The sequence below is a fragment of the Gynurincola endophyticus genome, assembly GCF_003991195.1.
GTDB classification, from domain to species: domain Bacteria; phylum Bacteroidota; class Bacteroidia; order Chitinophagales; family Chitinophagaceae; genus Gynurincola; species Gynurincola endophyticus.
The window spans coordinates 403,700-461,370 of the sequence record NZ_RCWL01000001.1 but is presented as its reverse complement, the minus strand read 5'-3'; the positions used below and the strand labels follow the sequence as shown (position 1 = coordinate 461,370).

Genomic DNA, 57,671 nt, shown 5'->3' with positions numbered 1-57,671 from the left:
GATTGGTGGCAATATCGGTAAAAACAAAGTTACCCCAAACGAAGATGCTTATAAGGATTATGACATTTGCTTCAGAGCTTTGTATCCATATGTAGACTATTTTGTGGTGAACGTATCGTCGCCCAATACACCGGGCTTACGGGCATTGCAGGAAAAAGAATCTTTAAGAAAAATTCTGTCGCACCTCCAAACAATCAATGCTCAACTAAACAGCAATAAACCGATACTTTTAAAAATAGCACCTGATTTGTCAACGCATGAAATTGATGATGTTATTGATCTTGCACTTGAAATTAAACTGGATGGCCTCGTAGCTACAAACACTACTATCAGCAGGGAAGGATTACAAACACCTAAAGAAAAAGTGGAAGCGATCGGAGCTGGTGGTTTAAGTGGCAAACCTGTTCAGCAAAGAAGTACAGAAGTAGTTCGCTATCTTACTTCAAAACTGGAAGGAAAAATTCCGGTCATTGCATCGGGAGGTATCTTTAACGGCCAGGATGCCAAAGAAAAACTAGACGCCGGTGCCAGCCTGGTACAAGTATGGACAGGCTTCATTTATGAAGGCCCGGGTATTGTGAAAAAAATATGCGACTACTTAGAAAAGCACTAGCATATATCGTAACCGTCTCCCTAAAGAGACGGTTATTTGTTTATTGTTGGTAAGAAAAAACGATCGTCTTTTGTTAGCGATAAACGCTGTAGTGTGCCAGCCGGATTGTGCCGGTACTATTCCCTCTCCAGCGCCAGACAATGCCTGGTGCTCACCCATTCCTGATATAAATGTATACTCTTTCTTCATAAATAAATCACCTTAAACGGTATTAACAAATCATTACAAAATCACACCGATACCCCGAAAAAAACGTTAAATAGAATTTGTACTTATCTAGTAATATCCGGTTCTTCCTTCAGTCTTTTATATTAGCGCACCAAACAAAAATCAGCACTAACTATTATCATCACCTTAAACGAACCTTTACCTTTTATGCTTATATCATTCATCCTCTCGATTTTATTGTCTCTGATTATAGGCAGCGTGGCTTCAGCGCAAACTCCGCAGCATATCATTGGAAAAATAATGGACGAGGAAAGCAAAAAACCGATCGCTTATTGCAGTGTACTGATGGACAACAATCCTACAGCAACTATCAGTAACGATCAGGGTATTTTTACATTAAACGTAAATAATAATAAGAAAACTACCTTTACCGTATCAAATATCAGTTATGAAAGCCGAAATATTTCTATTGGCGAATTCATCTCTTCAGATACTTTACTGGTTTACCTCAGGCCAAAAGCTTCCATTATGGAAGGAGTAGTTATAAAAGCAAAACCACGAAAACAAACTACATTTGGAAGGAAAGGCAGTTCGGGTTTTATTATGGTGGCTATTAAAAGTGTAAATGATTCAAAAAAAATCAACACACTCAAAACCGAAGACCGTGTGATCAAAGACAGTACACTCGACAATAACGAGTTCGGCTTCAAAATCAGTTTAAAAGATAAATCTTACAGAGTTGATGATATAAATGTATATCTCAGAAAAAACGAAACCTCGGAAATGTACTTTTCAGTAAACTTCTATTCAATGAAAGACGGACTTCCCGACAAAAAAATAGCAACCGAAGATATCGGCTTTAAAATAAGCAATAATTCAACCGGGTGGCACAATCTCGACCTCAAACCTTATAAACTGAGCTTTTCCGAAGAAGTAGTTGTAACACTATCCTGTGAAAATGCGGTAAAAAACTCAACGAACCAGTATACCGCTTTCATTCCTGCAACCCTTAGTGTTCATCCAACTTATGTGATCGATTACGGAAAGGGTTCGTGGCAGAAGTTTAAAGTACTCTCCAGCTTTTACGCCACCGTTACCTATTAACCTTCCTATTAATTATTTACAAAAGGCATTACAAATTTCTGCATCTTAAATAAATATTATTAGATTTACTGAGGCAATGGCCTCTTTTTTATACACTAACCTGAACTAATAATACAAAACATGGATGCTCTGATTTCTGTTGAGTCACTGATCAGCTTATTAACGCTGGCTTCACTGGAAATTGTTTTAGGTGTTGATAACGTTATTTTTGTTTCAATACTAATGGGAAGAATGCGTCCCGAAGAAAGATTAAAGGCACGTCGCATCTGGATGATCGTTGGTATCATTGCCCGTATCTTATTAATCATGGCGCTGGGCTGGCTCGTTAATAACGGCAGTAAAGAACTCATCGGGCTCGACCTGTTCGAAAAACACTACAGTTTTAATCTCCGTAATATTATCATGTTGTTGGGAGGTTTATTCCTGCTTTATAAAACAGTAAAAGAGCTGCACCAGAAACTGGAAGGAGACGAACACACGACTGCAGGTCCGGGAAAAAAATCAGGCGGCGCTACTTTTGGTGCATTAATGGCACAAATTATTGTAGTAGACATGGTTTTTTCGTTTGACAGTATTATTACTGCTGTAGGTATGGCCCGGCATGTAGAAATTATGGCCCTTGCCGTAATTATAGCCATGGTGATTATGTTTGTTTACTCTGAAAGAATATCGAACTTCATTCACAAACATCCAACATTAAAAATGCTGGCTTTGTCATTTTTGTTAATGGTTGGATTTACTTTATTCTTCGAAGGGTTGGAGCCTTTCCACCATGCACATATCCCTAAAGGCTACATTTATTTTGCAATGGCATTCTCCTTTGGCGTTGAACTCTTAAACATGTGGGTAAAGAAAAAAGAATCCAGAAGAAATCCTGTTCAATTAAGAGAGCCCACAACTGATATGATTGAGGGTACTGAAAAATAAAAGAATGATTCTGATCTAATAAAAAGCTGTTCGTGAATACGAACAGCTTTTTTATTATTTAGTTCTTCCGATCATCATCAATGTAGCGGCCACCATTCCTGCCGTTTCTGTTCTTAGCCGGTGTTCGCCCAGGCTCACCGGTTGAAAGTGGTGTTCCAATGCCATCTGAATCTCTTCTTCTGTAAAATCACCTTCCGGACCAATCAATATCAAACCACTTTTCTGATCTTGATACAGCCGGTCGGTAAATGTATTCTTTTCTGAATTTATGCAATGGGCAATATACTTATGAGGTTCATTTTTTACCCAATCATTTTCACATAGCTCAGCTAGATGAACAGGTTCCCATAATTGAGGTAAATAATTTTGCTGGCTCTGCAACATTGCACTGACCAATATATTATTCATTCTTTCAAATCTGAAATGCTGTTTTTCAGTTCGATGTGTTTTTAAAGGAATGATTTGTTGTATTCCTATTTCAGTAGCTTTTTCCAGAAACCATTCAAAGCGGCCGGCATTTTTGGTGAGTGCGATGGCTATTGCAAATTGTGCCGGTGGAGCATCTGAAGCTGTAATAGAAACAATCTCAACCTGCGGGCGTTTCTTATGATCATCTACTATAATAGATTTTGCTGTACGGCCTTTGCCATCAGTAAAAAAAAGCGCATCGCCTTTTTTCATTCTCAATACCTGAATCACATGTTTTGCCGTTTCCTCTGACAAAGTAATAAGGGATGACTGCTCACCCAATTCTTCCAAATAAAATAATCTGTCAACGTTCATGTACGAAAGATATAGAAGCTTTTAAATCAGCACCGGATAGTTCATCCATTATCTCATTATATCACGGTTGAAATAATACTGTAATTTATTTTAGAAAGGCGCGTCTTCATCTTCTCCGAAAGGCATGTCATTCATTTTACTTCCGGCCTGAATATAAAGTTTAGCCCCGCCATTGCCTTCCTGATCGCCCGACGGAACCGGTTTCCAGTTACCGCCGCCGATACCACCGAAATCATCTTCTTCAAACTCAACAAATTTCTGAATATGTAACTGCGCTCTCAGCTTAATAGTTTCAAGCGAACCGTTACGGTGTTTCGCAATACGGATATGCGTTTCGCCCTTGTTATTTTCACCCATTTCGTTCTGGGTAATATCGTAGTATTCAGGACGGTAAATAAACATTACCATGTCCGCATCCTGCTCAATCGCACCCGACTCCCTCAAGTCACTCAACTGCGGCATCTTATTGCCCTCTTTACGTGTTTCTACCGCACGGCTTAACTGTGATAAGGCAATAATGGGAACCGATAACTCTTTTGCCAATGTTTTAAGGTTTCTCGAAATCTGACTGATCTCCTGCTCACGGTTGGTATTTTTGCCACCACCACCGCTCATCAACTGAAGATAGTCGATGATAATAATGCCGATATCATGTTTATTCTTCAACCTTCTACACTTCGCTCTCAACTCGAAAATGTTCAGCGCCGCTGTGTCATCTATATATATCGGAGCCTGGGCCAAACGCTGAATACCTTTCGTATACAACTGTTTCATCTCATGCTCTTCCAACTTACCACGCGAAATTTTTTCTAACCAGATTTCACTTTCTGCCGACAAAATACGTTGTACCAGCTGGGCAGAACTCATCTCTAAACTGAATAACGCAACTCCGGTAGGCTTAGCTGCGTTCAACGCAGCATTACGCGCCAGGTTTAAGGCAAATGCCGTTTTACCCACAGCAGGACGTGCTGCAAGAATCACCAGATCCGAAGGTTGCCAACCGTATGTTACCTGATCAAGCGTTTTAAACCCACTCGGTACACCGGTAATCTCTTCCGTACGGTGACGCATATCCTCAATTCTTTGTACAGTTTTTACCAATACAGAGTCAATGCTGTCAAAGTTTTTACGTAAGTGGTTATTGGTAATTTCAAAAAGTTTACTTTCCGCTACATCCAATAAGTCGAATACATCAGTACTGTCTTCGTACGACTCGGTAATAATTTCTCCGGAAATACGAATCAGTTCGCGCTGAATAAATTTTTGAAGAATAATGCGCGCATGCGCCTCAATATTAGCTGAAGAAACAACAGCATTCGTAAGTTTAGTAACGTAATAAGGCCCCCCAATCAATTCTAATTCACTTGCAGAACGCAACTCTTCCACCACCGTTAAAATATCAATCGGTTGGTTTTTTTGTTGCAGGTTCAACATCGCACGATAAATTTTCTGGTGCGCTTCTACATAAAAACACTCGGGTTTAAGAATCTCAACAACAGTATCAAAAGCACTTTTCTCCAGCATCACCGCTCCTAATACAGCCTCTTCCAACTCTTTGGCCTGGGGAGGTACTTTCCCGTATACCATGGTGTTAAGGTCCGTAGAAGGTTTGCGTCTTGATCTGCCACGATCAGTTCCAAGGTTTGTTAATTCCATTTATAGTAATTAAGGTTGTGTTCTTAAATTCCCCTTTACTAAGCGAGGGGAACGAATATAGTCCCTTAGGTGAACAAACAGCCAGAAATTCCGGTAGATAGTTAATAACGTTTCACACACAGTTCCATTCACAAAAATACCACACTTATTCACAGAAAATATTTCGTTATGCACAATTTGCAAAAGTTTTGCCATCTTTTTCGGCTGTAATCCACAACTGGTGTGCGAAATAAAATTTTCTAAAAAATTACTTTTTTCTACTTTTTTGAATACAGGAACACCCGAAATCTGTTCTTTCGGTAATAATTTGATAACAATCGCCAGCAGGAATGGTTAAACAACTATCCTCACGCCATCAATTTATCTTTTTCATTACAAATCAATCTTATAGAGTTACAGGCAATCCCTCCCTGCCGAATGCACAGGCTGAAGAGAAATACTTTAACAATAAAGCTTTTGACAATTAATAAGAAAATGGGGAAATCAACACTTACTTTCTAATATAATACTTCCTGCATGCAACTTTTACTAACAATAATTCATCTTTTATGTAATCCGGTGGTGCAGCTTGCCGGTAAACTTAACATTAATCATATTTGCCGTGCTTTTATACTCATCAAAATATTATGAAATGCTGATTGCGACCGATCACTCGCAATTCAGAAATGTTTTGGAAAATGTTGAGCATATTTGTCGTCAGCGGCTGACTCCCATTGCGTTAAGCAGATCAAATGTCATTGAAATTGCCAATGCTTCCCGTTCAAAAATTATCAGAAAAGAAGCTAAATTATTAACGCTGCTCTCCGACGCACAGCTCCATCCTTTTTACTTTATAATCAATAAGAACTAGGAGCTATCCACCTTTACATTATACTTTAGAAACACATTCACATTAATATGTTTCTAAAAATGCTGTTTCCACTAATTTCTGTTCGGCCGCAGGTATTCTAATTTTCTGCGTAACCGCTCTGCATTTCTTTACACTTTTCAATACGTCCGTATTAATCACATCTATCTGCGTTATATTCAGTCTAAAAAACGCACCTACACTTTTAGCCGCCTCAATATTCAATTCATTATTTTCAGTATCAATATTTAAAGACAGACCGTTTTTATCAGTAGACAGATTTAAATCATAAGCACAAGAGAGCATCCAACTTCATCCGTTAAACAGAAAACCATGATTTCTCAAATGGTCATCCGTATTCTGCAAAAACTTATCTATGATTTGTATTTAGGCATGATGGTATATTACTTTAATAACTCCAGATCCTGCAGCTTTCGCCCCGGTTCATCGTCTGCAGCCAATTTCAAAATATCATGCTGCAACCCTAACACCAGTAAAACTTTAAAATAAGCACCGAAGGCTACGCCGCTACCCCCCTTCTCTACCAAATACAAGGTTGAGCGGGCTACACCGGCACGCTCCGCCACCTGCACGGTTGTAAGTTTTCGCCGTTTTCTTGCCAGTTTAATATTTTCACCCATCTGCTCCAGCAATTTATTATACTTCGGAAAAACAGTCTGTTTCTTTCTGCTCATAATGATTGTTATTTCATACAAAAATGACCAATTTGATTGAAATAACAATCATTTTAAATTTATCATCAGCAAACATACCCGGCAATATGCTTCTTTCAACTGCTCCCCGGGTTGAAGTCTCCTCAACTACTGCAAATCAATCATTGGAATATGTTTATTATAGATTATAACATAATGCAACGAATGATGTATTTAATTTATCACTCATAATAGAGTAAAAACTCAAGCTCTAAAACATTATCTTTGCCGTGATTTAAGAAGAACACAATGACAATTTCATATAATTGGTTACAACAATACCTTCCATCGGAAGTAGAGCCTGAGCGTTTGAGTAAAATTTTAACCGCTGTAGGTCTGGAAGTAGAAAGCTTAGAAGCATACGAAAGTTTAAAGGGCGGACTAAAAGGTTTGGTGATTGGCCAGGTAATCACTTGTGAAAAACACCCCAATGCTGATAAACTTTCCGTAACAACTGTAGATATCGGTAGTGGGGAACCGCTTCAGATTGTTTGCGGCGCACCAAACGTAGCTGCCGGTCAGAAAGTAATTGTAGCAACTGTAGGTGCTACGATTTATCCCAGCACAGGTGAACCGATGACCATGAAAAATGCAAAAATCAGAGGCGTAGAAAGCTTCGGCATGATTTGCGCTGAAGATGAGATCGGTTTGAGCGAAGATCACGCCGGAATTCTGGTATTGCCAGACACAGCAAAAGTTGGTACACCTGCCGCTCAATATTTCAAAATATATAATGACTGGGTGTTCGAAATTGGTTTAACACCTAACCGGATGGACGCTATGAGCCACCTTGGTGTTGCCCGTGACGTATGCGCTTACTTAACCCACCACGATAAAAAAGACAACCGCGTTCGCAGTCCTTTCAGCAACAACTTTCATCTCGACGAATCGCAAACACCTTTTGCAGTTGAAATCGCTAATCAGGAAGCATGTGAACGTTATGCCGGTATTTCTATCACCGGTGTAAAAGTGGAAGAAAGCCCTGAATGGTTACAAAACCGCCTGAGAGCTATCGGCCAAAGACCCATCAATAACATCGTAGACATTACAAACTATATACTGCACGAAACCGGGCAGCCGCTACATGCATTCGATGCGGCCAAGGTCAAAGGCAGAAAAATCATTGTTCAGAATGTTGCGGAAGGAACTCCGTTTGTTACTCTTGACAACAAAGAGCGTAAACTCAGCGCCGATGATCTGATGATTTGTAATGGTGAGGGCGAACCGATGTGTATCGCCGGTGTATTCGGAGGATTAGGATCAGGTGTAACCAACGACACTACAGAAATATTTCTGGAAAGTGCCTGGTTTAACCCGGTTACCACACGTAAAACATCTTTCCGTCACCAGCTGAGAACAGATGCTGCCACTCATTTTGAAAAAAATGTAGACATCAGCAACACTGTTCAGGTATTAAAACACGCAGCTGTGATGATCAAAGAAATCGCAGGCGGAAAAATCAGTTCTGAAATAGTGGATGTATACCCTGATCCGAAAGAAAAGGTTCAGATCGTATTAAAGTTCCATTACCTGAGAAAGCTGAGCGGAAAAAACTACCACTCCGATTCAGTGAAGAAGATACTGTCGAGCTTAGGTTTTGAAATTATTAAAGAAGGAATGGACGATCTGTGGGTAGCGGCTCCTTATAGCAAACCCGATGTAACACTGCCGGCGGATGTAGTAGAAGAAATTATGCGTATTGATGGTTTAGATAATATTGATATTCCTGTCAATATCACCTTATCACCTTCAATGGAAGCAGACGGATATAAAGCACTCACAAAACAAAAAGTTACTTATTACCTCGTATCACAAGGGTTTAATGAAATATTTACCAATTCTATTACCAATGCAGCTTATTATGATGCGGCAGAACTGGAGAATGCAGTGGTCTTATTAAACAACCTGAGTGCTAACCATAATATGATGCGCCCTTCCATGCTTGAAACAGGACTGGAAGCAGTAGCCCATAATATCAATAGAAAAAACAGCGACTTACAGTTTTTTGAATTCGGCAAAACCTATCATAAAACTGAAGAAGGAAAATATTACGAACAGGAACACCTTTGCTTATACCTTACCGGTAAAATCGGGGTAGACGGCTGGAACAGTAAAGCAAAAGAAGTAGATCACTTTTATCTGAAAGGCCTCGTACAACGTTTGATACAATTAACCGGTATTGATAAAGCCATATGGGAATTGGGTGAAGTGGCGAAGCTGAATGAAAGCATTATCGTAAAGTCTAAAAATCAACCGCTCATCAGTTTAGGTAAAGTTTCAGCGAAAGAGTTAAAACGATTTGATATCAAGCAAACTACCTATTTCATTGATATCAACTGGAAACTCTTGTTAGAACACATAGGTGGCAAACAAATTAAGATCAAAGAACTTCCTAAGCAATTACCGGTATATCGTGACCTGGCGCTGGTAGTGAGTCAGAACACAGCCTTTGCCCAATTTGAGCAGGTAGTAAGAAAACTAAAGCTCGATAAACTGAAAGAAGTAAAACTGTTCGATTTATTCGAAAGTGAGAAGTTAGGAAAAGATAAAAAATCACTGGCCCTTAACTTTACCTTCCTCGACGAACAACAAACGATGCTGGATGCTGAAATCAATGCGATGATGGATAAGATCATCAAGAGTTTCGAGAAGGAATTGCAGGCAGAGATTAGAAAATAAATTGAGTAGCCGGCAAATTGCCGGCTATTTTTCAATGGAGAATTCAAGCATTTTCATTAAATTGTAGAAGAAGATAATTGATAGCTATGACATCAGATGCCAGCGTAGTGAACAGAGTGATGCAAAAACTGCAGTTATTATTGCAGGAGTATCAGCAATTGCAGAAAGAGCAGGATCGTTTGTTGAAGCAAATCAGAGAATTAGAAGAAGAAAATGGGCTTCAGAAGCAGAAGTTAGATACAATGGAGGTTCAGTTAGCAGCATTAAATTCTGCCAAACCTTCTTTATCAGAAGAAGAAAAGAAGCAGTTGGAACGAAGATTACAACAGTATATAAAAGAAATAGAACGCTGTATCGCTTTATTAAGTGAATAGTCAGATTCGCTTCACCAATTGTAATGTGAGCGCATCATCTCCTTGAGAAAGTTCAAGCGTATATTTTCCGTAAGGCAAATCGTTTAAACCTTTCCAGGTTACCGTGCTCCCCTCTTTGGGCACTTTCGTTTCTAATCGGCTACATTCACATCCTTCTTCATTTTTGAGCACTGCGTGAATCGGTGTTTTCTCATTTGCTACTAAATCAAGCGTCAAAACATCAATAAAAGTGTTCGACTTGAGTTTTACGAACATTAGGATTTGGTTTTGGGTTCAATGGGTTAATGAGTTCAAATCAGAGTCTAAACAGCAAAAACCTGCTGTTGCTTAAACATAAGAAAAAAAATTGAAAATACCAACTAATATGGAGGCATTGATTCCTATAAATATCGTAATCGCCGATCGCAGTTATCGGATCAAAATCGCCCCGAAAGACGAAGAAGTGGTACGGCAGACACTTAAACTCATCAACGACAAGATCTTAGAGTTTAAAACGATGTATGCGGGCAAGGATATGCAAGATTATATATCGATGGTTATTTTATGGTATGCCACCTCACAGCAGGCCACTGCGCCGCTGGCCATTCAGGAGCTATGGAAGCAAGACCTTGAGCAGATGGAAAAGCTGATCGATAAAGCACTTACCAATAACGGTTAACAGGTTACCACGAAAAAAACTACTGAAATTGATGAAATTACCAACTCAATTTCAGATATTTAGAATAATTCCGCAGAAGCGTGAAAAAATGTGCTTATTTTCGCAAATAGCCACAATTTTAAACGATTGCAGTGATCAATACAAGAAAAATTAAAAACTAAACAGAACAATGGATTCGATGTATTATATAATTGGAGGGGTGGCTTTGCTGGTAGGAATCATCTTAGGAAAGTTCATATTTGCAAAAAACACCCAGAGAAAGATTGAAGAGGCGGAGCTACAGGCCAAAACCTTGTTAGCTGAATCTAAAACAAAAGCCGATAGCTACAAACAACAGAGAGAATTCGAGGCAAAAGAGAAATTTTTAGCACTGAAGTCTGAGTATGAGAAAGAAGTAAATGAAAGAAACAGAAAAATCAGTGAAGGCGAAAACAGACTTCGTCAAAAAGAACAAACCCTTTCTCAAAAAATAGAACAGGTTGAAAAACAAACTAAAGAAACAGATGTAATCAAAGAAAACCTCAATAAACAAATTGAGGTAGTGAATCAGAAAAAGCTGACTTTAGACAAAAGCCTCGACGAGCATACCAAAAAACTTGAAAAAATTGCTGGTTTAACAGCAGAAGAAGCTAAAATACAGCTTATTGAAGGTTTAAAACAGGAAGCACGTACGCAGGCATTGGCACTTCAACAGGAAATTATTGATGAAGCCAAACAAAAAGCCAATAAAGAAGCACGCAAAATTATTATTCAATCTATTCAGCGTACGGCTGCCGAGCAGGCTATTGAAAACTCAATCACTGTTTTCAACCTGGAAAGTGACGAAATTAAAGGTCAGATTATCGGTAGAGAAGGAAGAAACATCCGTGCAATTGAAGCTGCTACCGGTGTTGACTTAATCGTTGACGATACGCCGGAAGCCATTATTCTTTCATCTTTTGATCCGCTCAGAAGAGAAATTGCCCGTTTAAGTTTGCAACGACTGGTAGCAGACGGAAGAATTCACCCGGCACGTATTGAAGAAATCGTTGAAAAAACCCGCCGCCAGATCGAAGAGCAGGTAATGGAAATCGGTGAACGTACCGTTATAGAATTGGGTATTCACGGTTTACATAAAGAATTAGTACGTATCGTAGGTAAAATGAGGTTCCGTTCGTCTTACGGACAAAACCTATTAATGCACAGCCGTGAAGTAGCCAATTTATGTGGTATTATGGCAGCAGAACTCGGTTTGAATCCTAAACTGGCGAAACGTGCCGGTTTATTACACGATATCGGTAAGGTTCCTGATGAAGAAACAGAATTAAGCCACGCGTTATTAGGCGCAAAACTGGCTGAAAAATATGGCGAGAATCCGGCGGTAGTCAATGCCATCGGTGCGCACCACGATGAAATGGAAATGCAATATGTGATTTCACCGATTATACAAGCTTGTGACGCCATCAGCGGTGCGCGTCCGGGAGCCCGTCGTGAAATCATGCAACAGTACATTCAACGTATTAAAGAACTCGAAAATCTGGCAATGGCATACCAGGGCGTAGAAAAAGCTTATGCAATTCAAGCCGGTAGAGAATTAAGAGTAATCGTTGAAAGTGAAAAAGTTACAGATAACGATTCAGACAAATTATCATTCGAAATAGCTCAAAAAATACAAACCGAGATGACCTATCCGGGTCAGATCAAAGTTACGGTCATCCGTGAAAAACGCGCTGTGAACGTAGCACGTTAGAACAATCTTTATTGTAAAACCCTTTCGGTTCAGGCTGATTTTTTTTAAAAAAGTATTTTTTGTGGGTTTATTTAAAAAAAATCAATACCTTTGCCGTCCTTAAAATTTAGAAGTCATGAACGCAGTAGTTCAATTTGTACACGAGCAGTTAACACCTGCCAGAGAGTTCCCGAAATTCAAAGCTGGTGATAATATCACTGTAAATTATAAAATCGTGGAAGGTGGTAAAGAGCGTATTCAAAGTTTCCGTGGCGATGTTATCAAACGTCAGGGAACTGGTGCTACAGCTACTTTCACCGTACGTAAGATATCTGATGGTGTAGGAGTAGAGAGAACTTTCCCGATCTTCTCTCCTAACATTGATTCAATTGTGCAGAACAAAACCGGACGTGTTCGTCGCGCGAAATTGTATTTCCTGCGTGAGCGTAGCGGTAAAAGTGCCCGTATTAAAGAAAAACGCGTATCTGTATCTACTACCACTGCTTAATTTCAGTGTTCTACTGCTGATCAAGCATAATTATATTAACCTCTTTCCAAATAAGTTTGGAAAGAGGTTTTTGTTTTACCCCACGGCCCTTAACTCCTCACTTTCAGTAATATTCAGCCTCAAACAGTCATTTCCTTTAACTGAGATTAAGCTGATTCAATCATTTTGCCCACCAATTGAACCTTTTTCCACTAAGGTTTGTTTATTTTTTTTAAATTTTATTCTGAAAAATCACCCATCAATTCAATATTATTGATGTAGTTTTGTAGTACGTCGTCATTTATTTTAAACATGTTATTATGAGCAATAGTTTGCTTTTCTTATCAATGCCTGGTGGTTCTGAGTGGATCATCATCGTAATTGCCGTTCTAATCCTTTTTGGTGGTAGAAAAATTCCTGAATTTATGCGTGGAATCGGACGTGGTATTCGTGAGTTCAATGACGCGAAGAGCAACGTGAAAAAGGAAATTGAAGAAGGTATGAAAGAAAAAGATTCATCAAATAAAGAAACTTCTGCTTCTTAATTGAAGTAGAAGTTTTATGTTTTAGATCCTTAAATCCAAGACTGGCATTGTTTACTCCATTTCAATCGATCGAAGCTTATCAAAAGGCATTAGTGGCAGGTACGACAACTTGTGTGGCAGCAGTTGAATATTATATTTCAAACATTCAAAAAAATGCCCACCTGAATGCTTTTACCCATACTTACTTTGAAGAAGCGCTTGAAAAAGCTAAAGAACTGGATCTGCAACGCCACTCTGTTACCTCCTTATCTCCGCTGCATGGCGTAGTCGTTGCCTTAAAAGATGTTATCTGCTACAAAGACCATCCTGTTACTGCCAGCTCAAAAATACTCTCTGGTTTTCAATCACTTTATAATGCTACTGCAGTTGAAAAACTGCTGCAGGCAGGTGCTGTCATTATTGGAAATACCAATTGTGATGAATTTGCTATGGGCTCTACAAACGAAAATTCTTTCTACGGCAAAGTATTGAATGCTATTGATGAAAGCAGAGTTCCCGGTGGTAGCTCAGGCGGAGCAGCAGTTGCTGTTCAGGCTGATTTGTGCATGGTAAGCCTTGGCTCTGATACCGGAGGATCGGTAAGGCAGCCGGCAGACTTCTGTGGCATCGTCGGTTTAAAGCCAAGTTACGGCCGTATTTCAAGATACGGTTTACTTGCCTACGCTTCCTCATTCGACCAGATAGGCATTTTTGCTAAAAATATTCCTGATGTAGCCCTCGTATTGGAACAAATTGCCGGGCCGGATACCTATGACAGTACTGTAGCTCAGGTAGAGGTTCCTGCTTATTCAAAAGAACTGGACACCGCTAAAGCAGGTAAAAAAATTGCTTATTTCAAGGAAGCACTCGAATCAGATGCCCTCGACCCTGAAATAAAAGAACAAATTCTGCGTTTTATTAAAGAACTGCAGGCAGACGGATATACGGTAGAACCGGTAAATTTTGAATTTTTAGACTATATCGTACCTACTTATTATATCCTCACCACTGCCGAAGCCTCATCGAACTTATCAAGGTACGATGGCGTTCGTTATGGTTATCGGGTAAATTTAGCCCCCGACAAAAAAATTTCTTTAGAAGATTTTTATAAAATTAACCGATCTGAAGGTTTTGGCTGGGAAGTCAAAAAACGCATTTTACTCGGAACTTTTGTCTTGAGTGAAGGCTATTTTGATGCCTATTTTACCAAAGCCCAACAAGTGCGTCAATTATTGAAACAAAAAACCGAACTGATATTCAGGCAGTTTGACGCCCTTATTTTACCCACCTCCCCCTCCACTGCTTTTAAAATCGGGGAAAAGACAAATGACCCAATTGAGATGTATTTGGCTGACATTTTTACAGTCTTTGCTAACCTTGTGGGGGTTCCCGGTATTTCCGTTCCGCTTTTTTGGCACAAAAATGGGATGCCATATGGCATTCAGATTATGACTTCTCAGTTTTCCGAGCTATCTTTGCTTCGCTTATCGCATCAATGGATGTTGAAATACCGAGCTACCGGAAATTAATTGAGAACCTAATCATCGACGCCTACCGGTAGTTTTGGAAGATAAAAAATCCATATCGAAGGGTCGATATTGTTGTGCAAATCAAAAAATAAATGAAAAGAAAAGCTTTAATTGCCAGTACGGTTTCGCTGGTATGGCTTCTTACATTTGTGTTCACTTATAATACAAATGCTATAGCGGCTAATACAACAAACAGTGGAGCTGTCGACAATTACCCCTTACAGCTCATTTTGAATGATTCCAACTATAGGATCAAAGCATACGCAGATACTTTGTATCATGAAAATGATATGAAAGATTATCTGAATGAGCCGAACGTTCTCATGAACCCTGCCGCGGTAGACTTCGTAGAGAACTTCAAAAATAATCACTCAAAGTATTATTTAAACATTCGCGCCAATAAATACGCGCACCTTCTGACAATTGAAAATATTTTAGAAGGATATGGTTTACCCTCTGAGTTGAAATACTTAGCCGTTATCGAGTCTAAGTTGAACATGAACGCAGTTTCAAAGGCCGGAGCAGTGGGCCCATGGCAATTTATGCCTACCACCGCTAAATATTTAGGACTGAAAATCGCTAAAAATATCGACGAAAGAAAAGATATTAAAAAAAGCACCCACGCAGCCGCTAAGTACCTGAGAGACTTATACAACGAATACGGAGACTGGCTTCTAGTACTGGCTGCTTATAATGGCGGGCCTGGAAGTGTTAACAAAGCTATTCGTTTAAGCGGGTCGAAAGACTTCTGGTCATTACAGCAATTTTTGCCTCGTGAAACCAGAAATCATGTAAAGAAATACATTGCTACTCATTATATATATGAAGATAAAGGTAGCCTTGTAACTTTAACAAGAGAAGAAACTATCGAACAAATCGGCATTACCGCCACTTACTTGTTGAACAGAAAACTTTCAGACGAAGAAAAACTGAATGTAGAAGTGATTACCGTTGATAACTCTTTAAAATCTGATGTTATCGCCGGTTTAGTTGATATGGAATTGAAAGATTTCAACAGATACAATCCTAAGTTCGACAAATACCTGGCTCTTTCAGAAGTGTATGATATGTATCTGCCTTCAGAAAAAATGCACTTATTTGTAAATAAAAAAGATTCTATACAACCTTCTGCCAGCGAAACTGCTGTAATTGAGGGTTATGCTACCAAGTAGTGAATAACAGGGGTAACACATAAAAAAAGTGCCGGTTCCTTATGGAGCCAGCACTTTTTTTATGTTTGCAATTTTCAATTCGCATTCTTCCCACTCCTTTTCAGCATCCGAGTAAATAGTTATACCTGCACCGGCCGGAAAACAGACATAACCAGACTGCTTATTATATAAGATACTTCTGATAACCACATTAAAGTCGAAATCACTATCCGGTTGTAAATAGCCGATACTTCCCGAGAATAATCCCCGCGGTTGTTTTTCAAACTTTTCTGTAAGGGCCAGCACCGTTTTTTTCGGTGCACCGGTCATTGAACCCATCGGATAACATTTTTCAATAGCCTTACCCCAGTCTTTCTCATTTTCCAACTCACCTGTCACTGTTGAAATTAACTGGTGTACATGCGGAAAACTGTACAAAGCCATCATTTCTTCCACTTTTACAGATCCGGGCTTGCAAACCATTGACAAATCGTTGCGAACCAGGTCTACAATCATCACATTCTCAGCCTGATCTTTAGCCGAATGCAACAATTGTTGTTGCAAGCGGTCATCCAACTGCTGATCTGCTGCCCGCTGAATAGTTCCTTTGATTGGCTGAGAGCGCAATACGGTAGCTTTCTTTTGCAAAAACCGTTCAGGTGAAGCAGAAATCAGGTATTGATCAAAATACCGGTAATAAGCCGCAAACGGGCTGGGATTGGACGCTGAGATAGCAAGATACAGGGCAAGTGGGTCTAAGCAGGCATTTTCAGCATAAAAAGCAGTACAATAGTTCATTTCGTAACAATCTCCCCGCTGAATATGCTGTTGAATAGCTTCAATTGTTTGAATAAAAGTCTCTTTCGTTTCAATACATCTGATTTCCACTTCTGCTGGCTCTGCAGCAGCAGCAGATGGTGCTGAAGCCTGAATACTTTCAAATATCTCTGCCGGATCGGCGACGATTGAACCGATTGTCAGTTGATTATCTTTTAGTAGAATAATAGTATCGGGCCTGAAAAAATGGGCTACCGGAAAAGCGACCGGGTGTTCAGGAGGTTGCTGCTGGTTCGCTTCAAAGTTAAAATGCCCCAGGTACCAGTCGGGAATTGTTTCATGTAAATGCTGAAGTTCCTGGAAACAATACTGTGGAGAAAGCAGATGACTATGGTGCGTAGACTGACTCACCCCTGCAATCCATTCTGCACGGGTATGTTTTTGTTGATACAAATGATTATCTAATAAACAAGAAATGCTGAATGGTTTCATCCAATTCAGCATTTTTGTTTTAAATATTGTAAAATCAACAACTTCAAAGTTTTGATAAACTCTATCCTTCATTTCTAATGAATTAGAACATATCATCATCGTCATCGAATCCTGAATCGTTGAACAGATCTAAATCTTTAAAGTCTTCATCTAATCCAAGATCATCATCGTCTTCATTTTTACTTCCTTTACCTCTGCCCGTGCCGGTTCCACCGGATTTTTTGGTTTTTGATCTGGGTAAATCAAATTCCTCAAAATCAGGATCCCAACTATCATCTTCGTCAGGTTTGTTCCAATCATCATCATCCAGGTCATCCCCGTCCTCATCATCGTCATCCTCTTCTTCGCCTTCTTCGTCGTCTTTTGACTTTTTAGATGATTTACCAGCTTTCTTAGGAGCTTTTACATTTAGCTCTTCCTCTTCCAGTTCGTCATCCTCTTCATCATCTTCTAATTGTTTCTTGCTTTTGGAAGAAGCTTTTTTTGGCTCATCCTTAGAAGACTTTGGTGCAGGAGTGCCGCTGGTCTTGTTTGCTTTTACAGATTTTGCTGCCATAGTCTATTAAGATTGTTGATGTAAAATTTCAGCGAAGTTTTTAATTCGCCAAACTTTTTGATCAAAAAATTTTTAAGCTAATAAAAGATAGTTTATTGTTAAAAAAATATGACTTTTTCTATTAGATTTCAAAAAAAAACCTGTTTGAAATCTTCTTTTTTTAATTATTTTATTTCAATTAACTGATCACGTCCTGGTCCGTTTGAAACATAGTTCACGCTGACTCCTAAATATTCATGAATAAACCCGATATATTCATTCATCACACCAGGTAATTCAGCTGCAGTTTTTAATGCAGATGAATCGATTTTCCAACCTTTGAAAGTTTTATAAACCGGATCGATTTGCATTTTTGCCATCTGGAAAGGAATCTGGTCTGTTTCTTTTCCGTCTATTTTATAAGACACACAAACATCCAGTTCGTCAAATGCATCCAGTACATCGGCTTTGGTCATTACCAGTTTGGTAACACCGTTGATCATGCAGGCAAATTTCAAAGCTACGAGGTCAATCCATCCACAACGGCGAGGTCTACCCGTAGTTGCACCAAACTCACCACCTATTTTTCTTAATTCTTCGCCTGTTTCATTAAATAACTCTGTTGGGAAAGGGCCCGAACCTACTCTTGTACAATAAGCTTTGGTAACACCGATTACTTCGCGGATTTTTTGCGGAGCGATACCCAATCCTGTACAAACACCTGCAGAAATCGTATTAGATGAAGTTACAAACGGGAATGTTCCGAAATCAACATCCAACATTGACCCTTGTGCACCTTCAGCCAAAACGGTTTTTCCAGCATTTAATTGTTCATTAATCCAATATTCACCGTTAACGATTTTGAAGGTTTTCAAAAATTCAATCGCTGTGAAAAACTCATTTTCCCAGGCTGTAATTTCTTCATCAAAATCATTTCCTTTGATTAACTCAAGATGTTTTGCTTTCAGCTTTTCATAATGAGCCATGAAATCTTTATCTAAAATATCGCCTACTCTCAAAGCATTTCTACCGGTTTTATCCATATAAGCCGGGCCGATTCCTTTTAAAGTAGAACCAATTTTATCATTTCCTTTTGCCAGCTCAGATGCTTTGTCCAATGCTCTGTGTGTCGGCAGGATCAGATTGGTTCTTTGAGCGATATATAAATTTTTTCTATAATCTACTCCAAACGCTGCAACGCTTTCACACTCTTTTTTAAATGTAACAGCATCCAACACTACACCATTACCAATCAGATTGAGCGTATTCTGGTGAAAGATTCCTGAAGGAATCTGGTGTAAAACCACTTTTTTACCTTCTACATATAATGTGTGTCCTGCATTAGGACCTCCCTGGAAACGAGCAATAATATCATACTTAGGAGCAAAATAGTCCACTATCTTCCCTTTACCTTCATCGCCCCATTGAAGGCCTAACAATACGTCAACCATTGAGTTCAATATTTGAGTTGTTTAATTTAAAGCGCAAAAATAGTCGAACGCCGTAAAAGCGAGAAATAACCTGCGTACTTTATTTCTTAGACCAAAATGCAAAAATGAGGATTTCTAAACTGATGAACAAAGAAAAGTGAATATATAATTATTAGTGCTGTAATAGCGTGTGAAACAGCCTCAATAGAGGCTGTTTCACACGCTATTGTATTTTATTCTGTATCGTAGCGGTCAACGGTTTCAATACCCGGTAAATCTTTTAAACTGGTTACTAATTCATCCAGCTCTTCTTTATCATGTACAAACACTTTCAGATTTCCCAAAAACACACCTTCTTTGGCTTCGATGGTCATAGCACTGATATTGATGCGCAATTCGCCCGAAATAAGGTTCGTGATTTTGTGAATAACGCCCACATCATCGAGTCCAACGATCTTCAAGCCGGTCAGGAATGAAATTTCCTTATTTCTTGCCCACTTGGTTTTCACAACGCGGTGGCCGTAGTTTGCCATTAAGCGGGCAGCGTTCGGGCAATTCGTGCGGTGAATGGTTAATCCTTTACCGGTTGTTACGAAGCCGAAAACGTCATCCCCCGGAATCGGTTTACAACAGTTTGCGAGGTTGTACACTACTTTATCGCTGCTTTCACCGAAAATGATCAGTTCTGAATCTTTTTTTGATAAGTGAGCTGGTTCGTGCCTTTCTTCGATAACAGGTTTTTCCACTTTTGGTGGTTCTAACCGGTCGCCTAAAATATGAAACTCTTTTAATTCTTTCAGATCCAGCTGCTTTACTGCGATCTGGTAGAATAAATCAAGTTGCGATTGTAACTTATAGAAGTAGGTTAAGGTATCAATATTGGTCTGATTAAAGCCGGCGCCCATCCCTTCCAATTTTTTCTGAAGGGTATATTTTCCATCTTCAGCGATCTTCCGTTTCTCTTCTTTCAGTGCATCTTTGATTTTTGCTTTCGCCTTGGCGGTAACCACAATACCCAGCCAGTCTTCATTCGGTTTTTGTTTCGAAGAAGTAATAATTTCTACCTGATCACCGCTATTGAGCTTATGTGATATCGGAACGAGTTTATGATTCACCTTTGCACCGATACACTGCGACCCTACCATACTGTGGATACTGAAGGCAAAATCGAGTGCAGTGGAACCCACAGGTAACATTTTCAAATCACCTTTAGGCGTATAGATATAGATTTCCTCGGCGAGGAAACTCATTTTAAAATCCTGTAAGAAATCGATAGAATCGGAGTCTTGCGAGTTAATGGCTTCGCGTATCTGCTGGAACCATTTATCAAAACGGGATTCATGCGAAACATCTTCTTTATACTTCCAGTGTGCTGCCAGGCCCTTTTCAGCGATTTCGTTCATCCGTTTAGTTCTGATCTGCACTTCTACCCACTTGCCGAGCGGCCCCATTACGGTTGTATGCAGCGCTTCATAGCCGTTTGCTTTTGGATTACTCAGCCAGTCGCGCATGCGGTCGGGCTGTAAAGTATATTCATCAGAAATAATAGAATAAACTTTCCAGCAGGCTTCTTTTTCTTTTTCCTGAGGAACTTCTAAGATAATACGGATAGCAAAAAGGTCGTACACTTCTTCAAAAGTGACTCCCTTTTTTTTCATTTTGTTCCAAATGGAATGAATACTTTTCGGGCGGCCGTAAATTTCAAAATCATAACCGGTTTGTTCAATCCGTTCTTTCAGCGGGCGGATAAATTCATTGATATAGCGTGTTCTTTCACGTTTTGTTTCAGCCAGTTTTTTGGCAATTTCGCGATAAGCATCCGGCTCGAGGTATTTCATTGAAAGGTCTTCGAGCTCGGTTTTCATACTATACAAACCCATCCGATGCGCCAAAGGTGCATATACAAAGATGGTTTCCGAAGCTATCTTCAACTGCTTTTCACGTTTCATTGAATCCATCGTTCGCATATTATGCAAACGATCGGCAAGTTTAATCAGAATAACACGAGGATCATCTGTTAGTGTGAAAAGGATTTTTTTAAAGTTTTCAGCCTGTTGCGAAGCATTTACATCAACAACGGTGGCTATTTTTGTAAGTCCGTCTACAATTTTTGCAATCTCTTCACCAAACTCGCGACGGATATCTTCTAAAGTAAGATCCGTATCTTCCACGGTATCATGCAGTAAAGCACAGATAGAGGAACGAATACCCAGCCCTATTTCTTCAACGCCGATTTTTGCAACTGCAAGCGGATGTAAGATATATGGTTCACCAGATTTCCGACGCATGGTTTGATGCGCTTCTGCGCTCATTTCAAATGCATGTCTCAATAATTTTCTATCACCGGGTTTGAGTTTAGCTTTCAGAGACCTCAAAAGAGCACGGTATTCCCGAAGAATCAATTTCTTTTCTTGTTCTTCATTCAAGTTATACTTTGGTATCGCTGCTACTGTATCCATTCGATTAATTATCAGTACGAATTTATAAAGAAAGTTTTCTTTTTTTCGAATTTATTATTTAGCTTTGCATTCCCATTCAGAAAAATGGGTAGCAAACCCGCTCTTTATTTTTTTTTATATGCGCATGTGGCGTAATTGGTAGCCGCGCTAGACTTAGGATCTAGTGCCGTGAGGCGTGGGGGTTCGAGTCCCTCCATGCGCACAGACACCCGATATAATTAAATTGTATCGGGTTTTTTTATGCCCATACCTGCATTTACAACGAAAACTCCATGAAAAAATTGAACGTCTACATTTTAAAGAGGTATATAAAAGTTACGAAATTTTTTTGAATTTTTCATGAAAAACAACTGTTATTATAAGTATAAAAACAGTTAAGCTTATCAACGATGCGAAAATAATAACAAAGTGGGGGTGTGAAGATGGCAACCAGTAACCCAGGGTTATAATTGCGGCAACCAGCAACAGCAAAGCGCCGAGCGAACAGTAATATATCAGTTTAGTTTTCAATCAGCAGACGAAGGTTTAGGTAATCAATTTGTTCATTCTACACATTAAGATACAAAACTGAAGAAAATACCCAATACCCAATAAGTGGTATCACCTATCTTAAAAGGTTAAAAAACAGGCATAAAATCGTTAAAAAGCAGATGGGCTTTAATATGTGAACAAATAAACGTACTTTTGCCCCCCAAATTAAAAAATGCAATATGGCAACCGTTACAAGAGAGAATATTGGGCTGCTGAATGACAAAATTACCGTAACTGTCTCTAAAGAAGATTACCTTTCTTCATTTGAAAAGGCACTCAAGAACTATAGCAAAAATGCCAACATCCCGGGTTTCCGCAAAGGGATGGTTCCTGCAGGCATGATCAAAAAAATGCATGGTCAACCAATTTTTACTGATGAAGTATTAAAAGCAGTAGAAAAAGGATTGATGGATTATCTGACAAATGAGAAGTTGGAAATTTTTGCCCAACCTCTTCCTTCGAATGAAAACGATCCGAGCCAACTAGATATGAATCAACCGGGCGATTACAATTTCTCTTTTGAAGTTGGATTAAAACCTGAGTTTGAAGTAGTAGACGTTTCGAAAGAAAAGTTTACCAAATATAAAGTTACCATCACAGAAGAAATGATCAGCGACGAAATTGATCGTTTACGTCTTCGTCATGGTAACATGACTGAACCTGAAACAGTTACAGGTGATGATAATGTATTAAACGTATCTTTTGTAGCAGTAGATGAAAATGGAAATGCAGTAGAAGGTGCCGCTCCGAAAGACAATTCATTACTGGTAAAATATTTTGGTGAAAGCTTCCGTCCTCAATTAATGGGCGTTAAAAACGGTGATAGCTTCACCATTGATTTAGCAACTGCATTCGATGAAAAAGAAAGAGAATGGTTAATTGGTGATTTAGGATTAGACAAAAACGATCCGAACGCTACTTCTCAGAAATTCAAAATGACTGTAACCAAAGTTGGTTTTGTAGAGCGTGCTGAATTAAATGAAGCATTTTTCCAGGTAGCATTACCCGGTAAAGAAATCAAAACCGAAGAAGAATTCAAAAAAGCAATTGAAGCTTCTATCCAGGAGTATTGGGATAAACAGGCAAGCAATCACTTACAACACGAATTGTATCATGTTTTGTTAGATAAAACATCTATCGAATTACCTGAGCCTTTCCTGAAAAAATGGTTACAAAACGGTAGCGAACAACCTAAAACTGCTGAGCAGGCTGAAGAAGAATATCCAAGTTTTGCTAATCAGTTAAAATGGACTTTAATTACTGATAAATTAGTTCGTGAGAACAATATCGAAGTAAAACCTGAAGATCTTCAGGCATTTGCTAAAGAGCAATTATTCAGCTACATGGGTGGCATGGGTATGGGTGCTATCGAAGAACAACCATGGGTGAACGATTACATTAACAAAATGATGCAGGATCGCCGTTTTGTAGAGGATGCTTATCACAGAATCCAAACTCAAAAAATGTTCGATCATAGCGAAACCTTAGTAACAGGAAAAGATAAAAAAGTGAGTGTTGAAGAGTTTACTAAAGAATTAGAAAAACATCAGCATCATCAGCATTAACCGATAAATGATTCAAAAATCCCTCTCCAGTTTTGTTGGCGGGGGATTTTTTTTGCCCTCTCCGGCCTTTCAGGAAAATGACGGAACCAATGTACTGATCAGTGTCAGAAAACAGTTCACAGGATAACATTTGATTATTGTTAACAGTTAGAATAGCTACTACTTGTTCATGCTAAAATAGACCGATAATCTCCTCTTTTTCTGACATATTCTGCCAAAAAAACGATATTTTGTGACAAAATGGGCAAATCTGACAATTGCACGGTATTTGACTTCGTTTTACAATTGAAAACTATTAATCGTATTGGAATATGAACTTTGGTAAAGAATTTGAAAAATATGCCATAAAACATCAGGGTATTTCCAGCAATACACTGAATGACTTTCAAAAGCACCAGTTTGAAAATATGACTCCTTATATCATCGAAGAACGTGTAAAAAACATCACTATGATGGATGTTTACAGCCGTTTGATGATGGATCGTATTATTTTCCTCGGCTATCCTGTATCTGACGAGGTAGCGAACATCGTGAATGCACAGTTGCTTTTCCTTGAAAGTACCGAACGTAACAGAGATATTCAATTATATATCAATTCTCCGGGTGGTTCAGTATATGCCGGTTTAGGGATGTATGATACCATGCAGTTTATTTCACCAGACGTTGCTACGATCTGCGTAGGCATGGCCGGTTCGATGAGCGCGGTTTTATTAGCCGCAGGTGCTGCAGGCAAAAGAACAGCCTTAAAACACAGCAGAGTGATGATTCACCAGCCGAGTGGCGCAATTGGTGGACAAGCTTCTGATATTGAAATTACCGTTAACGAGATCAAGAAATTAAAAAGTGAACTGTACACGATTCTCTCTGACCATTCAGGCAAACCAGTTGAGCAGGTAGAAGAAGATTGTAAAAGAGATTACTGGCTCACTGCAATGGAAGCCAAAGAATACGGACTGGTTGATGAAGTATTGCTGACCAATCCTCGTAAAGAGAAAAAGTAATTTTATTCTTCATTGATTATTTAAACTTGAAATATGAGTATTCAAAAACATATATTAAACGGCTGGCATTTAAATGACGAAGAAGGTGATGAGGAAGAAGAACCAAAAGAAGAGCGCCCTAAGTCAGACATTATGATCTTCAGCAAAAAAGTTGAAGAACAGTTTTTTAAAACACGAAGCATTCACTTATGGGGAATGGTAGATGATAAATCTGCAAAAGATATTACTACCAAACTTTTATTACTGGATGCCGACCGTCCGGGTGAAGAAATTAAATTTTATATTAACTCACCTGGTGGTATTGTTACCAGCGGTATGGTGATTTATGATACCATGCAAATGATCAGCTCACCTGTTAGTACTATTTGCATGGGAATGGCTTACTCAATGGGTTCGATTCTGTTAAGCGGTGGTAAAAAAGGTAGCAGAAAAATCTACCCGCACGGAGAAGTAATGATTCACCAGCCAAGCTTAGGCGGATACCTGAGAGGAGTAAGTGCGGATCTGGAAATTCAGGCGATTCAAACGCAGAGAGTAAAAGAAATTTCTGCACAAATACTGGCAGACAATTGCGGAAAAACTTTCGAACAGGTAATGAAAGATTTTGACCGTGATTATTATATGGACGCCAAAGGAGCCATTGCTTATGGTATCGCTGATGAAATTGTTGAAAAATTATAAGCTTATTTTAAATGGCGAAATCTAACTTACAGTGTTCGTTTTGTGGTAGAAGCAGAAATGAAGTGAAGATTCTGATTTCAGGTCTTGACGGCCATATCTGTGAAAACTGTATCGAACACGCACGTGAAATTGTTTTAGAGGAGCAGGGTGTAAAAAACGATACAGATACAGCAACAGTTCCTGCTTATTCTGTGAATGTTAAAAAACCGAAAGAAATTAAACGTATTCTTGACGAATATGTAATCGGACAAGACCAGGCCAAAAAGGTATTAGCAGTGGCAGTTTATAACCACTATAAACGTCTTGGTTTTAAACCTACCGATGATGGTGTGGAAATTGAAAAAAGCAATATTGTAATGGTAGGCGAAACCGGTACCGGTAAAACACTACTTGCCAAAACAATTGCTAAAATTTTAAATGTTCCTTTTGCCATCGTTGACGCTACTGTTTTTACAGAAGCCGGTTATGTAGGAGAAGACGTTGAAAGTATTCTTACCCGTTTGTTACAAGTTTGTAATTACGATGTGGAAGCTGCTGAAAAAGGGATTGTATTCATTGACGAAATTGATAAAATTGCCCGCAAAGGAGATAACCCTTCTATCACCCGCGATGTTAGTGGTGAAGGTGTACAACAGGGATTATTGAAATTGCTCGAAGGTACAGACGTGTTGGTTCCACCGCAAGGCGGAAGAAAACACCCTGAACAAAAACTTATCAAAATCAACACGCAGAATATTTTATTCGTTTGCGGCGGAGCTTTTGACGGTATCGAAAAAGTAATTGCCAGCCGTTTAAATACCAATGCGATCGGTTTTAACGTCAACAAAGACGTTCAGGATGCAATGAAAGAAAATATGTTGCAATATATCAATGCAACAGACCTTAAATCATTCGGTTTAATTCCTGAACTGTTAGGGCGTTTACCAGTAGTAACCTATCTCAATCCACTGGACAAACCAACGCTCAGATCGATTTTAACAGATCCTAAAAATGCGTTGATCAAACAATACAAGAAGTTATTCAATATTGAGAATATCGAACTGGAATTTGAATTAGATGCCCTTGATTTTATGGTTGACAAAGCCGTAGAATACAAATTAGGTGCAAGAGGATTAAGAAGTATATGTGAGAATATTCTGAACGATGCAATGTTTGAATTACCTTCCAGCGACGAAAAAGTATTTATGGTTACCCGGGCATATGCAGAGAAGAAATTTAATAGTAGCGGACTTAAAGGCTTGAAAGTAGCTTAATACTTTTATCAATGCTATGGATGAATTAATAAAAAAATTAATGGCGGAAGGGTTAACTGAAGTTCAGGCTTATAAAGCAGTTGAAATCGTAAAAAACTTTGCGAAAGATAAGTTTCCGATTTTCGGCGGGGCCATTGATAAACTTTTTAATAAGTACGGGCCAAAAGAAGAAGATGACTTTATGCCTTAAATAAATGAAGAATTAGTAATTAAGAATTATGAGTTGAGAATGTAGAACAGAATTGAAAATCTCCATCAAATAGCAAGAGCCCCCAACAAGTTGGGGGCTCTTATGTATTATAAACAAGCAATCATAGACCAGGTAATTATAAATTATTTCAGTACTTCGCGCGCAATAACAATCTTTTGTATTTCAGATGTTCCTTCGCCGATTGTACAGAGTTTAGCATCACGATAATATTTTTCTACCGGAAAGTCTTTTGTATATCCATAACCACCAAATACCTGCACAGCGTCGTTCGCAACTTTAACTGCTACTTCACTGGCATAATATTTCGCCATAGCAGCTTCTTTTGTCATCGGCATTCCTCTTTCTTTCAATCCGCAAGCCTGGTGTATTAACATTTCAGCAGCTGCAATTTCTGTAGCCATATCGGCCAGTTTAAAGGAAATACCTTGAAACTCACTGATCGGCTTTCCGAACTGCTCACGTTCTTTTGAGTATTTTACTGAAGCTTCAAAAGCTCCTTTAGCGATTCCTAATGATAAGGCTGCGATAGAAATTCTACCACCATCCAATATTTTCATTGCTTGTTTGAAACCTTCTCCTACCTCTCCCAAACGCTGGCTATCAGAAATTACACAATGATCAAAAATCATTTCAGCAGTTTCACTGGCACGCATGCCTAATTTATTTTCTTTTTTGCCAGCTTTAAACCCTGGTGTTCCGCGTTCTATAATAAAAGCAGTAGAATTATCTTTTGCTCTTGGTTCTCCTGTTCTGGCAATTACTACCGCAATTTCTCCGGTAATACCATGAGTAATCCAGCATTTGGTACCATTCAATACCCACTCATCTCCATTGCGAACTGCAACAGTTTGCATGTTTCCTGCATCAGAACCGGTATTCGGTTCGGTTAATCCCCATGCACCTACACACTCCCCTTTCGCCAAACGCGGAAGATACTTTTGCTTTTGCTCTTCTGTACCAAACATCAAAATGTGATTCGTACATAAAGAGTTATGTGCAGCAACACTTAACCCTATCGAACCACATACTTTGGAAATTTCCTGTATAACAGCCACATATTCGAAATAACCCAGCCCGGCACCTCCGTACTTTTCGGGAACTAACACGCCTAATAATCCTAATTCCCCCATGGCTTTAAAGGTATCTATAGGAAAATGCTGCGCTTCATCCCATTCCATTACGTACGGTTTGATATGCTGTAACGCAAACTGCCTGGTCATTTGTTCTATTTCCTGAGTTATTTCGAATGTTGCTGTTTTCATATGTTTCAATCGTTAGAAGCCAGTACAAAGATGGTATTTTTTTTCGAAAAACTAACGTTTGTTAGTATATTTTTCTTACTAATCTCTTTTAAATTCGAGGTAATTTTTAAGCCTTTGAAGATCAACACCTTCTAAAGCAATTAGTGCTGACAAACTCTCATAATTACAATTCTCACCACAATGCTCCCTGAACCTTATCAGCAATTTAGCCAAGTTGTAATCTATATATGGATGTGAAATGAGTGCTTTAAAGTCAAGTGTCAAAATATTTAACCGCTTAGGCTTAAAGTCTGCCGTGATAAAAACGTTCAAAATCAATCTTTGGTATAACTTTTCGGACAAGCCATATACTTCCTTTAATTGTTCAGTTTTTACAAATCCACCCAACCGGTCACGATAGCGAATAATACGGCCAGCAAGCTTTAATTGGTTATGAATCAATATGGCCAGCTGCACACTATCCACACGATTAATGTCTAGTTTATTTTTTTGCGGCTTTGGTTTTACAGCAGGAAACTTAACCCACGGTTGCAGCACTTTATAAACACTATCAGTCATGCCCCAGAGTCGCTTTAAATCAACCGTATCCTTTAGCTTTCCTCCTTTCAGAAGATAGTTTTTTCAGTTTCGTAAAAGTGCTGCATCCACCCCGGATGTTTTCAGGCTGTCATAAGGGGGATTATTGGCATCAAAATGAAAATCTACAGCCCGTGATGCATTAACTGAATCTATTACAATAAAAGGAATATCCACTTTCTTTCAGTGAAAGTGATATCAATGCGGCATTCTTAATACAACCATTAACAGTAGTACAAGCACCAAAATGCCGATAGCTTCTTTTCTGCTATAGCTAAACCATTCACGATCAATCATTTTGGATAATCCGGGATTTTTTTGTATCTTAATAGTTAGGCCCGTTCTTATTTATACGAATAAAAACAAGTATCAGATTAAACGGTAAAATTTAACCCGTCATACGCCAGTTCTATCCCATCGGGGAGGGTAGGATTAACATCGGCATGTTTGCCCATCTGGTGAGAGATATGCGTAAAATAAGCCTGTGGAATTTGTAAAGTTTGCACGAGTTGAATTCCTTCTTCCAGGCTAAAATGTGAAATATGTGGTGACTGGCGGAGTGTATTTAGTACGAGTACTTCGCTGCCTTTAATTTTCTCGAGCTCTTCCGCATCAATCCTGTTAGCATCAGTGATATAAGTGAAATTACCGATACGGAAGCCCAGTACCGGCATTTTCAGGTGCCAAACCTGGATGGGAGTAATGGTAAGGTCACCTACCTGAAAAGTATCATTTTGTATCGTAAACATTTTAATTTCAGGTACACCGGGGTATCTTGTTTCATAAAAAGCATAAGGAAACTCACGGATGATACCTTCCTGTGTGAGTTCGTTTGCATAAACATACATCGGTTTTTGCTGAAAAAAATTAAAAGCCCTTACTTCATCCAACCCGGCAATATGATCTTTGTGCGGATGAGTAAATACGACTGCATCGAGTTTTTTTACTTTCTGGCGCAGTAACTGATACCGGAAATCGGGCCCTGTATCAATTACAATCGTAGTAGTAGCAGATTCGATGAGTACGGAAGAGCGCAGGCGGTTATCTTTAGGGTCTGTAGACTGACAAACGTCACAATCACAGGCCACCATTGGCACACCGCTGCTGGTACCGGTACCTAAAAAAGTAATATGTATCGGAGGCACTGCCACGAATTAAGCTGTTGGATTTTGTTGCGCTTTTTTAATAATATCCTCATAAATGGTTTTCGTAGCCGGACTTAAATCTTCTATGTCTACTTTTAGCTGAGGAATAATATCCAGTAAAGTATTAATACGTCCTTCAAGTTGTAAGAATTTGTTTAATACCACTACCTTTTTCTGTTCTAAAATGCAATATCCACTTTGAAAAGTACCTCTTTCATAACGAACAATGTACCCTGCTTCATCCAACACTTTCTCGATTTTATCTAAACTTGCTGCTGTTATTTTCATGAATACTATTCGCGATTAGTGATACACAAATTTAAAAATACTATAGCGGAAACCGGTTAAACTTTTCCACATGATATACCCTATTCTTTACTGATCATTTTAATGACCGGAACCACCATTTCTTCCAGGCTGATTCCGCCGTGTTGAAAGGTATTTTTGTAGTAGTTTGCGTAGTAATTATAATTGTTTGGATAACACAAAAAATTATCCTCTTTCGCAAAGATGTAGGAAGAATTTACTGTTGGAACGGGTAAACCGGCCAGTTTTGGGTCTTTAAATGCCAGCACATCTTTGTTTTCATAATTCAGGTTTCTACCGTGTTTATAACGTAAATTGGTGGTTGTTTGTTTATCTCCGATTACTTTCACCGGGTTTTTAACACGTACACTACCGTGGTCGGTACTCACAATCAGCTTAATTTTTTTGTCGGAGATTTTTTTGAGTGCCTGATACAGCGGAGAGTGTTCAAACCAGCTTCTGGTAACACTTCTATAACTGGTTTCATCACTGGCCAGTTCTTTCAGCACTTCCATTTCAGTTCTGGCATGGCTCAACATATCTACAAAATTATATACGATCACATTCAGGTCATTGTTCAACAAATTGTGAACGTTATTTACCAGATCCTGACCCTGTGTATGATTCAAGACTTTTGTGTAAGAAAATTTGAGATCTGATTTACGTAACCGTTTTAATTGTTCCTGAATGAAAATTTCTTCATTGAGGTTTTTGCCACCTTCATCTTCATCGTTCTTCCATAAGTCAGGAAACTTTTTTTCTATATCAATAGGCAGTAAGCCGGCAAAAATCGCATTCCGCGCATATTGGGTAGCGGTAGGCAGAATACTAAAGAAGCTATCTTCTTCCAGAATCCTGAAGCTTTCAGCAAAAATTGGCTGAATTGCTTTCCATTGATCGTAACGCAGATTGTCGATCAGAATAAAAAAAGTTGGAACACCAGGTTCAAAGTGTGGTAATACTTTAAACTGAAACAGTTGGTGCGACATTACCGGCGCATCTACTGCATTCGCAGAAACCCAGTCAGCATAATTTTTCGATACATATTTGAAAAACTCAGTATTAGCTTCGTTCTTTTGGGTTTGAAATACTTCTAACATTTCGGGGCTGTCGGCTTTTTCCATTTCCAGTTCCCAGTAAACTAGTTTTTTATAGATCTCAATCCAATCCTGATGCTTCGGGTTATCATTTAGTGCCATGAATAAATGACGGAAGTCCTGCTGATAAGCCGTAGTGGTTTTTTCGGCGACGAGTCGTTTATTATCGATAATTTTTTTGAGGCTTAATAGTACCTGATTGGGGTTAACAGGTTTAATTAAATAGTCATTAATCTGGCTGCCGATTGCTTCGTCCATCAGGTTTTCGGTTTCATTTTTGGTAACCAGAATAACAGGTATAGAGGCGTTAATACTTTTTATTTTTGAGAGGGTTTCAAGGCCGGTGATACCGGGCATGGATTCGTCGAGTAATACCACATCTATTGGATTTTGTTGCACAAAATCGATCGCATCATGTCCGTTATTCAATGCGTTCACCTCATAACCTTTTTGTTGTAAGAACATAATATGCGATTGTAAACTTTCCATTTCATCATCTACCCACAATATTTTTGCTACTGCCATATCCAATAATTTATAAACAATTTAGTTTTAAAAGTGTAATGTTTCAAATGTAAAAAGGTTTATACAAGGATTTAGCCAAAAAAATCGGAATTTTAACAAAATATCAGCGTATGACGCGAAAAATCATTAATGATCCTGTACATGGCTTTATTACGATTGATGATCCTTTTATTCTTGAAGTTATTGGTCACAGATATTTTCAGCGGCTGAGAAGGATTCATCAGATGGCTTTTGCGCAGTTAATTTACCCGGGAGCGGTACATACGCGCCTGCATCATGCTTTGGGTGCTTATCACTTAATGTGCAATGCCATCAATGAGCTACGCCTCAAAGGAATTGCTATTAACGAGGAGGAAGCGCAGGCTGCAAAACTGGCCATTCTGTTACATGATGTAGGTCATGGACCTTATTCGCATGCCCTTGAAAAAGTAATTATCAAAGATGTACATCATGAAAAGATTTCATTGCTGATCATGGAGTCATTAAATAAAACTTTTCAGGGAAGGTTACAACTGGCAATAGATATTTTTACGAACCGATATCACAAACCGTTTCTGCATCAGTTATTAAGCAGTCAGCTGGATTGTGACCGGATGGATTATTTAACCCGCGACAGTTTCTTTACCGGTGTTTCTGAAGGAGTGATCGGTTATGACCGTATCCTCAAGATGTTGACGGTAAAAGACGGTCAGCTCATGGTAGAAGAGAAGGGGATTTATTCCATTGAAAAATTTCTTGTATCCCGCCGTCTTATGTATTGGCAGGTATACTTACACAAAACGGTATTATGTGCCGAGCGGATGTTGGTGCGTACCTTACAAAGAGCAAAACATCTTGTTGAACAGGGGCATTTGCTTCCTACAGCCACTCCTACCCTACAGTATTTTCTGGAAGGCAAATCAAATATTGGTGCGAAAGCAGAAGATCTGGATGCCTTTTGCAACCTGGATGATTTTGACATTCTGACCTCGATTAAAATGTGGTTACATTATGATGATAAAGTATTGCAAACATTATGTGACGGACTGATTAATAGAAATTTATTCAAAGTTAAGTTCTTACAGGAGGCGCCGTCTGCCGACGAAATGAAGCAATTAAAAGAAAAGATTTCATCCACCACGGGTGTATCGTCACCTGATGTTGATTATCTGGCATTTTCGGGAGAAGTGAAAAATACCACCTATAATGCAGATGAGGAGAGAATACAGATTTTGTTCAAAGACGGAACCGTAAAAGATATCGCAGCGGTTGACAATGCCCTGATCCGACAAGAATTGTCAACCCCTGTTAAAAAATATTACCTTTGCCATTACAAAAATTCCAATTAGTCTGGAATTTGAAACACTTTTAAAGACAAAACTCAACAAGATGCAATTTACAGCCGCTCAAATCGCCATGTTAGTGAACGGTAAGATAGAAGGAGACATGAATGCTGCCGTGTCAGATTTTGGAAAGATAGAAGAAGCTAAAGAAGGACAGTTAGCATTTCTAGCCAATCCGAAATATGAAGATTACTTATACAGCACCAAAGCCTCTATCGTTATGATCAGTGCTTCACTGGAATTAAAGCAATCTGTAAATGCTACCTTAATACGAGTAGAAGATCCTTACAGTGCTTTTGCCGGATTACTGTCGAAATACCAGGAGATAAAAACACAACAATTAAACGGGTTACAGGATCCTCACTTTATTTCTCCTTCTGCACAACTCGGGAAAAATGTTTTTCTGGGTGCATTCAGTTTTGTTGGCGAAAAAGTAGTGATCGGTAATAATGTAAAAATTTTCCCACAGGTTTATATCGGTAATAATGTAGTTATCGGCGACGATACTATTATTTATCCGGGTGCAAAAATTTACCACGATTGTAAACTAGGCACCAATGTTATAGTACATGCCGGTACCGTAATCGGTAGTGATGGATTCGGATTTGCACCACAGGCTGACGGTACATTCAAAAAGGTACCGCAGATCGGCAATGTAGTAATTGAAGATTATGTAGAAATCGGTGCTAATGCAACGATTGACCGCGCCACTATGGGGAGTACATTTATCAGAAAAGGAGCAAAAATCGATAATCTGGTACAAATTGCTCATAATGTAGAAGTAGGAAATAACTCAGTGATTGCAGCTCAGGCGGGCGTGAGTGGAAGTACGAAGCTGGGTAAAAATGTAATGATTGGTGGACAGGCTGGTATTGTAGGCCATATTGTTTTGGCAGATGGCGTAAAAATCAATGCACAAAGTGGTGTGTCCAAAGCAATTAAGACACCCGGAGCAGCTGTTACCGGTAGCCCCGCCTACGACTATACCAGTGCTTTACGTGCACAGGCAGTAAGCAGAAACCTGCCGGATCTTGAAAAAAGAATCAAACAGCTAGAACAATTGGTTCAAAAACTTTCGCAAGAAAAATTAGTGTAAAACAACTTTTAAAATTCATCTATATACCGGCAAAGGAAGCAGATTAAATCTGCAAACCTTATCTTTGCCGTCTTAAACTTTTCGAATGGACGCGAACTTTAATCCTGACAAGCAACATACGTTAAAAGAGGCTGTAAGTATTGAAGGTACCGGATTACATACCGGAATCTTTGCAAAAATGATTTTAAAACCTGCCGCAACCGGTTTTGGTTATCAGTTCAAACGTGTAGACTTAGACGATCAACCGATTATCAAAGCTGATTGTGACTTAGTAACCGATACCTCAAGAGGAACTACTCTGGAAGTAGATGGTGTTAAAGTAAGTACAGTTGAACATATTTTAGCTGCATTGGTCGGTACTGGTGTTGACAACTGTTTAATAGAAGTGAACGGACCTGAAATTCCGATCATTGACGGTTCATCCGCTCCATTTGTTGAGTTAATTCAAAAAGCTGGTGTTCTTGAACAGGATGCTGTGAAAGAATGGTATGTAGTAGACGAAATACTAGCGCATTACGACGAGAAAAAAAGAGTAGAATTAACCATATTACCTTCTTCTGAATATAAAGTAACTACACTGATCGACTTTAATAGTCCGGTGTTAGGAACCCAACACGCCAGCCTGAAAACGCTGCGTGAATTTCCTGAAGAAATTGCACCCTGCAGAACGTTTTGTTTTTTGCATGAATTAGAGTTATTGCTACAACATAACCTGATTAAAGGCGGCGACATTAATAACGCAATTGTAGTGGTTGACAAACCGGTTACGGAAGCTGAAATGGAGCGTCTGGCAAAAGCATTCGGTAAAGACAAAATGGAAGTAAAAAGTGAAGGCTACTTAAACAACCTCGAACTTCGATTCCCAAATGAACCTGCCCGTCATAAATTACTCGATGTGATCGGTGATTTATCATTGGTAGGAGTTCCTATTAAAGGACATATTATCGCTAACCGTCCGGGCCATAGTTCGAATGTAGACTTTGCAAGAAAGATCAAACAACAGCTTAAAAAAAGCAGAAGCTTAAAGTCAGTACCATCTTACGATCCGAATACAACCCCGGTATTTAACATCCAACAAATTGAACAAACATTACCACACAGAACACCATTTTTGCTGGTAGACAAAATCATTGAATTATCAGATACTCATATTGTTGGGGTTAAGAACGTAACATTTAACGAACCTTTCTTCGCCGGACACTTTCCCGGAAACCCGGTAATGCCCGGTGTTCTCCAGATAGAAGCTTTAGCGCAAACCGGTGGCATTTTGTGCATAAATGCTTTACCAGAAGGACAATACGATACTTATTTCTTAAAGATTGATAACTGTAAGTTTAAGCAAAAGGTTTTACCAGGCGATACCTTATTGTTAAAGATGGAATTAATGGCACCGATTCGTCGGGGCATCTGTGAAATGAAAGGCACCGTATACGTTGGAAATAAAATAGTTACGGAAGCTGACCTGATGGCCCAAGTCATCAAGAGATCATAAAAATGTTAATTTATTAGCGGCACAAAATATTTTCATTATTATATTGTTAAATAAGAATAAAGTTTTTCTATTTTCGCTGATTAAATGACACGCTATCAAAAACAATAAAGTACATAAGATGATCGATCCAATATCTGGAATTGCTGAACCTTTCGGTAAGGATACAGGTCATACACTTAAGAACGTAAACACAATGATTCATCCTCATACGTATATTCATCCCAATGCCAAACTGGCGACGAATGTAAAGATTGATCCTTTTACTGTTATTCACCCAAACGTAGAGATCGGAGAAGGCACCTGGATTGGAAGTAACGTAACAATTATGGAAGGTGCGAGAATCGGAAAAAACTGCCGCATTTATCCCGGCGCTGTAATTTCTGCCTCTCCGCAAGACCGTAAATTTGAAGGCGAAGAAACATTAACTGAAATAGGCGACAACACTACTATCCGTGAGTTTGTTACCATCCACAGAGGAACAAAAGACAGATGGACTACCAAAGTAGGTAACGACTGTTTAATTATGGCTTACTGTCACATTGCACACGACTGTATCATTGGTAACAACGTTACCATGAGTAATAACTCACAGGTTGCCGGTCACGTAGTAATGGGTGATTGGGCATGGGTAGGTGGCGTTTGCGCAGTACACCAGTTTGTTCACATCGGACAACATGCTTTTGTTGCCGGCGGATCATTAGTAGGTAAAGATGTTCCTCCTTTTATTAAAGCCGGAAGAAGTCCTCTAAGCTATGCAGGTGTAAACTCTGTAGGCTTAAAACGAAGAGGTTTCTCTATCGAAAAAATCAATCATATCTTAGAAATATACCGCGTGCTTTATAATAGCGGTTTGAATACTTCACAGGCACTTGAGTTCTTAGAAGAAGAATTTGCACCAACTGATGAAAGAGACGAAATTGTTGCCTTCATCAGAGAAAGCGGAAGAGGTATTATCAAAAGAGCTTCAAAAGGTAGTGGCGATGAAGATATCGCTTAATCAAATAGGTAAACGCTTCAACAGAGAATGGATTTTCCGGAACTTTGTTGGAGCGTTTTCACATGAATACACTTATGCAATCGTCGGACCGAATGGTTCAGGCAAAAGCACTCTTTTACAAATCATTGCCGGAGCTGTTGCACACAGCGAAGGAAAGCTTGAATATGAGCTTCAGGGGCGCACCATTGCCCCGGAAAATATCTTTCAGCAAATTTCATGGGCAAGCCCTGCCATGGAGCTGATCGAAGAATTTACCGCTACAGAAATGCTGACATTCCATCAGAAGTTTAAACCACTTTTAAAAGATGTTTCGATTGAAGAAATGTTGTCGATCGTGAATCTGTCAGCAGCTGCCAATAAACAAATCAGGTTTTATTCTTCAGGAATGAAACAAAGAGTAAAACTATTACAGGCCCTCATGAGTGATGTACCTTGTGTACTGTTAGATGAACCTTGTATGAACCTTGATAAAACAGGGATTGAACTCTATCAGAACCTGGTTACTAAATTCAGAAAAGACAGGTTAATTATTGTCAGCTCCAATGACCCTCAGGAATATTTTTTCTGCGATAAAGAAATCAATATAACAGATTACAAATAGTGCTCCTCCCTTCGTGATTATAATCAAAAAAATCTCCGCACAGTAGAGTATATCCCATTTTAAGCATTTAAAAGTAATCCGCTAACAGAAGTTTTACGTTTATATAAACAACCGCCTGAAGTGTTTCTGCACAGAGTAAGGTTATTACAATAAACGCTAAAATATTCCGTCAATGTCTTTCATTGCAAAAGTATTTGAATACATCAATGACCTGTTCTACGCTATTGCGGAGATCTGGAATTTCTCCTGCATGTTTCCTGATGAGGGTATAATGGACAGGCATATAAAAAAACTTTTCCGGAATCCGGAAGACCGAAAAAAACTTTCTGAAGCTATACATGCGCTTGATTCAGGGCAAACCGATTCTATACAAGTAACCTTCTCCGATGGTAAAGTAATACGTTTCTTTATTTAATCAAACGCCATGGAAAACATTCATTTAGCACTTCATACAATTATTTATCTGATGATATTTCTCATTCCGGGTATCATTTTCAGACGCTTTTTATTTATCAATAGTTTTACGCATGAACTAAGAAAAGGTACATTATTTGAAAAATCTTTATGAACAGTGCTTGCCAGCATTTTCTGCCTGATTATTTCAACATTCACAATATGGTTTATTACCTACTTATTTAATCTGTCGTTATTGAACGACATCAATTTCAATACAATTTATGAAGTTCTTAATATTATTTCTGACAGAAAATTACCCCCGGTTACTACTACATCAGATGATATTAAATTAAGCAAATCAATATTGTTCAATCTTTTGGTAATACTCATTTTTATATACTTAACATCTGCATTACTCGGATATTCTATTCATACACTTATCATTCAATTTCCATTAATACCAAAATTAATTCCCGTATTGCAGTACAGTAACAGATGGCATTTACTCAGTATCACTTCAAAAGAAGATAATACAGTATTTAGAAAGCATAAACCAATTATTCTGTTACGCGTTTTAGTGCAGGGAAATAATTCTAATATTCTATACACAGGAACATTAGAAGAGTTCTGTTCTGATGATTCAGGTAAACTGGATTTTATCATGCTTAAACAACTAGGCTCTTTTACGCCTCTTCAATTACAAAAACAAATGAACGGCAGTCAACAAATTACAGAGGAGATTATTATAATAAAATATTCCGATATACTTCACCTACACATGACCTATTTTCAAACCGAACATGAAATGACTAAAAAAGACGATACCGTAAATAAGGTAATCATTACCTCTATTATTTTAAGCGGAATAATTTTCGGATTATTTCCTTTCTTCAAAGTTGAGTTTCTGCCTGAGCTGAACGACAGAATTATTTTCTCTATCATTTCCTTATTGAATATCATTTCTATACTCAGATATATTCAGGGAATTTACGGAACAATCATGTTGAATGAAGAAACTCCTTCAGCAGGTTTTACCATCAGTGCCATATTATTCTTATCGGTTTATTATCTGAAAATATTTACGGATATCAGTATCTGGGTATTACTGTTATTATATTTTATTACTACAGTTCTTCTGATCGGTTCGTACCGAAGAATGAAGAAACCGGGTGATAGAACCGAAAGAGAAATTAAGATTTCTAAAAAAATAAAAACTACCGCTGAGAAGCGATCAGCAAATTAAGGTCAGTGTATTTCAAATCAAACCGCTGGCTTAAATGAAAGTTAGTGAGTGCACCTTTAAAGAGGTAAATACCGCTACGTAAATGCACTTTGTGCCATACCAGATTATCAAATCCACCATTATCGCCGGCTTCAATTAATAAAGGCATTAAAACATTACTGATTGCCTGAGAAGCTGTACGTGCGAATCCGGAAGGAATATTCGGAACGCAGTAATGTATAATATCAAATTTTTTAAAGATTGGTTTTTCGTGTGATGTGATTTCTGAAGTTTCGAAGCAACCGCCACGGTCGATACTCACATCGATGATAATACTTCCCGGGCGCATCCGGCTCACCATTTCTTCTGTAGCTACTACAGGCGTTCTGCCGTTATTTGAACTTAAAGCACCTACTGCCACCTCACAGGTTTTCAATTGTTTTGCCAGAATGCCGGGTTCTATGACAGAAGTCCACATACGCTGCCCGATGCTATTTTGTAATCTTTTTAACCGGTAAACACTGTTATCAAATACTTTTACTGATGCACCAAGTGCCAGAGCCGCGCGGGCGGCAAATTCACCTACAATACCGGCACCGAGAATAATTACTTTTGTAGGCGGAATACCTGAAATACCACCCAGCAATACACCTTTACCACTATTATGCGAACCCAGGTACTGACCGGCAATCAACATCACCGCACTACCGGCAATTTCGCTCATACTTCTTACAATCGGTAAACTGTCTGAGTCGTCTTTTAAGCTTTCAAACGCGATGGCCGTGATCCTCTTTTCCATCATTTTGGTGAGGATTTCGGGCTTTAATACAGACAGGTGTAAAGGGGAAATCACTACCTGGTTTTTTTGTAAAAAGGGAAGGTCTTCTTCAATAACGGGAGCACTTTTCACAAGGATGGGCGCCATAAACGCCTCTTTTCGTTCATAAACGATCTTAGCGCCTGCCTCAGCATAATCTTTGTCGGAGTAATGAGCACCAACGCCGGCATTGTGTTCAATCACCACCTGATGACCATTTAAAACCAGTACTCTTACTCCTTCCGGCGTAAGCGCGATTCGGTTTTCCTGAAAAGCTGTTTCTTTAGGAATGCCAATACATAGTTGTTCCCCACGGGGTTTAACATCTAAAGTTTCTTCTAATGTTTCGTAACTAAAAGAAGTACTTATAACTGGCTTGTATTGTGACATGAAAGAAAGAGTTTTATGCTGAATTTGAATCCAGACACCAAATATATCAATTAAAACTGATGTTTAAGGTTCTAGTATTGGCATCGATGAGTGTAATTTCAACTTTCCAGAATGCGCGGGGAAGCAATCCGGGAGTTCTTTCAGGCCATTCCACAAAAGTCCAATGCTCGCCATAAAAACATTCTTCCACACCCGCCTGAAGCGCTTCCTCCTCGTCTTCAAGACGATACAGATCTAAATGATAAATAATACCATTAGGTGATTGATATTGATTGATAATGGAATAAGTAGGTGAAGAAGCCGTTTCTTCCGTTTCCAAAACTTTACACAATGTGGAAATAAAAGTTGTTTTGCCAGCCCCCATATTGCCATAAAAAGCCACTAATCCGGGCTTACCGATATGCGTTAAAACCTGACGGGCCGCCTGTTCTATATTGTTTAACGTAAAGTTTACAACCATTTTACAAAGATATTCAATTCACCAGTAAACAGTTCCGCAGGCAGTTAAAAAGATAATTGCAACATTGTATATATAATAAATTACCACAGATACCAGGGTTCTTCTAACTTTGTTAACTGATAATTTTACCAGGATAAATTTTACTGATCATGGAACAAATAAATTGGAAGGTAGACGGGATCAGCTGTGCCAACTGTGTGCTCACCATACGTCAATATTTAGAAAAAGAAGGTGTTGGAAATGTTCAGGTGAATATGATGGATGGCGATGTGTCTTTTTTACCCTCCGGCAACACCCCTGCCGATAAATTACAAAAAGGAATTGAAGCCCTTGGTTATACCGTTCATACCGGTAAAGCCGGTGAGGTTCCCAGAAAAAAAATCTTCAAAAATCATAAACAAAGATTTTTATTCTGTTTGATTTTCACATTGCCGCTCATGCTGCATATGTTTCACAACGTACTTCCCATTCATTGGTTAATGAATCCCTGGGTACAACTGGCATTAACGTTGCCTGTATTAACTGTGGGTATGGATTATTTTGGCAGAAGTGCCGTTCAATCGCTCAAAAACGGTATTCCCAACATGAATGTACTGGTAACCATCGGTGCATTGGCAGCTTTTGTATACAGCCTCATCGGAGCCATCAATCAATGGGGCCACGATTATCTCTTTTTTGAAACCACTGCTACCATTATCACCCTGGTATTCATGGGAAACTGGCTGGAAGAGACATCTGTACAATCTACTCAGAAAGCGCTCAATCAGCTGGCTAAGTCACAAAAGGTGATGGCCAATATGATTGCTTTTGACGGCGACCATCAGGAAGCTATTTTCCCGATTGAAAACACGCAACTCAAACATGGCGATCTTATCCTTATTAAATCGGGCGAACAGGTACCCGCTGATGTTAAAATACTAACAGGTTCTGCTACCGTAAATGAATCTATCATTACCGGTGAAAGCGAACCGATTGCTAAAAATATTAAAGATCAGCTAATCGGAGGAAGTATATTGATTGATGGTAACGTAAGGGCTCAGGTGATTGCAGAGGCAAAAGATTCTGTATTAGCCAATATTCTGAACTTAGTACGTCAGGCTCAGAGCGAAAAAGCCCCGGTTCAGCAGCTCGCAGATAAAATTAGCGCGGTTTTTGTGCCTGTTGTACTTTCAATTGCCGCATTAACCTTACTCATCAACTATCTGGTTGTAGGAGCTTTTACCCCTTCTATTATGCGCGCAATAGCCGTTCTGGTAATCGCTTGTCCTTGTGCAATGGGATTAGCCACTCCGGCAGCCATCGCTGTAGGATTAGGACGCGCCGCTAAAAACGGGGTTTTATTCAGAAATGCCCGTTCTTTAGAATTGTTTAAAAATATTCAACAGGTCGTATTTGATAAAACAGGTACACTTACAACCGGCAATTTCAATGTGGCCGATTATAGAATTATTGATCAGCAATATGATGAGCACTCGTTTAAACAGCTCGTTTATTCGCTGGAAAAGTACTCAAACCACCCGATCGCCGTTTCCATTACACAACATTGGAAAGTTTCGCCTTTGTTAAGGTGGAAGAAAGTAGAAGAAATGAAAGGAGTCGGTATGCAGGCATGGGATGAGGCCAACAACTTTTATCAGGCCGGATCGTACGATATTGCAAAAGAACTCATCCGGGAAAGTTATCACAACGTATATATTCTAAAAAATGGTGTTTTGATCGGATGGATAGATGTTAAAGACGAAATTCGTGCGGAAGCCAAAGAAGTGGTTGACTATTTGAAATCAAAAGGAATTAAAACAATTTTGTTAAGTGGCGACAGAAAAGAGAAATGTGCTGCGCTGGCTGAACACATCCGGTTAGATGAAGTAATTGCGGAGAAGAAACCGGCCGAAAAGTTAGCCATCATTGAGTCGCTTACCAAAAATACGCCGACAGCAATGGTAGGAGATGGTATCAATGATGCACCGGCATTAGCAAAAGCCACAATCGGCATTTCATTAAGCGATGCATCACATGTTGCTATGCAAACTGCCGATGTTGTATTAATGAATCATGGTATTAAAAATTTACCGCTGGCACTCGGACTTGGTAAACATACTTATAAAACCATACAACAAAATTTGTTCTGGGCATTTATATACAATATCATTGCTATTCCGATTGCCGCTGTAGGATTATTACAACCCATGTTTGCTGCACTTGTAATGGGATTAAGTGATGTTGTATTAGGAATTAACTCAGTTCGATTGTTTAAGAAAAAAGTATTATAGTTGTAATTAATGACAATTCACCAGTTACTGAAAAACTATTGGGGATATGATCAATTCAGGCCTTTACAGGAAGAGATCATTCAATCTGTCATCGACGGTAAGAATACATTAGCGATTCTACCTACGGGTGGTGGTAAATCTATATGTTATCAAATTCCCGGTTTGTACAAACCGGGAATTTGTTTAGTTGTAAGTCCGCTCATTGCATTGATGAAAGACCAGGTTTTTCAGTTACGAAAAAGAGGCATTACAGCTTTTGCAATTTATGCCGGGATGACCCGGAAAGAAGTCATTCAAACACTAGAAACAGCAGCCCATTCAAATTGTAAATTTTTATATATTTCTCCGGAACGTCTCAGTTCTTCTAATTTTATCCAATACATTCAACACCTTCCTATTGACCTGATCGCCGTTGATGAAGCTCATTGTATCTCACAATGGGGATACGACTTCAGACCTGCTTACCTAAAGATTGCCGGCATTAAAGAATTGTTTCCTGAAGCAGCCATGATTGCATTGACTGCCAGCGCCACCCCAAATGTACAGCAAGATATTTGTGCTCAACTGGGCTTTGAAGACACACAGGTTTTTAAAAAAGGGTTCTTTCGACCTAATCTTATTTACAGAGTAAAAGAAAGCAACGACAAAATCAATCACCTCATTCAACTGATCAACCATGTGAATGGCAGTTGCATTATCTATTGCCGTAACAGGCGGAAAACAAAATTCATCGCAGACATTTTACTGCAAAACAACATCTCCGCCCATTTCTATCATGCAGGACTTGCACAGGAAGTAAGAGACCAAAGACAAGAAGACTGGATTAAAGATAAAGTTCCGGTGATGGTTTGTACCAACGCATTTGGGATGGGAATTGACAAACCAAATGTGCGATTGGTAATACATATTGATTTACCAGAGTGTATTGAGAATTATTACCAGGAAGCCGGCAGGGCAGGCAGAGATGAACAACCCGCCTGGGCAGTATTACTATACGATCAGCAGGATTTATCAGATCTTAAAGAGCAGGTAGAAAAACGCTTTCCTCCGTTGGAAGAAGTTAGAACAATGTATAAATCTTTAATGAATCACCTGCAAATCCCTATCAATTATGGTAAAGGACATTATTATAAAATCGACCTGACCACTTTTGTAAAAAACTTTAACCTGGACGCGTTTAAAATTACGCATGGCTTAAAATTACTGGAGCAGGAAGGCTATCTTAGTTTTAACGAACAGGTATTTACACCCAGTAAAGTAATTTTTGTAGCAGACAGGGAATGGTTAAGAGAATTTCAGGAAAAAGATGAGGCATTATCAAAGCTTATAGGGAATTTATTGCGCCACTACGAAGGAATTTATGATGTAGAAACGGCCATACACGAAAAAACAATTGCCTACTGGCTGAAAACAGATGAAGTCACTATCCGCCAACAGCTAAAGCAACTGGCGTTCTACGGCATTATAGAATATCACCCGGTAGAAAATACTCCACAGGTATATTTATTAGAAGACAGAGTTGCTTTAGAGGCCGTTACTATACAACAGGAACTGTTTGATTTCAGAAAAGAACAATTTGCTCAACGTACAAGTGCAATGACTGAATATGCAACTCAGCAAAAACATTGCAGATCAAAATTCATCAGTAACTATTTTGGTGAAAAGTTAACGCAAGATTGCGATGTGTGTGATGTATGTAAGAAAAAAATCAAAAGCCGGCAATTACAAGACTGATTACTGGAATATTTACAAACACCTCAAACAATTCTCTCTATCAAGTTACAATTTAATTTGTATGCAGAAGATGAAATAAAGAGAACAATAAATAAACTCATTGAACAGAAAAAAGTTACTATAAAAAAAGGCGTCTTACAGAGAATGTAAAACGCCTTTTTATTCACTCTGTTATTTTCGTTTAGTTTTCGATTTTGTTGTGCGGTTTAATCCCAGTCCACCTAAAAGAGATCTGGTAATCATTGCACCGGCTGTTCGCATGATTTGCTTTACAGCCGAATTCTCAAACACTTTTTCTATCGTAGACTTTTCTGCTCTGCGTGAAGGTGTTTTTTTCTCTTTTTCTTCTGCCCTGGTTGTTTCCTCCTGAGCAGTTTGTTCAGCCGCAGCGTCGAGTTTTGCAGTGAGGATTTCGTATGCGCTTTTAGAGTCAATTAACTCTTCATACTTTTTCACTAACCGTGATTTTTGTACCAACCGGTCTATTTCCTGCTCTGATAGAATATCCATTCTTGAGCGTGGAGAAGCAATCAATGTGTGTACTAATGGAGTAGGTATTCCTTTTTCGTTCAATAAAGATACAAATGCTTCGCCCGTTCCGAGTTGAGTCAATAAATCATCTGTTTTATAAAACTCAGAAACAGGATAGTTTTCGGCTGCTTTCTTAATTACTTTACGGTCGGCTGCGGTAAATGCTCTCAAAGCATGTTGTACTTTGAGTCCTAACTGGCTAAGAACTCCGGCAGGTATATCCTGCGGATTCTGAGTACAGAAAAAGATTCCCACTCCTTTTGAGCGGATTAGTTTAATGATGGTTTCAATTTTTTCTAACAAGGCAGCAGAAGCTTCCTGAAAAACGAGATGGGCTTCATCAATAAATATACAAAGCTTAGGCTGATCCAGGTCTCCTTCCTCTGGTAAGGTACTGTACAATTCATCGAGCAATTGCAACATAAATGTGGAGAATAACTTTGGTCGGTTTTGCATATCAGTTAAACGAAGAATATTGATGTATCCTCTTCCGTTTTCATCAGTACGCATCAGATCATCCACATCAAACGATATTTCACCAAAAAACTGGTTAGCGCCCTGTTGTTGAAGTTCAATTACTTTACGCAATATCGTTCCCGTAGAGGTCGTAGAAATTTTACCGTATTCTTTTTCTATTTCACTCTTTCCTTCATTAGAGATGTATTGAATCGTTTTTGTAAAATCTTTCAGGTCTAGCAACGGTAATTTATGATCGTCGCAATATTTAAAAATCAAAGCTACAATACCTTGTTGTGTATCATTCAGATTTAAAATCTTCGATAACAGGATCGGTCCAAATTCACTAACTGTTGCTCTTAAACGAATACCTTTTTCATTACTCAGCGACATGAGTTCAACCGGAAAACCTGTGGGCTGATAAGCAATTCCCATCAGGTCATACCTTTCCTGAATTCTATCGTTCACTGTACCCGCTGCTGCCAGTCCACTCAGATCACCTTTAATATCCATCAGCAATACCGGTACACTTTTATCGCTCAAACATTCGGCAATAGTTTGTAAGGTTTTGGTTTTTCCGGTACCCGTAGCACCAGCGATCAGGCCGTGCCGGTTCATAGTTTTTAACGGGAAGGCGATATTTGTGGCAGGCACGGCTTTCCCGTCAAGCATTCCTACGCCAAAAACAGCTTTTTCACCTTTAAAAGTATATCCCTCCTGAACGGTTTTTAAGAATGCAGCTTCGTTCGACATGCTAGGTTTGTTTTAATTATAAATCTTCTTCTCTTTCCAACATCAATATAGCGCTCTGTGGCACAATGAAATACTTCACATTCTCATACACAATTTCGGTAGCCGCATTCAATAAAAAGATAGCTAAATCTCCTTCACGGGCTTGCAACGGCACGTATTTCACCTGGTCTTCTTCCGACTTCCACGGTTCATCTTCCATTGGCATGGGAATCGCATACCCTGGTCCGGTTTTTACTACATAACCTTGTTGTACCTTTTCTTTTTCTTGTACACCAGGGGGTAAATACAGGCCAGACTCCGTTTTTTCATTGGGAGTTGTGGGTTTGATTAATACCCGGTCACCTATGACGATTAGTTTTTTGATGGTATTATCACTGGTTAATCTCATATTACTCAATTTACGCAACAAAAGTAATATTCTTTTGAATTGAATGAATGAGTTGTTCCGGGGCTATTTATTAACAAAAAATTAGACCAGGTTTAGTATATTACAGAAAAGAATTAACTTTATTTACGTTGTCAATAAATCTATAAATATGGACAGTAAGAAAGCAAAAATATTACTTTGTGAAGATGATCAGAACCTGGGAAGTGTATTAAAGAACTATTTGGAGTTGAATGATTTTGACGTAACACTTGAGCGAGACGGACGTTTAGGCCTGGCGGCTTTTCAACGTGAGAAATTCGATCTATGTCTTCTTGATATCATGATGCCTCATATGGACGGATTCGCATTAGCTGAAGAAATTCGTGATGTAGATCCGGATATTCCTTTGTTCTTTTTAAGCGCAAAAACAATGAAGGAAGATATCATTCACGGCTACAAACTTGGTGCAGATGACTATATTACCAAGCCGTTTGACCCTGAAGTTTTATTGCTAAAAATCAAAGCAATTTTGAAACGCAACGAAGAAACTTCAAAAGAAATCGAGAACAAAGAATATACTTTATCAACCTATCACTTTAACCCGAAGTTGAGAGAGTTAACCCATAATGGTAATACGCAAACTCTTTCTCCTAAAGAGAATGAGCTATTGAAAATGCTTTGTGAACACCTGAACGATTTATTACCGAGAGAACAGGCTTTGAAAAAAATCTGGGGTAGCGATACTTATTTCAACGGTAGAAGTATGGATGTTTATATCGCTAAATTGAGAAAGTACCTGAAAGATGACGATAATATTGAAATCGTGAATATTCATGGTAACGGATTCAGATTAGTGGTGAGCGGAGCCAATGCATAGTTTTTAACTACCAACCATAAAAAAAGGTGTTCTTTTACAGAACACCTTTTTGTTTTATTTTTATCGTTAAAGATGGTACCATGCAGGCTTTCGAATGATGAACAGGTAACCGACACAAGGCTGTCAGCTAAACTCTTAATTCTCAATTATTAATTATTACTTAGAAAAGAAGGTCTTGCTTCCCTGGCATATCCTTTCCCAAATGTTCATACGCTTTCTGTGTAACTTCTCTGCCACGTGGTGTGCGTTTAATAAATCCTTCCTGTATCAGAAAAGGCTCATATACTTCTTCCAGTGTTCCCGGTTCTTCTCCTACCGCTGTAGCAATAGTAGTAATACCTACCGGGCCTCCTTTGAACTTTTCAATAATGGTAGATAAAATTCTGTTATCCATTTCATCTAAACCATGTTCATCAACATGCAATGCTTTTAATGAATGCTGGGTGATGCCCAGATCAATTATGCCATTTCCCAATACCTGGGCAAAGTCACGTACACGGCGTAACAAACCATTAGCAATTCTGGGAGTACCTCTGCTACGTCGTCCAATTTCTGCTGCTGCATCAGAAGTAATTTTCGTATTCAGAATACCTGCCGAACGTACTATAATTTTTTGCAATACATCGGCATTATAATATTCAAGGCGCGATTTAATCGCAAATCTTGAAAGCAACGGAGCCGTTAATAAACCACTTCTGGTAGTGGCTCCTACTAAAGTAAATGGACTTAAATTAATCTGAATACTACGTGCATTCGGACCACTATCAATCATAATGTCGAGCCGGTAGTCTTCCATCGCAGCATATAGATATTCTTCCACCAATGTACTCAAACGGTGTATTTCATCTATAAACAACACATCGTTGGGCTCCAGGTTGGTCAGTAAACCAGCCAGGTCACCGGGTTTTTCAATGACTGGTCCTGATGTTTCCTTGATATTTGCCCCCATTTCATTAGCAATAATTCTACTGAGGGTTGTTTTCCCCAAACCCGGAGGGCCGTGAAACAAGATATGATCCAGTGCCTCTCCTCTCATTTTAGCCGCTTTTATAAAGATGCGGATATTATCAATAATCTGCTGCTGGCCGGAAAACTCCTCCAAAGCCCTGGGCCTGATATTATTCTCAAACTCCTTTTCAGCAGTACTCTGCCCGGATTTATCATTATTTAGATGTGGATTCATCATACAGTGTAAAGCTACAAAATACTATTTTAGGAAATCACTTTTCTGCCGGTTCTGCGAGATCTTGTCTCCACCCAACCTTTTTAACCCAATGTTGTTATTTGTAAAAGAAATAGATAATTGATATGATTTATTTGCAGGAGTATCTTACCAAAAGCATTGGCTATAATGAATATCAGACTGCCATTCAAGCAATTGTAGATGCGAACGACCCCGAAACCAAATACCTTGATTACATCAGGTTAAATGTTCAGCGGATGATCCGTTTAAATAAGACCATCCATGTTTTACCGGAGCTGGAAGCTGCTGTAAAAGCAATAAACACTCCTCAGTACTGGTTTGTTCTGTCAGAAGGCTGGTGTGGAGATGCTGCTCAAACCACTCCATTAATGGCAAAACTGGCAGAATTGAATCCACAAATCAGTTTACAATTTTTATGGAGAGATCAAAATACGGAATTAATGGATCAGTTTTTAACGGATGGCAAGAGCAGAAGTATTCCGAAACTGATTGCGACCGATAGCGAAGGAAAAGTATTGTTTGATTGGGGACCCCGACCCGAAGAATTACAGATCATTTATAAAGATCACGCTGCAAAAGGAACACCGTTTACAGAAGTAGCGGAAATACTGCAGAAGTGGTATTTGCAGGATAAAACAGTTTCTACCCAGAAAGAAATTCTTGAAAGATTATAATAAATAACAGGTGGGTTTTGACGCCCACCTGTTTATTTTATTGTTTATTTTTCTCTTACATTAATTGATATTCTCCTGTCTTTCTCTCTTACAGCTTCCGGATCGGTAGCTGCCGCTTTTGCAAATTCAGAACCGTAACCTTCAGCGCCAACCAGTTGTTCTTTTTTAACGCCTTCTGCTAACAAAGCTTTATGAACGGCATCAGCACGTTCCTGTGATAAGCGTTTATTAACTGCGTCATCACCGGTTTTATCGGTATAACCTCCGATTTTAATTTTAGCATTCGGAAAAGCATTGAGAATATTAGCAATATTTTTCACCTGCCGCATACTGCTTGACGTGAGTGTAGCACTTCCTACTTCAAAATTAAGATCGTCAAAATCAAACCATCTGTCTTTTTCGATCGGTGCATCTTTATCGCGCAGGTACATAATTAACTGATCTTCTATTCCACCTTTGTAAGCATCAATTTTTAAATTATTGTTAACATCCAGCTGAACCATTTCTCTCATTTTTTCTTTCACTTTATCAACCATAGTAACTACGGTATCCCTGACTTCTTCGCCGGTTACGGCAGGAGTGTTTCTGCAACCCTTCATAAAATATAAAATAGCGGCTATGGCAAATAAAATAAGTATCAGCGGAAGTAGCCAGTTAGTTCCTTTACGCTCTTCTTTATCAGTAGTCTGATAGTTCACTTTGATTTGCTCATATTTAGCATCTGCTTTTGCTCCTAAACCTCCTGTACCGAGTAAGCTACCGATTCCGAGCCCTGCTGGTAAAGCATTCATTATATTCGCTTTTTGATCATTGAGGTAACCAGCCAGGCCGGCTGCAGATAAATTAAAACGTTTTGCTTCATTTCCCAATACTCCCAGTGCCATTGGTGCAGCCATACTAATCAGCGATGAAGCGGAGGAACTTCTGATACCACTGAAATTAGAAACAGCCTGAACAATACCTTCCAGGCGATCACCGAATAACTGACGTATCATATCCAGCCCTTTGTCGAGAATATTCCCTTCGCCTGAAAACATGGAGCCGATATTAGAAATAACCCCGGCATTTGAAGCATCCTGCGATAGGTTAAGTAAATGATTAGCGCCGTTAGGCTCATTGGCCTTTGAAACAAAACCAGCCAGTACTGCCGGTACAGCACCGGATATTGCTTTCATGATTCCACCTTCACTCTCACCAAATGCTGCTGCCATTTTATTGACAATCTCACCATTAAAAAGATGATTCACTGATTGTAATAGATTATTCATTAGAGTTAATTTAATTGTGAATGATGACTCCGTGTCAGATACCTTTATTTCTGATACAAATAAAATACCATCCCCCTGTTATCTGAGTCACAGCTATACCGGCCATTGGATATCTAACCGGTATGCATCACCCGTTGAACTTGTTTACTGAACATAAAAAGAGCCTATATCAATGATATAGGCTCTTCACTATTAACAAGTTAATGATTACAATATAATTACTCTGGCAAAAACCGGAAAGTGATCCGATGAATACTGGTTACCCCATGTTTGTGACAATGTTGCATGTTGCAACACCTTTACTTTATTCCTGATGAAAATATGATCGATCGGCAATTCGCTGTCTTCTTTTACCTTCCAGGCATTAAAAGTTCCTACCGGTCCGTAATGAGGTGTTTCACTTACTGCTTTACTATCAGTTAAATGTTTAGCATTCGATTGATCAACAATGATTTTAATCGGTTCATCTTTGGGGGCTGCATTAAAATCACCAGTAATTACGGATGGCATCGTACCTGCAACTGAATCTACCAGGTGTAATATATACTTAGCACTTTCTCTTCTGGCTTCTACTCCAATATGATCAAAATGGGTATTAAACACATAAAAAAGCTTTTTCGTTTGTAAGTCTTTAAACTTTGCCCATGTTACAATCCGGGGAATATTGGCATCCCATCCTTTAGAACCGGGAACCGTTGGTGTTTTAGATAACCAGACTGTTCCTGATTCAATTACAGACAATCTGCTTTTTTTATAAAATATAGCTGAATACTCACCTTTGGTTTTACCATCATCTCTCCCAACGCCTACATAACTATAATCAGGTAAGTCTTTCTGAAGGTCCATCATCTGATCATGCAGTGCTTCTTGTACGCCTACAAAATCAGTTTGATGAAATAAGATCTGCGAACTGACTTTATCCGATCTTTTTGGCCATGCATTTATTCCGTCGTTAGCGGTATTCAGACGAATATTAAACGACATAACATTCAACGATTGAGCATTTATTCCTAAACATGTTGCTACTGCCAGCAACAAGAAAAACATCTTTTTCATTTTTTTTTATTTAACCTCAAGATTATACAACAACATTTATCATTCTACCTTTCACGTAAATGATCTTTTTAGGTGATTTTCCTTCCAGCCATTTCTGAACCACGTCATTCGCCAGTGCCAGTTTTTCTACTTCTTCCTGAGTAGCATCTAAACTTAACATCATAGTGGTTCTGGTTTTACCATTTACAGAAACAGGATATTCTTTTTCACTTTCGATCAGATATTTTTCTTCAACTTCAGGGAAAGACGCTTCCAATACGGAAGATTTATTTTCTAATAAAGACCATAGTTCCTCTGCAGCATGTGGTGCATATGGTGATAATGCGATCAACAATTTCTCCAGAATTTCTTTCTTACTACATTTCGCATCAGTTAATTCATTTACACAAACCATCAGTCCGCTCACTACTGTATTCAGCGAGAACCGTTCAATGTCTTCTTCTATTTTTTTAATCGCTTTATAAATGATCTTATACTCCTGATCGGTGGGAGTTTCATTTGTCCAGACCTTTCCTTTCTGTTCATCATAGAAAAGCCGCCACAGTTTTTTAAGGAAACGATGAACACCCTCAATACCTTTGGTATCCCATGGCTTATCCTGCTCAACAGGTCCTAAAAACATTTCATACATTCTGAATGTATCAGCACCATATCTTGCCACCAGGTCATCAGGATTCACGACGTTGAAATAACGTTTACTCATTTTTTCTAAACGTGTTCCGCAGATATACTTCCCGTCTTCCAACACAAAAGTTGCATTTGCAAAATCAGGTTTTGATTTTTTGAAAGCTTCAGTATCCAGTTCAGTACCTCTCACAATATTGACATCTACGTGAATTTCATCTGTTTCGTATTGTTCTTTCAATCCGAATGAAACAAACTCATTTGTACCTCTTACGCGATATACCAATCTTGAATCACCTCCGATCTTTCCTTGATTTACCAGGCGCTTATAAGGTTCATCAAAACCGATATGTCCCAGATCAAACAAAGCTTTGGTCCACATACGACTATACAACAAGTGGCCAACTGCGTGTTCGGTTCCACCAACGTACAGGTCTACCTGTCCCCAATAATCACTTACTTTTCTATCGCAGAAAGTTTCATTATTATGTGGGTCCATATAACGCAGGAAATACCAGCTTGAACCGGCATATCCGGGCATTGTATTCGTTTCCAGTTCCTGAGCTACCCACTCCGGAACGTTCGCCAGCGGACCTTCACCTTCAGGCCCTGGTTTGTACGATTCAATATGTGGAAGCGTCAAAGGAAGTTCTGATTCATTTAAAGCATAAGCAGAACCGTTTTTCCATTTAACCGGAATCGGCTCACCCCAATAACGCTGACGACTAAACGCAGCATCACGCATTTTGAAATTCACTTTACGGGTACCGATACCTGCATCTTCAATTTTCTGAGCTGCTACTTCAATCGCGTCTCTCATAACCATTCCGTTTAAGAAATCAGATTGCTGAAGAACGGCATCTTTGGTAGGATTTGCTTCTTCACCATTGAAAGCATCTCCGATAATATTGGTTACCGGAATATCAAAATGTTGTGCGAATTTAAAATCTCTTTCATCTCCACAAGGTACAGCCATGATAGCACCTGTTCCATAACCGGCTAATACATATTCTGAAATCCAGATCGGGATTAATTTTTTGCTGAACGGATTCACGGCATAGGCTCCGGTAAATACACCGGTAATTTTTTTCTCTGCCATACGCTCACGTTCGCTTCTGCTTTTTACATAAGCGATATAGTCATCTACTGCTGTTTTTTGTTCAGCGGTAGTAATCTTTGCGATCAGTTCGTGTTCAGGAGCCACTACCATAAAGTCGACACCGAAAATTGTATCAGGGCGGGTGGTGTAAACTCTGAGTGTTTCCTGGGTTTCATTAATAGCAAAATCAACTTCAGCGCCATAGCTCTTACCAATCCAGTTGCTTTGCATTTCTTTTAAGGCTTCGCTAAAATCAACTTTTTCGAGACCGGTTAATAAACGGTCGGCATATTCAGTGATTCTCAAATACCACTGACGAAGTTTTTTCTTTACCACAGGAAAACCACCTCTTTCACTTACGCCATTGATTACTTCATCATTTGCCAGTACAGTTCCTAAAGCTTCACACCAGTTTACCTCACCATAACCGCAATAAGCCAAACGATAATCCATCAGGATACTCAATTGCTCCTTTTCTGATTTAGACTTCCATTCTCCGGCTGTAAAGCTCAGTTGATTATTGGCCGGGCAAACGTGTTGTTGATTTCCTTCTTTTTCAAAAGCAGCAATCAGGTGCTGAACCGGTTTTGCTTTCTTTTCGTTACGATCGTAATAGCTATTGAACAACTGTAAAAAAATCCATTGTGTCCATTTATAATAACCCGGCTCACAGGTTCTGATTTCACGATCCCAGTCGAAACTAAAACCTATATTATCTAACTGGTTTCTATAGGTATTAATATTCTTTTCTGTGGATACTGCAGGGTGGATACCATGATCAATGGCATATTGTTCAGCAGGTAAACCGAATGCGTCGTACCCCATCGGGTGTAACACATTAAAGCCTTTCAGTCTTTTATAGCGTGCAAAAATATCACTGGCAATGTACCCGAGCGGGTGTCCTACGTGTAACCCTGATCCACTTGGATAAGGGAACATATCTAACACATAGTATTTCGGTTTATCCGACTCATTCTTAACTTGATAAGCTTTGGTTTCGTTCCAATGCTTTTGCCATTTTTTTTCAATGGCGCTAAAATTATACTCCATGCCGTTGGTCGTATGCGTTAAAGAACGCGTTTATTTTAAGTTGAATATTTAGCATTTTTTAATGGAAAATGTGAGTTTCCTGATAGCCCAACTTCTAAAATTCAGCCATTATAACCCGCTTTTAATTCTCCATTTTCAATTTTCAATTCCCTGAAGGCTTGATTTTTGTTAATTTACTCCTATTCCCCCTTCATCGAGCTCCAAAATTAAGGAATCGGCCCGTTAAACAATAGAAATCCGCTATTTTTGCCATTACTACCCATTCTATTACAAAAAAATAAATATTTCATGGCGCATTTTGGAAAAGCTTCGGCAAAACGCTCTAAACCCTCCTACTTTATGGCGATTTTAGGCGTCACCATTGTTCTTTTCTTTATAGGGATTTTTGGTTGGCTCTTCATCAATGCACAAGGATATTCAGAGAAGTTAAAAGAAGATGTAAAAGTACAGGTGTATCTGAAGAAAACATATTCAGACGCCGATTTACAGAACTTTCAAAGATACTTAAAAGGACAGCCTTTTACAAAATCGAGCGAGTTCATTGATCCTGAGCAGGCTAAAGACCGCTGGCTAAAAAGTGGCGAAACAGATTTTGCAGATTTGTTGGATGAAAATCCTTTACCGGCCTCGGTGGAATTTAACCTGAAAAGTGAGTTTGTTCACCAGGATACTATTGCCAATATAAAAAAAGACCTAACATCCAAATTTGACCTCATAGAAAGTGTTTCTTATCCGAGTATGGTAGTAGAAAAAATAGGTAGTAATCTGGCCATAGGCTTATTGGTTTTTGCAGTTTTGGCCGGTATTTTCTGCTTATTCTCTATTATTCTGATCGATAACACCATTAAACTGGCCATGTATAGCAACCGTTTTATTATTAAAACGATGCAAACAGTGGGAGCAACCCGTGGATTTATCGCCAAGCCAATGTTGGGCCGGGCGGTATTAAACGGTACTATTTCAGCCATCATCGCCGGAGGCTTGATTTATGGAATGGTAAAAACGTCGGAATATTTTCTTCCTTACCTGACAGATTTAAGAGACTTCAACAAATTACTTATTCTTTTTGCCCTCTTGTTAGGTATAGGTATTATCATTTCATTAATAAGCACGTGGATCAGTGTAAGAAAATACCTTAGAATGTCGTTAGATGATTTATATTAATCGGATTTTTAGCACATTTCTACTATATTGCAACAATATTTTTGCGTTATGAGTACACAGGAAACAAAAAACACCCCTTTAATGGGAAAAACCAACCTTATCTGGGTATTAATCGGCATTGCTGTTATGTGTGTTGGATTATTATTAATGGCTGGTGGTAAAAGCGAAGACCCGAATGTTTTCAGAGAAGGAGACGTTTATGGTTTCAGAAGATTAACATTAGCCCCTATCTTGATTATTGCAGGATTGGTTATTGAGGTTTACGCTATTTTCAAGAAAAATAAATAAATAAGTCAGGCATTATCTTATGAATTTTTTTCAGGCAATCATCATTGCGATCATCGAAGGTTTAACCGAATTCTTACCTATTTCGTCTACCGGCCACATGATTATAGCCAGTACATTCATGGGTATTCATGAAGACGAGTTTACGAAATTGTTTGAAGTTTCTATTCAGCTGGGAGCTATTCTGGCAGTAGTTGTATTGTACTGGAAAAAGTTCTTCAACTTTACCAAGCTTGACTTTTATTTTAAATTGATAGTTGCGGTGATTCCGGCACTTATTCTCGGATTTTTACTGTCAGATTATATCGATGCATTACTGGAAAGTCCGTTAACGGTATCAATCACCTTGTTTCTCGGTGGTTTTGTACTATTGTTCATCGACAAGTTATTCAAAGAGGCAACGATAGAGGATGATCAGAATATTTCGTATAAAAACGCATTCACGATTGGTTTATGGCAGTGTTTAGCGATGATTCCGGGGATGAGCAGAAGTGCTTCTTCTATTATCGGTGGTATGCAACAAAAACTAACCCGTAAACTGGCTGCTGAATTTTCTTTCTTTTTAGCTGTACCTACGATGATGGCAGCAACCGGTTACAAACTTTTAAAAGGATACAAAACTTTCACTTCAGAACATATTCAATTATTATTGGTGGGAAATATAGTGGCTTTTATAGTGGCCATTCTCGCTATTAAATTTTTCATTGGTTTTCTTCAAAAACATGGTTTTAGACTCTTTGGTTGGTACAGAATCATTGTTGGAGCCATATTGTTGATCTTAATATTTTCAGGAGTGATTCAACACTAGGGCATGAAGAGAATTAAATCTTCTTAACATGCAAACAGCTTCAAAAAAAGTTGTAAACGGTTGGGCAATGTATGACTGGGCCAATTCAGTTTACAACCTTGTTATCACCACTTCATTTTTTCCGTTATTTTATGAAGCAAGTACCAAAGCCCATTTTGGTGGCGATGAAGTAAGCTTCTTCGGCAGAAAGTTTATTAATACCGCTTTATACAATTATAGCTTCGCAGCATCCTATTTATTTGTGGTACTCTTGTATCCGCTGTTATCCTCTATTGCCGATATCAGAGGCAATAAAAAGAGCTTTATGCACTTTTTCTGTCTGATCGGTAGTGTCGGTTGTTCATTACTTTACTTTTTTGATGGCAGCAATATTGAATTCGGTTTGATCTGCTCAATGCTGGCAGCCATTGGTTATGCGGGCAGTCTGGTATTTTACAATGCTTTCTTACCTGAAATTGCAGCAGCAAAAGACCGCGACCGGATCAGTGCAAAAGGGTTCTCGCTCGGTTATATCGGTGGCGTAATTCTGCAATTGGTAGGATTTGCGCTGGTACAATATTTCTCTGCAAAAGGTGATACTTCAGAAGGCATTAAAATAACATTCTTACTGGTAGGTTTATGGTGGTACGGATTTGCATGGTACAGTTTTGCACGTTTACCCAAGGGCAAACCCGATCCTGAAAAAAAAGACTGGAATGTATTTACAGCCGGATTTACCGAAATGAAAAAAGTATTCCGCCAGGTTCAAACCATGCCGGTTCTGAAACGCTTTTTAAGAAGTATTTTCTTTTACAATATGGGTGTTCAGACGGTAATGCTGGCGGCTACATTATTTGGTTCGAAGATATTAGGACTTCCCGAAAGTCAGCTTTTAATTACACTCCTGGTCAT

The 57,671-nt window shown here is 38.9% G+C and carries 55 protein-coding genes and 1 tRNA gene (2 of these 56 running past the window's edge); 33 read left to right on the top strand and 23 right to left on the bottom strand.

What is annotated here, in order from left to right; all coding sequences use genetic code 11:
- Positions 1–613 carry the 3' portion of a quinone-dependent dihydroorotate dehydrogenase gene (locus tag D9O48_RS02025; RefSeq protein ID WP_126970071.1) on the top strand. Its footprint begins 431 nt before the window's first position, so 613 of the gene's 1,044 nt are visible here — the last part of the coding sequence; its start codon lies off the left edge, out of view; it ends in the stop codon at positions 611–613.
- On the opposite strand, the gene D9O48_RS02020 is transcribed toward D9O48_RS02025, so the two are convergent.
- Complete coding sequence (locus D9O48_RS02020; protein ID WP_126970069.1) at positions 599–802, bottom strand: hypothetical protein; 204 nt, start codon at positions 800–802, stop codon at positions 599–601. The genes D9O48_RS02025 and D9O48_RS02020 overlap by 15 nt on opposite strands.
- Before the next feature lie 186 nt (positions 803–988).
- Between D9O48_RS02020 and D9O48_RS02015 the strand changes: the two genes are divergently transcribed.
- Together D9O48_RS02015 and D9O48_RS02010 are read left to right on the top strand one after the other, a co-directional pair.
- Complete coding sequence (locus tag D9O48_RS02015; protein WP_126970067.1) at positions 989–1,885, top strand: carboxypeptidase-like regulatory domain-containing protein; 897 nt, start codon at positions 989–991, stop codon at positions 1,883–1,885.
- A gap of 120 nt (positions 1,886–2,005) precedes the next feature.
- Complete coding sequence (locus D9O48_RS02010) at positions 2,006–2,812, top strand: TerC family protein (protein ID WP_126970065.1); 807 nt, start codon at positions 2,006–2,008, stop codon at positions 2,810–2,812.
- 54 nt (positions 2,813–2,866) lie between these two features.
- On the opposite strand, the gene D9O48_RS02005 is transcribed toward D9O48_RS02010, so the two are convergent.
- Positions 2,867–3,595: an RsmE family RNA methyltransferase gene (locus tag D9O48_RS02005; RefSeq protein WP_126970063.1), complete on the bottom strand. Its 729-nt coding sequence runs from the start codon at positions 3,593–3,595 to the stop codon at positions 2,867–2,869.
- A gap of 90 nt (positions 3,596–3,685) precedes the next feature.
- On the bottom strand, positions 3,686–5,251 hold the full coding sequence (gene dnaB / locus D9O48_RS02000) for a replicative DNA helicase (RefSeq protein ID WP_126970061.1): 1,566 nt from the start codon (positions 5,249–5,251) through the stop codon (positions 3,686–3,688).
- Positions 5,252–5,882: 631 nt separating this feature from the next.
- On the opposite strand from dnaB, the gene D9O48_RS01995 reads away from it, so the two are divergent.
- The gene (locus tag D9O48_RS01995) at positions 5,883–6,101 is read left to right on the top strand and encodes a hypothetical protein (protein ID WP_126970059.1); all 219 of its coding nucleotides are present in this window, start codon (positions 5,883–5,885) and stop codon (positions 6,099–6,101) included.
- 42 nt (positions 6,102–6,143) lie between these two features.
- On the opposite strand, the gene D9O48_RS01990 is transcribed toward D9O48_RS01995, so the two are convergent.
- Both D9O48_RS01990 and D9O48_RS01985 read right to left on the bottom strand, forming a co-directional pair.
- A complete protein-coding gene (locus tag D9O48_RS01990) occupies positions 6,144–6,404 on the bottom strand; it encodes a hypothetical protein (protein WP_126970057.1) in 261 nt (86 codons plus the stop codon).
- Between the two features lie 98 nt (positions 6,405–6,502).
- Positions 6,503–6,793 (bottom strand): helix-turn-helix domain-containing protein, encoded by a 291-nt coding sequence (locus D9O48_RS01985; RefSeq protein ID WP_126970055.1) that lies wholly within the window; start codon positions 6,791–6,793, stop codon positions 6,503–6,505.
- 267 nt (positions 6,794–7,060) lie between these two features.
- On the opposite strand from D9O48_RS01985, the gene pheT reads away from it, so the two are divergent.
- Together pheT and D9O48_RS01975 are read left to right on the top strand one after the other, a co-directional pair.
- Positions 7,061–9,490, top strand: a complete 2,430-nt coding sequence (gene pheT / locus D9O48_RS01980; protein ID WP_126970053.1) for a phenylalanine--tRNA ligase subunit beta — start codon at positions 7,061–7,063, stop codon at positions 9,488–9,490.
- An 86-nt stretch (positions 9,491–9,576) separates the two neighbouring features.
- Complete coding sequence (locus D9O48_RS01975; RefSeq protein ID WP_126970051.1) at positions 9,577–9,864, top strand: hypothetical protein; 288 nt, start codon at positions 9,577–9,579, stop codon at positions 9,862–9,864.
- Here the strand turns inward: D9O48_RS01975 and D9O48_RS01970 are convergent, their stop codons facing one another.
- Positions 9,865–10,119 (bottom strand): hypothetical protein, encoded by a 255-nt coding sequence (locus D9O48_RS01970; RefSeq protein WP_126970049.1) that lies wholly within the window; start codon positions 10,117–10,119, stop codon positions 9,865–9,867.
- A 109-nt stretch (positions 10,120–10,228) separates the two neighbouring features.
- On the opposite strand from D9O48_RS01970, the gene D9O48_RS01965 reads away from it, so the two are divergent.
- From D9O48_RS01965 to D9O48_RS01940, 6 genes are all read left to right on the top strand, one after another.
- Positions 10,229–10,522 (top strand): cell division protein ZapA, encoded by a 294-nt coding sequence (locus tag D9O48_RS01965; protein ID WP_126970047.1) that lies wholly within the window; start codon positions 10,229–10,231, stop codon positions 10,520–10,522.
- Between the two features lie 178 nt (positions 10,523–10,700).
- Positions 10,701–12,251 carry a ribonuclease Y gene (gene rny / locus D9O48_RS01960; RefSeq protein WP_233589149.1) on the top strand — a complete coding sequence of 517 codons (1,551 nt, stop codon included), beginning with the start codon at positions 10,701–10,703 and terminating at the stop codon, positions 12,249–12,251.
- A gap of 115 nt (positions 12,252–12,366) precedes the next feature.
- Positions 12,367–12,738 (top strand): 50S ribosomal protein L19, encoded by a 372-nt coding sequence (rplS, locus tag D9O48_RS01955; RefSeq protein WP_126970044.1) that lies wholly within the window; start codon positions 12,367–12,369, stop codon positions 12,736–12,738.
- Between the two features lie 299 nt (positions 12,739–13,037).
- On the top strand, positions 13,038–13,262 hold the full coding sequence (locus D9O48_RS01950; protein ID WP_126970042.1) for a Sec-independent protein translocase subunit TatA/TatB: 225 nt from the start codon (positions 13,038–13,040) through the stop codon (positions 13,260–13,262).
- A gap of 47 nt (positions 13,263–13,309) precedes the next feature.
- Complete coding sequence (gatA, locus tag D9O48_RS01945) at positions 13,310–14,770, top strand: Asp-tRNA(Asn)/Glu-tRNA(Gln) amidotransferase subunit GatA (RefSeq protein WP_126970040.1); 1,461 nt, start codon at positions 13,310–13,312, stop codon at positions 14,768–14,770.
- Between the two features lie 92 nt (positions 14,771–14,862).
- Positions 14,863–15,942, top strand: coding sequence for a lytic transglycosylase domain-containing protein (locus D9O48_RS01940; protein WP_126970038.1), 1,080 nt, complete (start codon positions 14,863–14,865; stop codon positions 15,940–15,942).
- Between the two features lie 39 nt (positions 15,943–15,981).
- On the opposite strand, the gene D9O48_RS01935 is transcribed toward D9O48_RS01940, so the two are convergent.
- The 4 genes from D9O48_RS01935 to D9O48_RS01920 all read right to left on the bottom strand — a co-directional run bounded on the left by D9O48_RS01935 (position 15,982) and on the right by D9O48_RS01920 (position 21,614).
- The gene (locus D9O48_RS01935; protein WP_158624789.1) at positions 15,982–17,262 is read right to left on the bottom strand and encodes a chorismate-binding protein; all 1,281 of its coding nucleotides are present in this window, start codon (positions 17,260–17,262) and stop codon (positions 15,982–15,984) included.
- A gap of 10 nt (positions 17,263–17,272) precedes the next feature.
- The gene (locus tag D9O48_RS18710) at positions 17,273–17,746 is read right to left on the bottom strand and encodes a hypothetical protein (RefSeq protein ID WP_158624788.1); all 474 of its coding nucleotides are present in this window, start codon (positions 17,744–17,746) and stop codon (positions 17,273–17,275) included.
- A gap of 164 nt (positions 17,747–17,910) precedes the next feature.
- Positions 17,911–19,176, bottom strand: a complete 1,266-nt coding sequence (locus D9O48_RS01925; RefSeq protein WP_126970034.1) for an adenylosuccinate synthase — start codon at positions 19,174–19,176, stop codon at positions 17,911–17,913.
- A gap of 212 nt (positions 19,177–19,388) precedes the next feature.
- On the bottom strand, positions 19,389–21,614 hold the full coding sequence (locus D9O48_RS01920; protein WP_126970032.1) for a RelA/SpoT family protein: 2,226 nt from the start codon (positions 21,612–21,614) through the stop codon (positions 19,389–19,391).
- 120 nt (positions 21,615–21,734) lie between these two features.
- On the opposite strand from D9O48_RS01920, the gene D9O48_RS01915 reads away from it, so the two are divergent.
- From D9O48_RS01915 to D9O48_RS18905, 6 genes are all read left to right on the top strand, one after another.
- Positions 21,735–21,816 (top strand) — tRNA-Leu (locus D9O48_RS01915).
- 508 nt (positions 21,817–22,324) lie between these two features.
- Positions 22,325–23,710 (top strand): trigger factor, encoded by a 1,386-nt coding sequence (tig, locus tag D9O48_RS01910; protein WP_126970030.1) that lies wholly within the window; start codon positions 22,325–22,327, stop codon positions 23,708–23,710.
- Between the two features lie 311 nt (positions 23,711–24,021).
- Positions 24,022–24,711 (top strand): ATP-dependent Clp protease proteolytic subunit, encoded by a 690-nt coding sequence (locus D9O48_RS01905; protein ID WP_126970028.1) that lies wholly within the window; start codon positions 24,022–24,024, stop codon positions 24,709–24,711.
- Positions 24,712–24,744: 33 nt separating this feature from the next.
- On the top strand, positions 24,745–25,392 hold the full coding sequence (locus D9O48_RS01900) for a ClpP family protease (RefSeq protein WP_199750477.1): 648 nt from the start codon (positions 24,745–24,747) through the stop codon (positions 25,390–25,392).
- Positions 25,393–25,403: 11 nt separating this feature from the next.
- Positions 25,404–26,645 (top strand): ATP-dependent Clp protease ATP-binding subunit ClpX, encoded by a 1,242-nt coding sequence (gene clpX / locus D9O48_RS01895; protein WP_126970026.1) that lies wholly within the window; start codon positions 25,404–25,406, stop codon positions 26,643–26,645.
- 16 nt (positions 26,646–26,661) lie between these two features.
- Complete coding sequence (locus D9O48_RS18905; RefSeq protein ID WP_199750476.1) at positions 26,662–26,835, top strand: hypothetical protein; 174 nt, start codon at positions 26,662–26,664, stop codon at positions 26,833–26,835.
- Between the two features lie 143 nt (positions 26,836–26,978).
- Here D9O48_RS18905 and D9O48_RS01890 read toward each other — a convergent pair whose 3' ends face one another.
- From D9O48_RS01890 to porX, 5 genes are all read right to left on the bottom strand, one after another.
- Positions 26,979–28,118, bottom strand: coding sequence for an acyl-CoA dehydrogenase family protein (locus D9O48_RS01890; RefSeq protein WP_126970024.1), 1,140 nt, complete (start codon positions 28,116–28,118; stop codon positions 26,979–26,981).
- A gap of 78 nt (positions 28,119–28,196) precedes the next feature.
- Positions 28,197–28,676, bottom strand: a complete 480-nt coding sequence (locus tag D9O48_RS01885) for a ComEA family DNA-binding protein (RefSeq protein ID WP_233589146.1) — start codon at positions 28,674–28,676, stop codon at positions 28,197–28,199.
- 392 nt (positions 28,677–29,068) lie between these two features.
- On the bottom strand, positions 29,069–29,839 hold the full coding sequence (locus D9O48_RS01880; protein ID WP_233589145.1) for an MBL fold metallo-hydrolase: 771 nt from the start codon (positions 29,837–29,839) through the stop codon (positions 29,069–29,071).
- 9 nt (positions 29,840–29,848) lie between these two features.
- Positions 29,849–30,127, bottom strand: a complete 279-nt coding sequence (locus D9O48_RS01875; protein WP_126970018.1) for a hypothetical protein — start codon at positions 30,125–30,127, stop codon at positions 29,849–29,851.
- 80 nt (positions 30,128–30,207) lie between these two features.
- Complete coding sequence (porX, locus tag D9O48_RS01870; RefSeq protein WP_126970016.1) at positions 30,208–31,767, bottom strand: T9SS response regulator signal transducer PorX; 1,560 nt, start codon at positions 31,765–31,767, stop codon at positions 30,208–30,210.
- A 110-nt stretch (positions 31,768–31,877) separates the two neighbouring features.
- Here porX and D9O48_RS01865 point away from each other — a divergent pair, with 110 nt between their 5' ends.
- The 7 genes from D9O48_RS01865 (at position 31,878) to D9O48_RS01835 (ending at position 38,914) form a co-directional block, all read left to right on the top strand.
- On the top strand, positions 31,878–33,095 hold the full coding sequence (locus D9O48_RS01865) for an HD domain-containing protein (RefSeq protein WP_126970014.1): 1,218 nt from the start codon (positions 31,878–31,880) through the stop codon (positions 33,093–33,095).
- A 40-nt stretch (positions 33,096–33,135) separates the two neighbouring features.
- Positions 33,136–34,185 (top strand): UDP-3-O-(3-hydroxymyristoyl)glucosamine N-acyltransferase, encoded by a 1,050-nt coding sequence (gene lpxD / locus D9O48_RS01860; RefSeq protein ID WP_126970012.1) that lies wholly within the window; start codon positions 33,136–33,138, stop codon positions 34,183–34,185.
- Positions 34,186–34,270: 85 nt separating this feature from the next.
- Positions 34,271–35,677 (top strand): bifunctional UDP-3-O-[3-hydroxymyristoyl] N-acetylglucosamine deacetylase/3-hydroxyacyl-ACP dehydratase, encoded by a 1,407-nt coding sequence (locus tag D9O48_RS01855; RefSeq protein WP_126970010.1) that lies wholly within the window; start codon positions 34,271–34,273, stop codon positions 35,675–35,677.
- Between the two features lie 118 nt (positions 35,678–35,795).
- Complete coding sequence (lpxA, locus tag D9O48_RS01850) at positions 35,796–36,674, top strand: acyl-ACP--UDP-N-acetylglucosamine O-acyltransferase (RefSeq protein WP_233589144.1); 879 nt, start codon at positions 35,796–35,798, stop codon at positions 36,672–36,674.
- Positions 36,658–37,275 (top strand): ABC transporter ATP-binding protein, encoded by a 618-nt coding sequence (locus D9O48_RS01845; protein WP_126970008.1) that lies wholly within the window; start codon positions 36,658–36,660, stop codon positions 37,273–37,275. Before lpxA ends, D9O48_RS01845 begins: the two co-directional genes overlap by 17 nt.
- Before the next feature lie 172 nt (positions 37,276–37,447).
- Positions 37,448–37,690, top strand: coding sequence for a hypothetical protein (locus tag D9O48_RS01840; RefSeq protein WP_126970006.1), 243 nt, complete (start codon positions 37,448–37,450; stop codon positions 37,688–37,690).
- Positions 37,691–37,924: 234 nt separating this feature from the next.
- Positions 37,925–38,914 (top strand): hypothetical protein, encoded by a 990-nt coding sequence (locus D9O48_RS01835; protein WP_126970004.1) that lies wholly within the window; start codon positions 37,925–37,927, stop codon positions 38,912–38,914.
- On the opposite strand, the gene D9O48_RS01830 is transcribed toward D9O48_RS01835, so the two are convergent.
- Positions 38,886–40,100: an alanine dehydrogenase gene (locus tag D9O48_RS01830; RefSeq protein WP_126970002.1), complete on the bottom strand. Its 1,215-nt coding sequence runs from the start codon at positions 40,098–40,100 to the stop codon at positions 38,886–38,888. The genes D9O48_RS01835 and D9O48_RS01830 overlap by 29 nt on opposite strands.
- 46 nt (positions 40,101–40,146) lie before the next feature.
- Positions 40,147–40,560, bottom strand: coding sequence for a tRNA (adenosine(37)-N6)-threonylcarbamoyltransferase complex ATPase subunit type 1 TsaE (gene tsaE / locus D9O48_RS01825; RefSeq protein WP_126970000.1), 414 nt, complete (start codon positions 40,558–40,560; stop codon positions 40,147–40,149).
- A 149-nt stretch (positions 40,561–40,709) separates the two neighbouring features.
- Between tsaE and D9O48_RS01820 the strand changes: the two genes are divergently transcribed.
- Together D9O48_RS01820 and D9O48_RS01815 are read left to right on the top strand one after the other, a co-directional pair.
- Positions 40,710–42,830, top strand: a complete 2,121-nt coding sequence (locus D9O48_RS01820) for a heavy metal translocating P-type ATPase (RefSeq protein ID WP_126969998.1) — start codon at positions 40,710–40,712, stop codon at positions 42,828–42,830.
- Positions 42,831–42,839: 9 nt separating this feature from the next.
- Entirely contained in the window at positions 42,840–44,564 is a 1,725-nt protein-coding gene (locus D9O48_RS01815) for a RecQ family ATP-dependent DNA helicase (protein ID WP_126969996.1), read from the top strand.
- Positions 44,565–44,735: 171 nt separating this feature from the next.
- On the opposite strand, the gene D9O48_RS01810 is transcribed toward D9O48_RS01815, so the two are convergent.
- Together D9O48_RS01810 and D9O48_RS01805 are read right to left on the bottom strand one after the other, a co-directional pair.
- Positions 44,736–46,304, bottom strand: a complete 1,569-nt coding sequence (locus D9O48_RS01810; protein WP_126969994.1) for a helicase HerA-like domain-containing protein — start codon at positions 46,302–46,304, stop codon at positions 44,736–44,738.
- 16 nt (positions 46,305–46,320) lie between these two features.
- The gene (locus tag D9O48_RS01805) at positions 46,321–46,692 is read right to left on the bottom strand and encodes a co-chaperone GroES (protein WP_126969992.1); all 372 of its coding nucleotides are present in this window, start codon (positions 46,690–46,692) and stop codon (positions 46,321–46,323) included.
- Positions 46,693–46,840: 148 nt separating this feature from the next.
- On the opposite strand from D9O48_RS01805, the gene D9O48_RS01800 reads away from it, so the two are divergent.
- Positions 46,841–47,548: a response regulator transcription factor gene (locus D9O48_RS01800; RefSeq protein ID WP_126969990.1), complete on the top strand. Its 708-nt coding sequence runs from the start codon at positions 46,841–46,843 to the stop codon at positions 47,546–47,548.
- 160 nt (positions 47,549–47,708) lie between these two features.
- On the opposite strand, the gene ruvB is transcribed toward D9O48_RS01800, so the two are convergent.
- Positions 47,709–48,734 (bottom strand): Holliday junction branch migration DNA helicase RuvB, encoded by a 1,026-nt coding sequence (gene ruvB / locus D9O48_RS01795; RefSeq protein ID WP_126969988.1) that lies wholly within the window; start codon positions 48,732–48,734, stop codon positions 47,709–47,711.
- 122 nt (positions 48,735–48,856) lie between these two features.
- Here ruvB and D9O48_RS01790 point away from each other — a divergent pair, with 122 nt between their 5' ends.
- Positions 48,857–49,426 (top strand): thioredoxin family protein, encoded by a 570-nt coding sequence (locus D9O48_RS01790; protein WP_126969986.1) that lies wholly within the window; start codon positions 48,857–48,859, stop codon positions 49,424–49,426.
- A gap of 44 nt (positions 49,427–49,470) precedes the next feature.
- Here the strand turns inward: D9O48_RS01790 and D9O48_RS01785 are convergent, their stop codons facing one another.
- From D9O48_RS01785 to leuS, 3 genes are all read right to left on the bottom strand, one after another.
- Positions 49,471–50,694: an OmpA family protein gene (locus D9O48_RS01785; RefSeq protein WP_126969984.1), complete on the bottom strand. Its 1,224-nt coding sequence runs from the start codon at positions 50,692–50,694 to the stop codon at positions 49,471–49,473.
- 207 nt (positions 50,695–50,901) lie between these two features.
- Positions 50,902–51,750, bottom strand: coding sequence for an endonuclease/exonuclease/phosphatase family protein (locus D9O48_RS01780; RefSeq protein WP_126969982.1), 849 nt, complete (start codon positions 51,748–51,750; stop codon positions 50,902–50,904).
- A 22-nt stretch (positions 51,751–51,772) separates the two neighbouring features.
- Entirely contained in the window at positions 51,773–54,523 is a 2,751-nt protein-coding gene (gene leuS, locus D9O48_RS01775; RefSeq protein ID WP_126969980.1) for a leucine--tRNA ligase, read from the bottom strand.
- 288 nt (positions 54,524–54,811) lie between these two features.
- On the opposite strand from leuS, the gene D9O48_RS01770 reads away from it, so the two are divergent.
- The 4 genes in view from D9O48_RS01770 to D9O48_RS01755 are tightly spaced (at most 48 nt apart) and all read left to right on the top strand, a layout consistent with a single transcriptional unit that may run on beyond the window.
- Entirely contained in the window at positions 54,812–55,687 is an 876-nt protein-coding gene (locus tag D9O48_RS01770; protein ID WP_126969978.1) for a cell division protein FtsX, read from the top strand.
- A 48-nt stretch (positions 55,688–55,735) separates the two neighbouring features.
- On the top strand, positions 55,736–55,975 hold the full coding sequence (locus D9O48_RS01765) for a DUF3098 domain-containing protein (protein ID WP_126969976.1): 240 nt from the start codon (positions 55,736–55,738) through the stop codon (positions 55,973–55,975).
- A gap of 19 nt (positions 55,976–55,994) precedes the next feature.
- Positions 55,995–56,780, top strand: coding sequence for an undecaprenyl-diphosphate phosphatase (locus tag D9O48_RS01760; RefSeq protein WP_126969974.1), 786 nt, complete (start codon positions 55,995–55,997; stop codon positions 56,778–56,780).
- Positions 56,781–56,808: 28 nt separating this feature from the next.
- On the top strand, positions 56,809–57,671 hold the 5' portion of the coding sequence (locus tag D9O48_RS01755; RefSeq protein WP_126969972.1) for an MFS transporter. Its footprint extends 451 nt past the window's final position; only the first 863 of its 1,314 coding nucleotides appear in the window; it begins with the start codon at positions 56,809–56,811; the stop codon falls past the right edge of the window.

What these genes read in the sequence shown, in the direction of transcription:
- D9O48_RS02020 (WP_126970069.1), bottom strand. Translation starts at nt 802, where the DNA reads ATGAAGAAAGAGTATACATTTATATCAGGAATGGGTGAGCACCAGGCA.
- D9O48_RS02015 (WP_126970067.1), top strand. Translation starts at nt 989, where the DNA reads ATGCTTATATCATTCATCCTCTCGATTTTATTGTCTCTGATTATAGGC.
- D9O48_RS02010 (WP_126970065.1), top strand. Translation starts at nt 2,006, where the DNA reads ATGGATGCTCTGATTTCTGTTGAGTCACTGATCAGCTTATTAACGCTG.
- D9O48_RS02005 (WP_126970063.1), bottom strand. Translation starts at nt 3,595, where the DNA reads ATGAACGTTGACAGATTATTTTATTTGGAAGAATTGGGTGAGCAGTCA.
- dnaB (WP_126970061.1), bottom strand. Translation starts at nt 5,251, where the DNA reads ATGGAATTAACAAACCTTGGAACTGATCGTGGCAGATCAAGACGCAAA.
- D9O48_RS01995 (WP_126970059.1), top strand. Translation starts at nt 5,883, where the DNA reads ATGCTGATTGCGACCGATCACTCGCAATTCAGAAATGTTTTGGAAAAT.
- D9O48_RS01990 (WP_126970057.1), bottom strand. Translation starts at nt 6,404, where the DNA reads ATGCTCTCTTGTGCTTATGATTTAAATCTGTCTACTGATAAAAACGGT.
- D9O48_RS01985 (WP_126970055.1), bottom strand. Translation starts at nt 6,793, where the DNA reads ATGAGCAGAAAGAAACAGACTGTTTTTCCGAAGTATAATAAATTGCTG.
- pheT (WP_126970053.1), top strand. Translation starts at nt 7,061, where the DNA reads ATGACAATTTCATATAATTGGTTACAACAATACCTTCCATCGGAAGTA.
- D9O48_RS01975 (WP_126970051.1), top strand. Translation starts at nt 9,577, where the DNA reads ATGACATCAGATGCCAGCGTAGTGAACAGAGTGATGCAAAAACTGCAG.
- D9O48_RS01970 (WP_126970049.1), bottom strand. Translation starts at nt 10,119, where the DNA reads ATGTTCGTAAAACTCAAGTCGAACACTTTTATTGATGTTTTGACGCTT.
- D9O48_RS01965 (WP_126970047.1), top strand. Translation starts at nt 10,229, where the DNA reads ATGGAGGCATTGATTCCTATAAATATCGTAATCGCCGATCGCAGTTAT.
- rny (WP_233589149.1), top strand. Translation starts at nt 10,701, where the DNA reads ATGTATTATATAATTGGAGGGGTGGCTTTGCTGGTAGGAATCATCTTA.
- rplS (WP_126970044.1), top strand. Translation starts at nt 12,367, where the DNA reads ATGAACGCAGTAGTTCAATTTGTACACGAGCAGTTAACACCTGCCAGA.
- D9O48_RS01950 (WP_126970042.1), top strand. Translation starts at nt 13,038, where the DNA reads ATGAGCAATAGTTTGCTTTTCTTATCAATGCCTGGTGGTTCTGAGTGG.
- D9O48_RS01940 (WP_126970038.1), top strand. Translation starts at nt 14,863, where the DNA reads ATGAAAAGAAAAGCTTTAATTGCCAGTACGGTTTCGCTGGTATGGCTT.
- D9O48_RS01935 (WP_158624789.1), bottom strand. Translation starts at nt 17,262, where the DNA reads ATGAAGGATAGAGTTTATCAAAACTTTGAAGTTGTTGATTTTACAATA.
- D9O48_RS18710 (WP_158624788.1), bottom strand. Translation starts at nt 17,746, where the DNA reads ATGGCAGCAAAATCTGTAAAAGCAAACAAGACCAGCGGCACTCCTGCA.
- D9O48_RS01925 (WP_126970034.1), bottom strand. Translation starts at nt 19,176, where the DNA reads ATGGTTGACGTATTGTTAGGCCTTCAATGGGGCGATGAAGGTAAAGGG.
- D9O48_RS01920 (WP_126970032.1), bottom strand. Translation starts at nt 21,614, where the DNA reads ATGGATACAGTAGCAGCGATACCAAAGTATAACTTGAATGAAGAACAA.
- tig (WP_126970030.1), top strand. Translation starts at nt 22,325, where the DNA reads ATGGCAACCGTTACAAGAGAGAATATTGGGCTGCTGAATGACAAAATT.
- D9O48_RS01905 (WP_126970028.1), top strand. Translation starts at nt 24,022, where the DNA reads ATGAACTTTGGTAAAGAATTTGAAAAATATGCCATAAAACATCAGGGT.
- D9O48_RS01900 (WP_199750477.1), top strand. Translation starts at nt 24,745, where the DNA reads ATGAGTATTCAAAAACATATATTAAACGGCTGGCATTTAAATGACGAA.
- clpX (WP_126970026.1), top strand. Translation starts at nt 25,404, where the DNA reads ATGGCGAAATCTAACTTACAGTGTTCGTTTTGTGGTAGAAGCAGAAAT.
- D9O48_RS18905 (WP_199750476.1), top strand. Translation starts at nt 26,662, where the DNA reads ATGGATGAATTAATAAAAAAATTAATGGCGGAAGGGTTAACTGAAGTT.
- D9O48_RS01890 (WP_126970024.1), bottom strand. Translation starts at nt 28,118, where the DNA reads ATGAAAACAGCAACATTCGAAATAACTCAGGAAATAGAACAAATGACC.
- D9O48_RS01885 (WP_233589146.1), bottom strand. Translation starts at nt 28,676, where the DNA reads ATGACTGATAGTGTTTATAAAGTGCTGCAACCGTGGGTTAAGTTTCCT.
- D9O48_RS01875 (WP_126970018.1), bottom strand. Translation starts at nt 30,127, where the DNA reads ATGAAAATAACAGCAGCAAGTTTAGATAAAATCGAGAAAGTGTTGGAT.
- porX (WP_126970016.1), bottom strand. Translation starts at nt 31,767, where the DNA reads ATGGCAGTAGCAAAAATATTGTGGGTAGATGATGAAATGGAAAGTTTA.
- D9O48_RS01865 (WP_126970014.1), top strand. Translation starts at nt 31,878, where the DNA reads ATGACGCGAAAAATCATTAATGATCCTGTACATGGCTTTATTACGATT.
- lpxD (WP_126970012.1), top strand. Translation starts at nt 33,136, where the DNA reads ATGCAATTTACAGCCGCTCAAATCGCCATGTTAGTGAACGGTAAGATA.
- D9O48_RS01855 (WP_126970010.1), top strand. Translation starts at nt 34,271, where the DNA reads ATGGACGCGAACTTTAATCCTGACAAGCAACATACGTTAAAAGAGGCT.
- lpxA (WP_233589144.1), top strand. Translation starts at nt 35,796, where the DNA reads ATGATCGATCCAATATCTGGAATTGCTGAACCTTTCGGTAAGGATACA.
- D9O48_RS01845 (WP_126970008.1), top strand. Translation starts at nt 36,658, where the DNA reads ATGAAGATATCGCTTAATCAAATAGGTAAACGCTTCAACAGAGAATGG.
- D9O48_RS01840 (WP_126970006.1), top strand. Translation starts at nt 37,448, where the DNA reads ATGTCTTTCATTGCAAAAGTATTTGAATACATCAATGACCTGTTCTAC.
- D9O48_RS01830 (WP_126970002.1), bottom strand. Translation starts at nt 40,100, where the DNA reads ATGTCACAATACAAGCCAGTTATAAGTACTTCTTTTAGTTACGAAACA.
- tsaE (WP_126970000.1), bottom strand. Translation starts at nt 40,560, where the DNA reads ATGGTTGTAAACTTTACGTTAAACAATATAGAACAGGCGGCCCGTCAG.
- D9O48_RS01820 (WP_126969998.1), top strand. Translation starts at nt 40,710, where the DNA reads ATGGAACAAATAAATTGGAAGGTAGACGGGATCAGCTGTGCCAACTGT.
- D9O48_RS01815 (WP_126969996.1), top strand. Translation starts at nt 42,840, where the DNA reads ATGACAATTCACCAGTTACTGAAAAACTATTGGGGATATGATCAATTC.
- D9O48_RS01810 (WP_126969994.1), bottom strand. Translation starts at nt 46,304, where the DNA reads ATGTCGAACGAAGCTGCATTCTTAAAAACCGTTCAGGAGGGATATACT.
- D9O48_RS01805 (WP_126969992.1), bottom strand. Translation starts at nt 46,692, where the DNA reads ATGAGATTAACCAGTGATAATACCATCAAAAAACTAATCGTCATAGGT.
- D9O48_RS01800 (WP_126969990.1), top strand. Translation starts at nt 46,841, where the DNA reads ATGGACAGTAAGAAAGCAAAAATATTACTTTGTGAAGATGATCAGAAC.
- ruvB (WP_126969988.1), bottom strand. Translation starts at nt 48,734, where the DNA reads ATGATGAATCCACATCTAAATAATGATAAATCCGGGCAGAGTACTGCT.
- D9O48_RS01790 (WP_126969986.1), top strand. Translation starts at nt 48,857, where the DNA reads ATGATTTATTTGCAGGAGTATCTTACCAAAAGCATTGGCTATAATGAA.
- D9O48_RS01785 (WP_126969984.1), bottom strand. Translation starts at nt 50,694, where the DNA reads ATGAATAATCTATTACAATCAGTGAATCATCTTTTTAATGGTGAGATT.
- D9O48_RS01780 (WP_126969982.1), bottom strand. Translation starts at nt 51,750, where the DNA reads ATGAAAAAGATGTTTTTCTTGTTGCTGGCAGTAGCAACATGTTTAGGA.
- leuS (WP_126969980.1), bottom strand. Translation starts at nt 54,523, where the DNA reads ATGGAGTATAATTTTAGCGCCATTGAAAAAAAATGGCAAAAGCATTGG.
- D9O48_RS01770 (WP_126969978.1), top strand. Translation starts at nt 54,812, where the DNA reads ATGGCGCATTTTGGAAAAGCTTCGGCAAAACGCTCTAAACCCTCCTAC.
- D9O48_RS01765 (WP_126969976.1), top strand. Translation starts at nt 55,736, where the DNA reads ATGAGTACACAGGAAACAAAAAACACCCCTTTAATGGGAAAAACCAAC.
- D9O48_RS01760 (WP_126969974.1), top strand. Translation starts at nt 55,995, where the DNA reads ATGAATTTTTTTCAGGCAATCATCATTGCGATCATCGAAGGTTTAACC.